General features: G+C 39.1%; 44 protein-coding genes, 6 tRNA genes, 1 other RNA gene and 1 riboswitch (1 of these 52 running past the window's edge). Of the genes, 22 read left to right on the top strand and 29 right to left on the bottom strand.

From position 1 onward, the window contains the following. Positions 1 to 106: 106 nt before the first annotated feature. The 4 genes from fusA to I5515_RS15125 all read right to left on the bottom strand — a co-directional run bounded on the left by fusA (position 107) and on the right by I5515_RS15125 (position 4,948). Entirely contained in the window at positions 107 to 2,245 is a 2,139-nt protein-coding gene (gene fusA, locus I5515_RS15140) for an elongation factor G (protein ID WP_004641624.1), read from the bottom strand. 177 nt (positions 2,246 to 2,422) lie between these two features. Then, positions 2,423 to 2,893 carry a 30S ribosomal protein S7 gene (rpsG, locus tag I5515_RS15135; protein ID WP_004638185.1) on the bottom strand — a complete coding sequence of 157 codons (471 nt, stop codon included), beginning with the start codon at positions 2,891 to 2,893 and terminating at the stop codon, positions 2,423 to 2,425. A gap of 160 nt (positions 2,894 to 3,053) precedes the next feature. Beyond that, positions 3,054 to 3,428: a 30S ribosomal protein S12 gene (rpsL, locus tag I5515_RS15130; RefSeq protein WP_002050319.1), complete on the bottom strand. Its 375-nt coding sequence runs from the start codon at positions 3,426 to 3,428 to the stop codon at positions 3,054 to 3,056. Positions 3,429 to 3,628: 200 nt separating this feature from the next. Further along, positions 3,629 to 4,948, bottom strand: a complete 1,320-nt coding sequence (locus I5515_RS15125) for an EcsC family protein (protein WP_199968260.1) — start codon at positions 4,946 to 4,948, stop codon at positions 3,629 to 3,631. A gap of 282 nt (positions 4,949 to 5,230) precedes the next feature. Here I5515_RS15125 and I5515_RS15120 point away from each other — a divergent pair, with 282 nt between their 5' ends. The 5 genes from I5515_RS15120 to I5515_RS15100 all read left to right on the top strand — a co-directional run bounded on the left by I5515_RS15120 (position 5,231) and on the right by I5515_RS15100 (position 10,704). Further along, positions 5,231 to 6,460: a beta-ketoacyl synthase N-terminal-like domain-containing protein gene (locus I5515_RS15120; RefSeq protein WP_004641618.1), complete on the top strand. Its 1,230-nt coding sequence runs from the start codon at positions 5,231 to 5,233 to the stop codon at positions 6,458 to 6,460. Between the two features lie 18 nt (positions 6,461 to 6,478). Beyond that, positions 6,479 to 6,931, top strand: a complete 453-nt coding sequence (gene hemJ, locus I5515_RS15115) for a protoporphyrinogen oxidase HemJ (RefSeq protein ID WP_199968258.1) — start codon at positions 6,479 to 6,481, stop codon at positions 6,929 to 6,931. A 181-nt stretch (positions 6,932 to 7,112) separates the two neighbouring features. Continuing rightward, positions 7,113 to 7,673 carry a hypothetical protein gene (locus I5515_RS15110; RefSeq protein WP_199968256.1) on the top strand — a complete coding sequence of 187 codons (561 nt, stop codon included), beginning with the start codon at positions 7,113 to 7,115 and terminating at the stop codon, positions 7,671 to 7,673. Positions 7,674 to 8,057: 384 nt separating this feature from the next. Then, entirely contained in the window at positions 8,058 to 9,683 is a 1,626-nt protein-coding gene (locus I5515_RS15105) for an NAD+ synthase (protein ID WP_199968255.1), read from the top strand. Further along, complete coding sequence (locus I5515_RS15100; protein ID WP_199968254.1) at positions 9,676 to 10,704, top strand: hypothetical protein; 1,029 nt, start codon at positions 9,676 to 9,678, stop codon at positions 10,702 to 10,704. The genes I5515_RS15105 and I5515_RS15100 overlap by 8 nt, the downstream gene beginning before the upstream one ends. 43 nt (positions 10,705 to 10,747) lie before the next feature. Here the strand turns inward: I5515_RS15100 and I5515_RS15095 are convergent. The 7 genes from I5515_RS15095 to I5515_RS15065 form a co-directional block, all read right to left on the bottom strand. Next, a tRNA-Met gene (locus tag I5515_RS15095) sits at positions 10,748 to 10,824 on the bottom strand. Between the two features lie 157 nt (positions 10,825 to 10,981). Continuing rightward, positions 10,982 to 11,938: a carnitine monooxygenase, reductase subunit CntB gene (gene cntB, locus I5515_RS15090; RefSeq protein WP_199968253.1), complete on the bottom strand. Its 957-nt coding sequence runs from the start codon at positions 11,936 to 11,938 to the stop codon at positions 10,982 to 10,984. 50 nt (positions 11,939 to 11,988) lie between these two features. After that, a complete protein-coding gene (locus I5515_RS15085) occupies positions 11,989 to 13,440 on the bottom strand; it encodes an NAD-dependent succinate-semialdehyde dehydrogenase (protein WP_199968252.1) in 1,452 nt (483 codons plus the stop codon). A gap of 64 nt (positions 13,441 to 13,504) precedes the next feature. Next, on the bottom strand, positions 13,505 to 14,620 hold the full coding sequence (gene cntA / locus I5515_RS15080) for a carnitine monooxygenase subunit alpha (RefSeq protein ID WP_199968251.1): 1,116 nt from the start codon (positions 14,618 to 14,620) through the stop codon (positions 13,505 to 13,507). 42 nt (positions 14,621 to 14,662) lie between these two features. Beyond that, complete coding sequence (locus tag I5515_RS15075; RefSeq protein WP_199968248.1) at positions 14,663 to 15,637, bottom strand: alpha/beta hydrolase; 975 nt, start codon at positions 15,635 to 15,637, stop codon at positions 14,663 to 14,665. Between the two features lie 11 nt (positions 15,638 to 15,648). Continuing rightward, positions 15,649 to 17,301 (bottom strand): BCCT family carnitine transporter, encoded by a 1,653-nt coding sequence (locus tag I5515_RS15070; protein WP_199968264.1) that lies wholly within the window; start codon positions 17,299 to 17,301, stop codon positions 15,649 to 15,651. 20 nt (positions 17,302 to 17,321) lie between these two features. Then, positions 17,322 to 18,434, bottom strand: a complete 1,113-nt coding sequence (locus I5515_RS15065; protein ID WP_199968247.1) for a tartrate dehydrogenase — start codon at positions 18,432 to 18,434, stop codon at positions 17,322 to 17,324. Positions 18,435 to 18,537: 103 nt separating this feature from the next. Between I5515_RS15065 and I5515_RS15060 the strand changes: the two genes are divergently transcribed. After that, positions 18,538 to 19,518 (top strand): LysR family transcriptional regulator, encoded by a 981-nt coding sequence (locus tag I5515_RS15060; protein WP_199968246.1) that lies wholly within the window; start codon positions 18,538 to 18,540, stop codon positions 19,516 to 19,518. A gap of 52 nt (positions 19,519 to 19,570) precedes the next feature. On the opposite strand, the gene I5515_RS15055 is transcribed toward I5515_RS15060, so the two are convergent. The 5 genes from I5515_RS15055 to coaD form a co-directional block, all read right to left on the bottom strand. Further along, the gene (locus tag I5515_RS15055) at positions 19,571 to 20,755 is read right to left on the bottom strand and encodes a porin (protein ID WP_199968245.1); all 1,185 of its coding nucleotides are present in this window, start codon (positions 20,753 to 20,755) and stop codon (positions 19,571 to 19,573) included. A gap of 148 nt (positions 20,756 to 20,903) precedes the next feature. Further along, a tRNA-Met gene (locus tag I5515_RS15050) sits at positions 20,904 to 20,980 on the bottom strand. 63 nt (positions 20,981 to 21,043) lie between these two features. Then, positions 21,044 to 21,399: RNase P RNA component class A (gene rnpB, locus I5515_RS15045), an RNA gene on the bottom strand. Between the two features lie 27 nt (positions 21,400 to 21,426). Beyond that, entirely contained in the window at positions 21,427 to 21,690 is a 264-nt protein-coding gene (locus tag I5515_RS15040) for a YfhL family 4Fe-4S dicluster ferredoxin (RefSeq protein WP_004794186.1), read from the bottom strand. A 1-nt stretch (position 21,691) separates the two neighbouring features. Further along, on the bottom strand, positions 21,692 to 22,183 hold the full coding sequence (coaD, locus tag I5515_RS15035) for a pantetheine-phosphate adenylyltransferase (protein WP_000047853.1): 492 nt from the start codon (positions 22,181 to 22,183) through the stop codon (positions 21,692 to 21,694). A 134-nt stretch (positions 22,184 to 22,317) separates the two neighbouring features. On the opposite strand from coaD, the gene smpB reads away from it, so the two are divergent. Further along, complete coding sequence (smpB, locus tag I5515_RS15030; protein WP_004641603.1) at positions 22,318 to 22,794, top strand: SsrA-binding protein SmpB; 477 nt, start codon at positions 22,318 to 22,320, stop codon at positions 22,792 to 22,794. Between the two features lie 51 nt (positions 22,795 to 22,845). Here smpB and I5515_RS15025 read toward each other — a convergent pair whose 3' ends face one another. The 4 genes from I5515_RS15025 to rluD form a co-directional block, all read right to left on the bottom strand. Then, on the bottom strand, positions 22,846 to 24,117 hold the full coding sequence (locus tag I5515_RS15025; protein WP_199968244.1) for a hypothetical protein: 1,272 nt from the start codon (positions 24,115 to 24,117) through the stop codon (positions 22,846 to 22,848). 155 nt (positions 24,118 to 24,272) lie between these two features. Further along, the gene (locus tag I5515_RS15020; protein WP_199968242.1) at positions 24,273 to 24,824 is read right to left on the bottom strand and encodes a flavodoxin family protein; all 552 of its coding nucleotides are present in this window, start codon (positions 24,822 to 24,824) and stop codon (positions 24,273 to 24,275) included. A gap of 194 nt (positions 24,825 to 25,018) precedes the next feature. Continuing rightward, the gene (gene pgeF, locus I5515_RS15015; RefSeq protein WP_199968240.1) at positions 25,019 to 25,756 is read right to left on the bottom strand and encodes a peptidoglycan editing factor PgeF; all 738 of its coding nucleotides are present in this window, start codon (positions 25,754 to 25,756) and stop codon (positions 25,019 to 25,021) included. Between the two features lie 10 nt (positions 25,757 to 25,766). After that, positions 25,767 to 26,819, bottom strand: coding sequence for a 23S rRNA pseudouridine(1911/1915/1917) synthase RluD (rluD, locus tag I5515_RS15010; RefSeq protein ID WP_199968238.1), 1,053 nt, complete (start codon positions 26,817 to 26,819; stop codon positions 25,767 to 25,769). 71 nt (positions 26,820 to 26,890) lie between these two features. Between rluD and I5515_RS15005 the strand changes: the two genes are divergently transcribed. Together I5515_RS15005 and I5515_RS15000 are read left to right on the top strand one after the other, a co-directional pair. Next, positions 26,891 to 28,054, top strand: coding sequence for an outer membrane protein assembly factor BamD (locus I5515_RS15005; RefSeq protein WP_199968236.1), 1,164 nt, complete (start codon positions 26,891 to 26,893; stop codon positions 28,052 to 28,054). Between the two features lie 156 nt (positions 28,055 to 28,210). Next, positions 28,211 to 30,085, top strand: a complete 1,875-nt coding sequence (locus tag I5515_RS15000; protein ID WP_199968234.1) for a DNA primase — start codon at positions 28,211 to 28,213, stop codon at positions 30,083 to 30,085. Here the strand turns inward: I5515_RS15000 and hemA are convergent. Then, entirely contained in the window at positions 30,082 to 31,365 is a 1,284-nt protein-coding gene (gene hemA, locus I5515_RS14995) for a glutamyl-tRNA reductase (RefSeq protein WP_199968232.1), read from the bottom strand. The genes I5515_RS15000 and hemA overlap by 4 nt on opposite strands. Positions 31,366 to 31,453: 88 nt before the next feature. On the opposite strand from hemA, the gene I5515_RS14990 reads away from it, so the two are divergent. From I5515_RS14990 to panD, 11 genes are all read left to right on the top strand, one after another. Further along, positions 31,454 to 33,163, top strand: coding sequence for a tetratricopeptide repeat protein (locus I5515_RS14990; protein ID WP_199968263.1), 1,710 nt, complete (start codon positions 31,454 to 31,456; stop codon positions 33,161 to 33,163). 4 nt (positions 33,164 to 33,167) lie between these two features. Further along, positions 33,168 to 33,746 (top strand): lipoprotein insertase outer membrane protein LolB, encoded by a 579-nt coding sequence (gene lolB, locus I5515_RS14985; RefSeq protein ID WP_199968230.1) that lies wholly within the window; start codon positions 33,168 to 33,170, stop codon positions 33,744 to 33,746. Positions 33,747 to 33,764: 18 nt separating this feature from the next. Continuing rightward, positions 33,765 to 34,598, top strand: a complete 834-nt coding sequence (gene ispE / locus I5515_RS14980) for a 4-(cytidine 5'-diphospho)-2-C-methyl-D-erythritol kinase (protein ID WP_199968227.1) — start codon at positions 33,765 to 33,767, stop codon at positions 34,596 to 34,598. After that, positions 34,597 to 34,671 (top strand) — tRNA-Gln (locus tag I5515_RS14975). The genes ispE and I5515_RS14975 overlap by 2 nt, the downstream gene beginning before the upstream one ends. 26 nt (positions 34,672 to 34,697) lie before the next feature. Next, positions 34,698 to 34,772: transfer RNA gene (locus tag I5515_RS14970), tRNA-Gln, on the top strand. A gap of 20 nt (positions 34,773 to 34,792) precedes the next feature. Continuing rightward, positions 34,793 to 34,867 (top strand) — tRNA-Gln (locus tag I5515_RS14965). 91 nt (positions 34,868 to 34,958) lie between these two features. After that, a tRNA-Gln gene (locus tag I5515_RS14960) sits at positions 34,959 to 35,033 on the top strand. 36 nt (positions 35,034 to 35,069) lie between these two features. Next, positions 35,070 to 36,020, top strand: coding sequence for a ribose-phosphate pyrophosphokinase (locus I5515_RS14955; protein WP_151767209.1), 951 nt, complete (start codon positions 35,070 to 35,072; stop codon positions 36,018 to 36,020). Positions 36,021 to 36,115: 95 nt separating this feature from the next. Then, positions 36,116 to 36,412 carry a 50S ribosomal protein L25 gene (gene rplY / locus I5515_RS14950; RefSeq protein WP_004641581.1) on the top strand — a complete coding sequence of 99 codons (297 nt, stop codon included), beginning with the start codon at positions 36,116 to 36,118 and terminating at the stop codon, positions 36,410 to 36,412. A gap of 19 nt (positions 36,413 to 36,431) precedes the next feature. After that, complete coding sequence (gene pth / locus I5515_RS14945; RefSeq protein ID WP_199968226.1) at positions 36,432 to 37,013, top strand: aminoacyl-tRNA hydrolase; 582 nt, start codon at positions 36,432 to 36,434, stop codon at positions 37,011 to 37,013. 133 nt (positions 37,014 to 37,146) lie between these two features. Next, positions 37,147 to 37,527, top strand: a complete 381-nt coding sequence (panD, locus tag I5515_RS14940) for an aspartate 1-decarboxylase (protein ID WP_151792292.1) — start codon at positions 37,147 to 37,149, stop codon at positions 37,525 to 37,527. Between the two features lie 48 nt (positions 37,528 to 37,575). Here the strand turns inward: panD and I5515_RS14935 are convergent, their stop codons facing one another. Both I5515_RS14935 and I5515_RS14930 read right to left on the bottom strand, forming a co-directional pair. Further along, on the bottom strand, positions 37,576 to 38,136 hold the full coding sequence (locus I5515_RS14935) for a GDYXXLXY domain-containing protein (protein ID WP_199968225.1): 561 nt from the start codon (positions 38,134 to 38,136) through the stop codon (positions 37,576 to 37,578). Continuing rightward, positions 38,136 to 39,917, bottom strand: a complete 1,782-nt coding sequence (locus tag I5515_RS14930; RefSeq protein ID WP_199968224.1) for a DUF2157 domain-containing protein — start codon at positions 39,915 to 39,917, stop codon at positions 38,136 to 38,138. The genes I5515_RS14935 and I5515_RS14930 overlap by 1 nt, the downstream gene beginning before the upstream one ends. Before the next feature lie 176 nt (positions 39,918 to 40,093). Continuing rightward, positions 40,094 to 40,244: riboswitch (FMN riboswitch) on the top strand. A gap of 91 nt (positions 40,245 to 40,335) precedes the next feature. Between I5515_RS14930 and ribB the strand changes: the two genes are divergently transcribed. After that, positions 40,336 to 40,995: a 3,4-dihydroxy-2-butanone-4-phosphate synthase gene (gene ribB / locus I5515_RS14925; protein WP_199968223.1), complete on the top strand. Its 660-nt coding sequence runs from the start codon at positions 40,336 to 40,338 to the stop codon at positions 40,993 to 40,995. A gap of 57 nt (positions 40,996 to 41,052) precedes the next feature. Here the strand turns inward: ribB and I5515_RS14920 are convergent, their stop codons facing one another. Continuing rightward, positions 41,053 to 41,727 (bottom strand): HAD-IA family hydrolase, encoded by a 675-nt coding sequence (locus I5515_RS14920; RefSeq protein WP_199968222.1) that lies wholly within the window; start codon positions 41,725 to 41,727, stop codon positions 41,053 to 41,055. A gap of 97 nt (positions 41,728 to 41,824) precedes the next feature. On the opposite strand from I5515_RS14920, the gene I5515_RS14915 reads away from it, so the two are divergent. Further along, positions 41,825 to 42,592: a hydroxymethylpyrimidine/phosphomethylpyrimidine kinase gene (locus tag I5515_RS14915; RefSeq protein WP_199968221.1), complete on the top strand. Its 768-nt coding sequence runs from the start codon at positions 41,825 to 41,827 to the stop codon at positions 42,590 to 42,592. A gap of 44 nt (positions 42,593 to 42,636) precedes the next feature. On the opposite strand, the gene lysM is transcribed toward I5515_RS14915, so the two are convergent. The 5 genes from lysM to rpmF all read right to left on the bottom strand — a co-directional run. Then, the gene (gene lysM, locus I5515_RS14910) at positions 42,637 to 43,110 is read right to left on the bottom strand and encodes a peptidoglycan-binding protein LysM (RefSeq protein ID WP_199968220.1); all 474 of its coding nucleotides are present in this window, start codon (positions 43,108 to 43,110) and stop codon (positions 42,637 to 42,639) included. A 188-nt stretch (positions 43,111 to 43,298) separates the two neighbouring features. Next, a complete protein-coding gene (acpP, locus tag I5515_RS14905) occupies positions 43,299 to 43,535 on the bottom strand; it encodes an acyl carrier protein (RefSeq protein WP_004641570.1) in 237 nt (78 codons plus the stop codon). An 84-nt stretch (positions 43,536 to 43,619) separates the two neighbouring features. Continuing rightward, positions 43,620 to 44,354: a 3-oxoacyl-ACP reductase FabG gene (gene fabG, locus I5515_RS14900; RefSeq protein WP_199968219.1), complete on the bottom strand. Its 735-nt coding sequence runs from the start codon at positions 44,352 to 44,354 to the stop codon at positions 43,620 to 43,622. Further along, positions 44,351 to 45,337, bottom strand: a complete 987-nt coding sequence (fabD, locus tag I5515_RS14895) for an ACP S-malonyltransferase (RefSeq protein ID WP_005303062.1) — start codon at positions 45,335 to 45,337, stop codon at positions 44,351 to 44,353. The genes fabG and fabD overlap by 4 nt, the downstream gene beginning before the upstream one ends. Positions 45,338 to 45,488: 151 nt before the next feature. Then, on the bottom strand, positions 45,489 to 45,597 hold the 3' portion of the coding sequence (gene rpmF / locus I5515_RS14890; protein WP_000290730.1) for a 50S ribosomal protein L32. Its footprint extends 77 nt past the window's final position; 109 of the gene's 186 nt are visible here — the last part of the coding sequence; its start codon lies off the right edge, out of view; it ends in the stop codon at positions 45,489 to 45,491.

Here is a 45,597-nt window from a genome sequence, read left to right as displayed (position 1 = left end):
GGCTTTAGCCATGATGATCTTCCTTTATAAACTGCTCATGCAGGGTCACTGCACGAGCGCTTGGTTTTTAACTAAGAATTAGTTTGGGCTTATAGTAATCGAAAGATTACTCGTCGTCACCTTTTTTACCGCCAGTCTGGAACTTAGCGATGATGCCTTCAGCCACGTTACGTGGAGTTTCAGCGTATTTAGCGAATTCCATAGAATAAGTCGCACGACCTTGAGACATAGAACGCATTTGAGTTGCGTAACCAAACATCTCAGCCAATGGAACTTCTGCTTTAATTGCTTTTGTTCCACCAGGAAGATCATCCATACCTTGAACCATACCACGACGACGGTTTAAGTCACCCATGATATCGCCCATGTAGTCTTCTGGAGTTTCTACTTCAACTTTCATGATTGGTTCAAGAAGGATAGGATCTGCTTTCATGAAACCGTCACGGAAAGCGTACGAACCAGCCATTTTGAACGACAATTCATCAGAATCGACATCATGGTAAGAACCATCGAATAATGTCGCTTTGATACCCACAACAGGGTAACCAGCTAATACACCATTCTTCATACGTTCTTGAATACCTTTGTCAACCGCACCAAAGAATTCTTTAGGTACAGTACCGCCGACAACTTCTTCAGCGAATTGGTATTCTTTACCAGCTTCTTCAACATCCATAGGCTCTAAACGAACATATACATGACCGAATTTACCTTTACCACCTGTTTGACGAACGAACTTACCTTCTTGCTCAACAGTCTTTTTGATTGTTTCGCGGTAAGCAACCATTGGTTTACCAATGTTCGCTTCAACACCGAATTCACGCTTCATACGGTCAACGATGATGTCAAGGTGAAGCTCACCCATACCAGCAATAATTGTTTGACCAGATTCTTCGTCTGTACGAACGCGGAACGATGGATCTTCTTTCGCCAAACGACCTAAAGCAATTGACATTTTTTCTTGGTCAGCTTTAGTTTTTGGTTCAACAGCCAATGAAATTACTGGCTCTGGGAATTCCATACGCTCAAGTGTAATGATGTTTTTCTCATCACATAATGTATCACCAGTAGTAACGTCTTTAAGACCTACACACGCTGCGATATCACCTGCACGGATTTCATCAAGATCTTGACGTTCGTTCGCATGCATTTGCACGATACGACCGATACGTTCACGCTTAGATTTAACTGGGTTATAAACCGGATCACCTTGTTTAAGAACACCAGAGTAAACACGTACGAATGTTAAGTTACCTACGAATTTGTCGTTCATGATTTTGAACGCTAACGCAGAGAACGGAGCTTCGTCAGATGCTTCACGAGACGCTTTAGTTTCGTCTTTGTCGTCAAGGATACCTTCGATCGCTTTAACTTCTGTAGGTGATGGTAAGAATTCAATCACAGCATCCAACATACGTTGAACACCTTTGTTTTTGAACGCTGAACCACAAAGCATTACTTGAATTTCAGAAGCTAATGTACGAGCACGTAAACCTGCAATGATCTCTTCTTTAGAAAGATCACCTTCTTCAAGGTACTTGTCCATTAATTCTTCAGAAGCTTCAGCCGCAGCTTCAACCATTTTGGTACGCCATTCGTTAGACGTATCAACAAGGTCAGCTGGGATTTCAGCATATTCAAACTTCATACCTTGAGATGCTTCATCCCAGATAATCGCTTTCATTTCGATAAGGTCAACAACACCTGCAAACGTATCTTCTGCACCGATTGGCACAACGATAGGTACAGGATTACCACCTAAACGAGTTTTAACTTGTTCAACAGCACGGAAGAAGTTTGCACCAGTACGGTCCATCTTGTTCACGAATGCTAAACGAGGCACTTTATATTTGTTTGCTTGACGCCATACAGTTTCAGACTGAGGTTGTACGCCACCAACTGCACAGTAAACCATGCACGCACCGTCAAGAACACGCATAGAACGTTCAACTTCGATCGTGAAGTCTACGTGTCCCGGGGTGTCAATTACGTTGATACGGTGTTGTTCGAATTGGTTACCCATACCAGACCAGAAACAAGTTGTTGCAGCCGAGGTAATTGTAATACCGCGCTCTTGCTCTTGTTCCATCCAGTCCATTGTTGCTGCACCATCGTGTACTTCACCAATTTTGTGAGATACACCTGTGTAGAACAAAATACGTTCTGTTGTAGTTGTTTTACCTGCGTCAATGTGCGCAGAAATACCGATGTTACGGTAATTACTAATTGGGGTTTGGCGAGCCATGATGTCTACATTCCTAAATGTTATATTTAAAACAGGACGCATCAATTAAATTGATGCGTACAAATATCCAAGCAGGCAACTTAAATACCCGCAAAGCTCCCACTTTGATAAAGAGCAATGTTGAATCGAGCTGCTGTACGCATGAATATTCTCCTGATTAGGGACTGTTTTATCCGCTTAGAAACGGTAGTGAGAGAAGGCTTTGTTGGCTTCAGCCATACGATGCACGTCTTCACGTTTTTTGATTGCTGCACCTTTACCTTCAGCTGCATCAAGCAACTCACCAGCAAGACGTAAAGCCATCGTTTTTTCAGAACGCTTAGCAGCAGCATCTACTAACCAACGCATTGCTAAGGCAGTACGACGGGATGGGCGTACTTCCATAGGTACTTGATAAGTAGCACCACCAACACGGCGTGCTTTTACTTCGACCATAGGACGAACTTTTTCAAGAGTAGTCTCGAAAAATTCAACTGGGTCTACTTTGTTTTTTTCTTGAACACGTTCTAAAGCACCGTAAACGATACCTTCAGCAACAGATTTTTTACCATCTTGCATTACGTGGTTCATGAATTTAGCGATTGTTTGGCTGCTAAATTTTGGATCTGGAAGGATCTCACGAGCAGCGACTACGCGACGTCTTGGCATTTTAATACACCTAATAATATGACACTTCAGGATAATCCAGCAGTTTGTACAAGTGTCATGTACACGACGCTGGCCTTACTATACGTCGCTTGAATTACAAATCTATGAAGAATTCAAACAAGCGAAACGCTAAAGGGCTTATTGGACTAGTTTCCTAGAATTACTTCTTAGGACGCTTAGTACCGTATTTAGAACGTGATTGATTACGATCTTTAACACCAGCACAGTCTAATGAACCACGAACGGTATGGTAACGTACACCTGGTAAGTCTTTAACACGACCACCACGGATAAGAACAACACTGTGCTCTTGTAGGTTATGACCTTCACCACCGATGTAGCTAGATACTTCAAAACCTGAAGTTAAGCGAACACGGCAAACCTTACGCATAGCTGAGTTAGGTTTTTTTGGTGTAGTTGTATAAACACGTGTACAAACACCACGACGTTGTGGACAAGCCTTCAACGCAGGAACTTTGGATTTTTCAACCAAAGTCGTACGACCCTTACGGATCAACTGATTCGTTGTTGCCATATGGCAATTCTCCCGTTATTAAAAAACCTTAAAAAGAAAATACCTCTTTTTAAGGGCACATAATTGTAAGCTAAGATGCAAAAATGGTCAACATGGCAATACTTACCAAATGTTGACCATATCAATCTTTGACAGGATAACTTACAAATTTAAATAGAGTTCAGATTTTATTTTTAAACCTCTTATTTGTAAGCGTATTGTTAAGAGTATTTTTTATCATCCAACGCTTCTTCATCTTCCTCAGGAGTTAAAGCTGGTTTTTGCTCAGTATGCTCATGTTCCTCTACATGTTTATCGGCAAGTTGCTCGAGACCTTGATGAACATTTTCCTGAATTTTCTCTTCTCTCTTTTTACTTTCAGTAGGCTTTAAGACTATAGATACTTTTGAAATTACATCATGATTTTCTACTTTATGATGATGTGCAGCATGAATATTACCATCTTCACCAACATTTAAAAGACGTGGACTGGCCTTCTGGATGAGTGTAACCGCAGCATAATAAGCCTGTAGCGGAGATAAATGCTCACTTGGATGTTCATTTAAATAATGTCTTGCAGCACCAAAGATGGCTTGGGCTTTATGACCTACATCTTCTTGTAGTTTCCAACTGTATACAGCACTTAAAACAGCACCAGCAACTGGTGTAACTTTACTAAAGGCTGAGAGTTTCGGAATACGATTTAACCACCCCCATTTAAACTCTCCGTCTTCATCAACTAACCAGTTCTTTAAAGTATCTAGGTCAGTAGTTGAACCTAACACTTGCTGAAATTGGTGAATATCTTGCGTTTCCAACATATTTCGTAATGTTTTTAAAGCTAACAATAGCGTCTGCTTTTCGGCAATCAAACTAATATCGACTTCTTTAAAAATAAACTCGACAACATCTTGATCTGTGACTTCCAAAAGATCAAAGCCATGTGATCTTCCTGTCTGATAAATCGTCCTTAAAACCAAGACAAGTGAAACAGGAATATCTACAGCAGCACCCACTACACCTGAAACGCCAGTGATTGCCCCTTGTATGGTCGCAATTAATTTATTTTGTTCAATGAGTGCCTGACTTAAACGTTGAGAACGACCCGTATCCTTAGTGAGTTCAAATAAATCTTTAGCACCTGCTTCTTCTAAGATTTTTTCAGTTAAGGTACTTTTTGAACTAAAGTCATTCAGCCAATCAAATAAATAGCCTGAGATTTTTTCATCCCAATCTGGGGAAAGAAATGTCGCCACACCATTTACTTTTGTAAAATGTCGCCCAAAAACCTGACGAGTTACTTTCGGCAATTGTTCTCGTAGCATTTGTTGAGGACTATCATATTGCTCAACCTCAAATGGGCTTTTTGTTCTCGATTTACCTTCAACCGTTTTACCAGTTGGAATTGGTTCAATTACCTTACTTACATTACCTGATTGGTTCTGTTGCAAGATACTCAATCCTGTAGAACTGAGCTTTTTAGCCACTCCGAAGACCTGAGAAAACAAATTGTCAGATTGATTATTATTAAATTTTGTCATCAAGTACCTCGATTTTTTAATTTATCTAATAGACATAAATACTAGGTGGAATGTGGATTTATCTCAACTTGAATGTGTGTATTTTAGTTAACTCCAAATGCACCATACCATGTATTTAGTTATTTTTTTTAAATGTAAAATTGTCATAAAGATTTGCCATAAGAAATAAAAATCCTTTCTGCTATCATGTTAACAACGAAAAAACATGAGTCTTGTTTTCTTACAGCTATCATAGCTGTTGATCACGATAGACTCTTAATATCACCATAAAGGGACCTGTAGATGAAACGTGTTGTAATCACTGGTATGGGTATTAACTCATGTATCGGTAACTCTTTAGAAGCAGTTACTCATTCACTTCAAAATGGAATCTCCGGGACACGTTTTAACCCAACTTATGCTGAACTCAATTTTAAAAGTCATGTCAGCGCTGCTGCAGAACAAGATTTTGATCATATTGACCGTAAGTTAAAACGCTTTATGGGCGTATGTGCAATGTACGCTTACAATGCCGCTGTAGCTGCTGTTGAACATGCTGGACTTACTGCTGAGCAAATCGGTGGTAATCCACGTTACGGTATCGCAGGCGGTTCAGGTGGTGGTTCAACCGCATCTGTTGTTGAAATGACAGAGCTTTTAGAGACTAAAGGTGCCCGTAAAGTAGGACCTTTCTTCGTACCACGTAACATGTCAAACACTATTACTGCAAACGTAGGTGTTGCATTCAAACTGCAAGGTATTGCTCACACCATTACAAGTGCTTGTGCAACTTCTGCTGACGCAATTGGTTATGCATACAACCTCATTCAACTTGGCAAACAAGACCTTATGCTTGCTGGTGGTGGTGAAGAAGATCACTGGTCTCAAAGTTTATTGTTTGATGCAATGGGTGCACTTTGCTCGAAATACAATGAAACTCCAGAAACAGCATCTCGTCCATACTCAGCAGACCGCGATGGTTTCGTTATTGCTGGCGGTGGTGGTTTTGTCGTACTTGAATCACTTGAACACGCTCAAGCACGTGGTGCCAATATTTTAGCTGAAGTCGTTGGTTATGCTGCAAATAGCGATGGCGCAGACATGGTTGCTCCAAGTGGTGAAGGCGCTACACGTTGTGTATTAATGGCACTTGAAGAAGCTAAGCAACACGGTGTAGACAAAATTGACTATGTAAATACACATGGTACATCTACTCCTGCTGGTGACATTACAGAACTTAAAGCAATGGAACGTGCATTTGGCGAAGGCAATGTACCTCCTCTTAGCTCAACTAAATCTATGACAGGTCATAGCTTAGGTGCAGCTGGCGTACAAGAAGCTATTTACTCTGTTCTAATGATGCAAAATGACTTTATCGCACCAAACATCAATGTGACTGAACTAGATGAGGGCGCAAAACCTTTTGATATCGTACTTGAAAAACGTGATGCAAAATTGAATACTGTAATGAGTAACAGTTTTGGCTTTGGCGGTGTTAACGCTTGCCTCATTTTCAAGAAGTGGGATGCATAATTCCACGTAGGATTATCGATGGATGCACCCTCTGATGCTTTTTTATGGGTAAAAGCATTACATATTATTGCTGTGGTTTGTTGGTTCGCTGCTTTGTTCTACTTACCACGCCTATATGTTTACCATGCCATGAGTGAAGATGCAGCTAGTCATCAACGCTTTGAAGTAATGGAACGTAAGTTGTATCGCGGAATTATGTGGCCGTCTATGATTGCCACATTAATTACCGCCCACTTTCTTGTAGAGTGGGGCGATGCAACTCGACATTACCATCAGGCAACATGGTTTTACCTTAAAGTTGCTTTAGTAGCGTTATTAGTCATTTACCATTTAGTATGTGGCTACTACCGTAAAAAACTTATCGGAAATGCTCACTATAAATCACATAAGTTCTGGCGTTTCTTTAATGAAATGCCAACCTTAATTTTATTTGCTGTAGTGATTTTAGTTGTCGTAAAGCCTCAGTTTTAACTGGGGCTTTTGCTTTTCCAAATGATCTCTGTTTTAGACAATAAAACTCGCAGCGTTATTCATGTATTTAGCTTTATCCAATCAAAAGCATAAAATCAATACTCTCTTTAAAGTTATACTCAATGAGCAAGTTTGACCCTTTATTTATCTATGAGTAATCTATACTATCCTAAAGAAATAAATGAACTCATTTAATGGCAAAGCTATGCTCATCCTTACTGCCCTTAAACGCTCAACCCAACAACAATTTATACTTCTTACACTTTTTATTTTTCGTCACTTAAAAAACTATCCCATCAGACATCTAACAACTCAAGAAAAAGTATTAGCACAACTCGTTTTCGGCGACATGCTCAATTGTGAACAACCTAAAATTATTGCTACTCGTTATCTCCCTTGGCAATCTTGCGGTATTTTTATGGCACCAAATGGAAATATTTATGTCAATCCTTCCGATTACAGTGAAAATTACGCTCTAGAATCTAAATTTATGCAGGGTATTTTTATTCACGAACTCACTCATGTCATGCAATATCAAAAAGGTATTCGCGTACTACTCAAAGGTGCATTGCTGCAATCGGCCTATTATCTGAGCTTTAAAAATTACAATCCTTATAAATATACTTACTCTCCTCACAAGGCGTTTAGTTCATATAACATTGAGCAACAAGGCGAAATTGCCCGTGACATTTGCTCTGGAAAAATCCCGAATATTATCTGTTCTCCCCAACTTCATTTGTAACTAAATAATCAGTATTGCTTTGAAAGTAACATTTTTTGCTTAATGTAAATGAGAATTCTTATAAATCAGAAATACTTACCTAAACCAGGAAATAACTCTTATTTAATTCAAATTATTGAAAAAAATATAACGCGCTTATTCCAAATTGGCTTGTGATAAGGCAGTATACAAACAATAAAAATAATGAAGCCTGTTTCTATTCTATACAGAAAATCTCGTTATTTTTACGCAGAAAATATGTGATTGGTATATATTATTGATCTTGACATTTTTGTTTACTATTTTAATTGTTTATTATCGTACATACACATCGTTGAAAAATTATATCTATAAAAATCAACACTGTGTGTATCTATATTCGTTATGATCTAGGATTAGGTTTGAATGAAAAGTTTTAAAGTTGCCCTTGCTCAGTTTTCTCCGCATATTGGCAATATTGACTCAAACACCAAAAAGATGATTGAGCAAGTAAATCAGGCGAAAAAACAAGACGCTGACCTGATTATTTTTCCCGAGCTTTCTGTTATTGGTTATCCAGCTGAAGACTTACTGTTACGTCCAAATTTAAATAAACGTATGCAAAAGGCTTTTGCTCAACTTGCTGAAGTTAAAGATATTGTCATGGTTTTCGGATTTGTGAACCAGACAGCAGATGGTCAACGTTATAATTCTGCTGCTGTCATGAAAGACGGTCAAGTTTTGGGTGTCTTTAATAAGCATAATTTACCAAACTATGGCGTCTTTGATGAGAAGCGTTATTTCCAAGAAGGCCATCAGCATTTGGTGTTTGAGTATCTTGGACATAAGTTTGGCATATTGATTTGCGAAGATATCTGGTCAATTAATACAGTAAAACAGTTAAGCCAATTAAATGTTGATACTGTTCTTGTACTTAACGCATCTCCATATGAAGTTGGTAAACCACAACATCGCGTTCAAACCTTGAGTGAACTTGCAAAACAACTTCATCTGAACATTGTTTACGTTAACCAAGTAGGCGGACAAGACGATTTAATTTTTGATGGCACAAGCTTTGTCAGTAATAAAAATGGTGAAATTGCTTTACAAGCACCAAGCTTTAAAGAAGACCTTTATTTTGCTGAATTTGACCAGAAAAACAAATTATTTAAAGTCACAGAATCAGCCCCAGCTTTAGAAACCTTTGCAGAGATTTATCAAGGTTTGGTTCTAGCAACACGTGATTACGTCGAGCGCTCTGGTTTTCCTGGTGTAATTTTAGGTTTATCTGGCGGTATTGACTCTGCTCTTACACTCGCAATTGCAGTTGATGCAATCGGTGCAGAAAAAGTACAAGCCGTAATGATGCCATATACATACACTTCCCAAATTAGTGTAGAAGATGCAGCAGAACAAGCTCGTCGTATGGGTGTGACTTTCGGTATTGCTGAAATACATTCAGTTGTAAATAGCTTCCTGCAAACCTTGTATCCTTTCTTTGGCAACTCTCCAGCAGATGCAACTGAAGAAAATTTACAAGCACGTGCTCGCGGCACATTACTTATGGGCCTATCAAATAAATTTGGTAATTTAGTACTGGCTACAGGTAATAAATCTGAGCTTTCAGTCGGTTACTGTACCCTTTATGGTGACATGGTCGGTGGTTTTGCGGTTCTTAAAGATGTTTATAAAACCATCGTATTCGAATTAGCGAAATATCGTAATAGCTTAGGCGAAACTCCTGTTATTCCGGAACGTGTAATTACTCGTCCGCCTTCAGCAGAACTCCGCCCAGACCAAAAAGATCAAGACTCTTTACCTGCTTATGATGTTCTCGATGCTATTCTTTATGCTTATATTGAAGAAGACTTAGGTCAGGCAGATATCATTGCTAAAGGCTTTGATAAAGAAGTAGTTGAAAAAGTTATCCGTTTAGTTGATCGTAATGAATACAAACGTCGCCAAGGTGCTATTGGTCCGAGAATTACCTCTCGTGCATTTAGCCGTGAACGACGTTACCCGATTGTCAACGGTTGGACGGCGAATGACTGAGCACACGCACTCATCAAAAACTACAACACTTGCTCAAGCACTTTTGCTTGAGCAGGTGGAATTTTTCAAAAAACAATTATCCATAGAAAACTCACCTATTTATTTCCGGCAATTCATTCAACTTTTTATGCAACATGCCGATGAAATCAAACTTCATGAAGTAGTAGATTTAGAACAATTACAAGCCGTTGTGAAACGCTATGCTTTTGAAATGCAACTCGGTGCAGGCTTGCTTGAGTTTATTGGGGAAATTGCACAGCGTATTTATTTATCGGCTATGAAGTCTCCAATTCAGTTACAAGATTTGGTATCTGACCACCAATTTGAAATGTGGCTATCCAAATTTTTAGAAATGGAACATATTCCTCATTATCTCAATCAATTTTTAAGAACCAGCCCATCAGTCCAACAGCTTTGCCAATATATTGCGACTTCCACCCTAGAACAAAAATTACCAAAATTTCTGTCTGCCTCCACAGTGAATGACTACCATTTTGAATGGCAACATAAGTTAAAAAAATTCTCTTTTTTACAACAACAACGTATTGAACATAAGCTAGAAACTTGGATTGCTAGTTTTATTCATGAGCAATTAACAGAGCTAAGTCTTTTATCAAGTGAAGATTTAGAGAGTTTAATACGCCATATCTGGGAAGATCTTAGATATAAAAAAATGTATGAGTTTATGAAACAGTTAACTCCTCTTGATGTTGAAGAGTTCTTTGTTTTAATTTATGAATATTGGAAAGAATTACGCCAATCACAATTTATGCAAGATCTTATTTTGTATGGTGTAGAAGTTTTTTATGACTTTTATAAAGACGAGAGTTTATTTGAAGTATTAAGTGAAATTGGTTTAACTGAAACTGATTTACAAACTGAGGCTTTACGTTTTTACCCTAAGGTCATGAATGTCTTTAATGAGCACGGTATTTTAGAACCATTACTTCAAGCCATTTTAGCTCCTTTTTATCAAGGCTCAAAAACACTCGATATTATTGAAAAACATTTTAATGAGTAAAAAACAGATAAAAAGAAACCATGCATGAGCATGGTTTTTAAAATGGTGGCTATGACGAGACTTGAACTTGTGACCCCCGCATTATGAGTGCGGTGCTCTAACCAACTGAGCTACATAGCCGTAAACTGTGTGCGCATTATCTATAGTTCTACAGAACAGGTCAAGAGTTCAAAACTATTAAATTCCATCAAATGAACAAATAAGATTCAGTTCACCTTTATTTGTTTATTTTTTAGCAAGTTTATATTTTAAATAATTGATCGACCACAGAAATATATTAAAGGTCTAATACCAATTTTTTACCTTTTGCCCGGGATACACAAATCATCATACTCTTTTGTGAGGCCTTTTCTGCATCACTTAAGTATTGATCAAAATGCTCAGCCTCACCTTCTAAAATCGCAGTTTCACAAGTACCACAAACGCCCTCACGACATAGACATTCAACATCAATATTTAATGTCTCAATCGCTTGTAAAATCGTTTGATTACTTTGTACTTCAATTTCCTGATTAGACTTGGCAAGAACCACTGTAAAAGCTTCGCCATCCTCTGGAACTGTTGAGGCAAATTGTTCCCAATGAATATATTCATCGCGGTAACGATGCTTATTACAACAATCAATCACAGCATCAATCATTGGTTTTGGACCACATACATAGACATGTGTGCCTTTAAGCTGTGATGAAATCAATTTGTCGAGATCAAGCGAACAACCTTCAGAATCAACATAGCTAAATACATGCCCTGCATGTTTCTGCATTAAATCATTGAGCAATGCTGCATGTTCAGGCGAACGGTAAGCATAATGCAGCTCAAACTCTGCACCACGTGCAGCAAGCTCATCCATTTGAGGCAAAAATGGAGTAATTCCAATTCCGCCTGCAATTAAAATATGTTTATTTCCTGTTTCAGCTAATGGGAATAAATTTTTTGGTTCCGAAATCTGAATTTCACAACCTTCATTGCACTGATCATGCATGAAAATCGATCCGCCCTTACCTTCCGCATCTTTTCGGACACAAACTTGGTAAGTAGATAAATCTTCCGTACAACTCATGAGTGAATAGGCATTAGAAAGCTGCTCATTCATCTTGACAATAATATGGCTCCCCCCACTAAATCGAGGAAAGTTCTGCCCATCTTTACGTTTGAACGTAAAGCGTTTGATTAAAGGGGTTAGCTGTTCCACATGAGTAACAACTGCTGGGAACATTTCATAATGACTCGCCATATTAAAATCCTTCTTTTACCGCATTTTCTTTTTCATAAAGGGGCTGATCCTTAAAGCCCCAAACACATATATTTAATAGTCATAAATTCTTCAAGACCATATTTTGAACCTTCACGTCCAACACCCGATTGCTTAACACCGCCAAAAGGAACGACTTCATTAGAAATTGCAGTGGCATTCATGCCGACCATTCCATATTCAAGCTGTTCAGATACTCGCCATAAACGCGAAATATTTTCACTATAAACATAAGCAGCTAAACCAAAAATAGTGTCATTTGCTTGAGCAACTACATCTGCCTCATCTGTAAAACGAATCAGTGGTGCAACAGGACCAAAGATTTCTTCTTGTACAATTTGCATTGTACGGTCGACGTTGGTTAAAACTGATGGTTCATAGAAGGTTTGCCCTAATGCATGCTGTTTACCACCACATGAGACTTTAGCTCCTTTACTGACTGCATCATCAATAAGCTGCTGTGCCTTTAAAACTGCTTTTTCATTAATTAAAGGGCCAATTTGTACGCCATCTTCTAAACCGTTACCGACTTTAAACTTCTGTACTTCTTGTACAAATTTTTCAGCAAATGCCTGATAAATACTGTCGTGTACATAGATACGGTTAGCACAAACACAAGTCTGGCCTGCATTACGGAACTTGGCAAAAATCGCACCTTGTACAGCTTTATCCAAATCGGCATCATCAAATACAATCAGAGGCGCGTTACCGCCCAACTCAAGCGCCAATTTTTTAATAGTGCTTGAACACTGCTGCATGAGTAAGCGTCCCACTGGAGTTGAGCCAGTGAAGGTCAATTTTTTCACCTTTTCATGCGAAGTAAATATAGAGCCAATTTCTTGAGATTTACCTGTAACGACATTAATCACGCCAGCTGGAATACCTGCTTTTTCTGCAAGCTTTGCAATCGCTAAAGCACAATATGGTGTTTCATTTGCTGGCTTAATGACAACCGTACATCCTGCTGCTAAAGCTGGAGCTGCTTTACGGGTAATCATGGCAATTGGGAAGTTCCACGGCGTAATCGCAGCCACGACTCCTACAGGTTCTTTACTAATAATAAAACGCTGTTGGTTATTTACGGTTGGAATCACATCGCCATAAATACGCTTGCCTTCTTCAGCAAACCATTGAATAAATGATGCAGCATAACGCACCTCACCTTTTGCTTCTGCTAAAGGCTTGCCTTGTTCAATGGTCATAATCAAAGCAAGTTCATCGGTATGATCAATAACCAGTTTGTACCAAGCTAATAAAATATCTGCACGATTTTGAGCCGTTAAAGCTTTCCAACTTTGTAAAGCAGTATAGGCAGCTTCGACTGCTTGTGTCGCCTCTGCCGCTCCCATATTTGGAATTGTGCCAATTTCTTCGCCTGTTGCAGGGTTACTTACCGGAACCGTCGCATTCGACTGTGCAGCTAGCCATTGCCCATTAATATAGGCTTGTTGCTGAAATAATTCAGTGCTTTGTAAACTCGACATATCATCTTCCTAACTGAAGAATCAGGTGTAATTCATCATTACACCTGAATAAATCCATTTGTTTTTATTTATGATGCTGCGCTACTAGGTTTTGGAAGTAAGCGATACCATGCTCACTAATTCCTGAACGTTGTTTATCAGTCATAATACGACCTTGTCCACGATAACCACGTGATTTCAAACCGCGTTGCACACTTTCCACCAAGTTTAAATCTTCAGGACGGAATACATTACGATACCACTCAATCAAATCTTTCTGATCTTGAGTCAGTTCTTCATTCGTGAAGTAAATATCGTAATGTTGCAAAGTCGTTTCGGCATCGACTGGGAACTCATAGATAACCGTCATGAAATTGCTGCCCGGTGGTACGTTAAACATGGTGCAAGGCCAAGTCCAGAAACCATGAAACTCTGGATCAGTTATCGATGGATCAAGCTTAAATGACTTTTCTGATGAACGAGCAAAACCGTATTGCAGTGTCCAGTTTTGATGTGTGGTATGCCAATATTTATCAACTTGAACCGAATCGGCAAAGCCAGGATGCGCTGGTCCACAGTGATAACACTCTAAATAGTTATCAACAATCACTTTCCAGTTTGCCGGAGTTTCTGTCACAAAACGTGCTGCTAGTTTCAAATCTTTAATCACGCTACATGCTTGATTTAAACGCTCAGCAAAACCAGGAAGCTGATCTTCTACACAAGTTGCATTTTCATCCATATTAATGAAAACAAAGCCAGCATATTCTTCAACGTTTAAAGGCACCATACTTGAGTTTTCTTTATCGAAAGACTCAACATGGTCACAGTTACGTGCCAAAGCCAAGCTACCATCTAGCTTGAAAGTCCAAGCATGGTATGGGCAAGTAATTACATTTTTTGCTTTACCGCTACCACTCAAAAGCTCATGGCCACGGTGTGGACACACATTATAAAACGCGCGTAAAACACTATCTTTACCACGAATGATGACAATATTTTCACCAATTACTTTACGGGTAATATAGTCGTTCGGCTGTGCTAACTCACTGCCATGTGCAACACAAATCCAGCTTTTAGCAAAGATTGCTTCTTTTTCGTGCTCAAAAACTTGTGATGAAGTATAAAAAACTTTAGGGAAAGTCCATGCAACATCTGGGTTTGCACAAAAATCTTCAGGTAATTTTTCAACTGCACTCATGTTCTTACTCCATTAAATTCTTTTCGTCCAAATGACTCGATATTAAATTGATGTTTTTTCAACATTGCCAAACATGCGACGTATCGCACCAAGCATGTTTTGATATAAATGTTGAACTTCTGGGCAATCCCGCATAAGACGTAAACTGCCATGTAATAAACCTTTGCCTAAATGGAACTCGTTAGGGATGCCTGCTTGTTCCAATTTTTGGGTAAAGAGATAACCGTCATCACTTAAAGGATCATATTCAGCTACTGCTACGAAACTCATAGGCATATCTGAAAAATCAGTTGCCAATAAAGGCGCTAGACGTAAATCCAGCCAATCTTGTGAGTTCGGTGCATATTCTTTTAAATAAAAATGCATATCTTCCGTTGTGAGTAACGGCGCATGTCCATGCTTTTGTGCAGATGGTGTATCAAGTGCAGTGCTTAAGCATGGATAAACCAATGCCAGTCCTTGCGCTTGCAAACCACTATGCTGTAGTTCCACTGCAAGGGCTGTTGCCAAGTTACCGCCTGCACTATCACCTGCCAACACAATACGTTCACTATTAATCTGCCAATCAGAACCATGTTGTTTAAGCCATTGATAAACTGCTAAACAATCTTCAAAAGCTGCTGGAAAATGATGCTCTGGCGCCATGCGGTAATCCACACTAATGACCGCAACATTCAAATCTTGGCAGAGATAACTTGTAATAAATTCGTGTGAATCAAGCCCGCCGACCATCCAGCCACCACCATGGAAATACAACACACATGGCCAACCTGAATCAGGTCGATTTGTTTTTGGTAAATACACGCGAACAGGAACTTGATGCTCTTGATTTGCAACAAATCGATCTTCGACTTCGATCTTGCCATCACGTGGCAAAGTGTAGTGTCGACACATTGCATCATATGCTGCACGAATTGAGTCGATATCTGCATCTGCTGGTGAGTAAATGCTGCTCCAATACACGAGGCTTTGCATTTCTTCACTTAAGGCATAAGTGTTCTGTTCACATTTCGTCATTACCGTTCCCTCTAGCTGGTTTTTCTGTCCAGTTTGATTGAGCTTGCAAGCTCAAGCTGCATCCTTTTTGCATGTTCATCTTGAGACTGGTTTAAACCAATTTCTGTATCATCATAACCTTGTTGTTCAATCAAATGCGATGGGACTTTGGCATAATCCTGAATGAGCCACTTCACCAAGCCATAGGTTTGAATCAGAATAATCACAATGAACGGTAGAGCCGTCACAATGGTTGCTGTTTTCATTGTGTCCAAAGGCGCTTTACTAAAAATCATGGCAATTGGGACTAAAGTCAGCATGACACACCAGAATAAACGAGCATTTGGCGATGGATCTTGCCCCTCACTTAAACCGCGTGTACATGTTGCTGAAACTGCATAGCCAACTGCATCCATATGTGCTGCTAAGAACACCACCATAATGCCGAGGAAAATCCACATCATTAGTTTTCCAGCAGGTAACAGGCTGAGTAATTGACCAATCGCAACCTCACCACCTTGTTGGCTTAAGATTTGTGGGACATTAACGGCCCCATGAATAAAGCTATAAACACTGTAGTTTTCAAATACACCAAAGATGAACCAAAGACCGACACTGCCACCAATCACCATGGCAAAAATCACTTCTTTAATGGTACGACCTTTAGAAACACGCGTTACGAACAGTGCAACACCCGGTGCATATGAAATCCACCATAACCAGTAAAATACAGTCCATTCACGGGTAAATTTGCCATCGCCCATTGGGTCAGTAAACAAACTCATATCCACAAAGTTGGTTGCCATTAACCCAAAACTCATCAATGAGTTATTCAAAATGAATTGCGTTGGACCAAAGCACAGCACATAAACTGCGAATAGCACCACACCGAAGCACACCAGATGGCTTAAACGCTGCATGCCTTTGTCCATACCAACGTAAGAGCTCAGTGCAAATAAGACTGAAACGCCGAGAATGATGATGACCTTAGTCATAAAGGTATTCGGTATGCCTGTAAGCTGCGACAAAATATTGGTAAATGTCACGGCGGTGAGTACTAACGAAATCGTCAAGGCACCAAACATACAGAGCAAGAACATCAGGTCGACTAAACGACCAACCACACCGGTTGATTTAAAGCCAGTAACAGCCTCAATCACTGAAGCCAAACTTAACCCTTTATTCTTTCTCACATGGTAGCTGTAGCACAGAGAAATTGATGCCAAAGCATAAATTGCCCATGCACTTAAACCAGAATGAAAAAATGAGTAGGCCACACTATATTTCAAGGCATCGGCTGACTCTGGTGACAAACCTAGACCTGGGGTCTGATAGTAATATGCCCAGTCAAGAAACCCCCAATAGAGTGTCGATGAACCAATACCTGACAAGATGAACATGAAAATCCATGACATCGTGCTGTATTGAGGCTTTCCCTCACCTAGTTTGATTTTGCCGTATTTACTAAAAGCGAGACCAAAAGTAAAAATAATGGCTAAAAAAGCAAACAGTAGTACAGGGGTTGTAAACATCGATGTCGTCCACTGCATCCATGTTGCAGCAATCTTTATCGACTCTTGCGAATAAATTGCTAAGCCAGCAACTGAAACAAATACAAACAGCAAGCTGGTTACGGCAAGTACCTTATCCGTATAAATTTTTGAGTTTTGATTATCCATATCAATACATCCATTTTTGGATGACGTTATTCCATAGCGAACACGTCCATTTTAGTTTGGGTTACACACGATGCAATTGCATCTCCTACCTCATAAGTTTTTGCCTGACCACCAATATCGGCAGTTTTTGGACCATTAATCAAGACTTCCTCAATGGCTTGCATAATGTCTTGACCAGCTTGAATACAGCGTTCGTCCTCTTCACCGAAGAACTCAAACATCATGGCACCCGACCAAATTGCAGCGATGGGATTGGCAATTTGTTTGCCATAAATATCTGGTGCTGAACCATGAACTGGCTCAAATAAAGACGGGAATTTTCTTTCAGGATTTAAGTTGGCTGATGCTGCTAAACCAATAGTACCCGTACAAGCTGGACCCAAATCAGAAAGGATATCGCCAAATAAATTCGATGCGACAACTACATCAAAACGTTCAGGTTGTAAAACAAATCGAGCTGCTAAAATATCAACATGCTGTTTATCTGCCTGAATCTCTGGATATTGTTTTGCCATCGCATCAACACGTTCATCCCAGTACGGCATACTGACAGCAATTCCATTTGATTTAGTTGCCGCCGTAATTTTTTTCGCTTCACGCTGATTTGCAAACTCAAATGCATAGCGCAAAATCCGATCAACACCATGACGGGTAAATACAGCTTCTTGAAGCACAAACTCTCGATCCGTACCTTCAAATGCTTTACCACCAATAGCTGAGTATTCACCTTCACTGTTTTCACGAACCACGTAAAAATCGATATCGCCCGGTTTTTTATCCACTAATGGACATTTCACACCTGGCATTAAACGCACAGGACGTAAATTCACATATTGATCAAAGCGACGACGGAACTGAAGTAAAGATCCCCAAAGCGAGATGTGATCAGGAACTTTATCTGGCCAGCCTACAGCACCAAAATAAATTGCATCGTAGCCTTGCAGCGTTTCAAACCAGTCATCCGGCATCATTTTGCCGTGTTCAAGATAGTAATCGCAGCTTGCCCAATCAAATGCATCGAGCTGAAGCTCAATACCGTACTTCTCTGCTGCTGCCTTTACAACCTTAATGCCTTCTGGTAGAACTTCTAAACCAATGCCATCGCCTGCAATCGTGGCAACTTTATATCTTTTTGCCATAAGCTTCCTTTACACCTTCGACTAATATCCTTGTATGACTTAAACATGATGTTTTAAGCGAAAATGATCAACAACGGAACTATCACTCCAATGGACACGGATCGTGAATAATCTACCTAACCTATCGGATTTAAAGGTTTTTTGTACAGTCGCAAAGCTAAAAAGTTTTGTCGAATCTGCAGAGGAACTTGGGACATCGCCAGCTTTTATTAGCAAGCGAATTAATATTTTAGAAAACACCTTAAGCTGCAAACTTTTTCATCGCAGCACGCGTCATGTCAGTTTGACAGAAGATGGGAAACTCATCCTTGAGAGGGTTTCAAATATTCTTGAAGAATTTGATGAAGTATGTGAACTGGTTAATAATCCACTCAGCACCCCTACAGGTCGTATGGATATTATTAGTAGCTTCGGTTTTGGCAGAAAGCATATCGCCCCGATTCTGTCTAAATTAATGATGCTATATCCAAAACTACAAATTCATTTTGACACCATCGACAATACTAAAGATCTGATTCAACACAGTATTGATTTAGATATCAGAATTGGTAATGAAATTGCCCCCAACATGATTGCCAAAAAATTGACTTCCAATTTTCGGATTTTGTGTGCAGCACCAAGTTATTTACTTAAACATGGTGTACCAGACAGCATTGAAGACTTGCAATCACATGATTGTTTAACCATTAGTGAACGTGATCAATCTTCTGTGCTATGGAAATTTAGACACGCTTCTGAAGATGTCTCAGTTCATGTCAAACCCCGCTTTGTTTCAAATAACGGCGAAATTATTCATCAACTTGCTATTGAAGGTCACGGTATTATTTTCCGCTCTATTTGGGATGTTGCTGATGAATTAATTACAGGACAACTGCAACACATTTTGCCTGAGTATTGGCAAGATGCAGACGTCTGGGCAGTTTATCCATCTCGGCTAAAAAGCTCATCTAAATTGCAAACCTGTATTTTGTTTATTCAAAATGAATTACTTAATCGTTTACAACATGTGCAAAATTTAAGCCGAGGACAGTTAATTTCACCTGCAGTTAAACGAGAACCACCACCAGAAAAAGTATTTTTATAAAAAAGCCCTAAGTGAGGCCTATTCACTTAGGGCAATATACAACTTTTAAATTTTAGAAATAATATCCGATTGATAGATAAAATAATTTATCCCAATCATTACTGCCACCTTGTGCAAGGCCATTCGCTCCACCTCCCACCATTGGGTCATTTTTACTCATAATATATTCACCCTGAATACCAATGGCCTTGTAATTAAAATAAACTCCGGCAATTAAACGTTCTGAGTCTTTATACCCATCCTCATCTTTAAAAAAGCGGCTATGAGAGATGTAAGGCTTAATATTTGTAAGTTGATGGAATGGCTGAGCAAAGGTGTAATTAATTTCATTTACCAAATATTTACCCTTATTAGCGACTTGGTATGGATAATCAAATGCACCAATGGTTGAGCTATTAGGGAACAAATCATCACCATTCGTGACATCTTGCTTGCCCGCTAAAAACATCCATTGCCATGCTTGATATTGCGTTTGAGCAAAGACATTCCATGTTTTACGATGTCCATCTACATTTGTTCTTTTATTTTCTAAATCGGAGTACCAAACTGAACCACCCAGCTCTGTCGACAATTTTTGAGCCTGATCAAGTTCAAATTTTCTAGAGGCCCTAGCAATCCACATATTCTTTTCTTTAATATTAGTCCCTGTAGTCAAATCATCCGCTTCAACAAAATTACCGCTATATCGACTTGAATCCTTTGAAGTTCCTTTGAAATTCCCCCCATCCGTTGGATAGAACCCTAAGGTTAAATTATATTTATCATCTGCAAATTTATATTTGATCCCCAGATTATCTATATCCTCTAAGCCCACTGTATTCAAAAGTGTTTCGTAGTAACTACTTCCCCAAAATTCGCCAAAACCAAAATCAATGGGTTGTAAACCTACTGTAATTCTTTGCTGGTCAGATAGCTTATAACCTGCCCAAGCTTTTTTTAGAAAAATTGCATCACACAAGCGATTATATTGATAACAACGAGTATCTAGGCCTGCAATCCAATCTGGATTTTCATAACCTAAAACTAATTTAATATCAGACAGTCGCCAATCATCATTTTGAGAACCTTCATTCGCCCCGACCACATAATCCTTATGTAAATAACGGGAACGTACCGCGCCAGAAACTTTAAATTGACCCGAATCTAACGTGGGATCTCCCCAACTCAAATCAGCAGCAGAAACCTGTGCTCCCGCAGTTAAACTTAAAATTCCTAAAAATAATAATGACCTTTTCATGTCTTCAACATCCTTGTTCAGTGTTATAAGAACATGAAGAAATTGGTCTACACAAACAATGCCATAACTATAAAGTCGGTCTTTACAGACTGTGTTTAATCAAAAAATGAGCATAAAAAAAGACCACGCAGGAGCGTGGTCTGTAAAATGGTGGCTATGACGAGACTTGAACTTGTGACCCCCGCATTATGAGTGCGGTGCTCTAACCAACTGAGCTACATAGCCTTAAACTGTGCGCGCATTATCTTAGCTTCTTTAACGCGCGTCAAGAAAAATTTTAAATAAATTAGGTGAAGTGAGCCTATAAGCCGGGTTCTGTCGAGGATGGTCATTCCTCTAGGCGTACAATCACTCATACGCTCAAGCGACCTACCCGAATCCAGTACGGGCCGTACCTCAGGATTCCTATTTGGTCTTGCTTCTGGTGGGGTTTACCATGCCGTGAACTGTTACCAGACACGCGGTGCGCTCTTACCGCACCCTTTCACCCTTACCTCACGAATGAGGCGGTCTACTCTCTGCTGCACTTTCCGTCGGCTTTCACCGCCCAGGCGTTACCTGGCACCCTGCCCTATGAAGCCCGGACTTTCCTCCCCTGCTTCAGTCACGAAGACCTCCACAGCAGCGACCATCCAGCTCACCTCAGGGGCGCATATTACCAAATTTATTTACTAATTGCTCGTGCTTTTTTGAGCAATTAATTTTTTATATTTGTCGAATAGCTGTTCTTCCGTTTCCTCATGCTGTGGATCTTTAGGAATACAATCTACAGGACAAAACAACTGACATTGCGGTTGGTCATGATGACCAACGCATTCAGTGCATAAATCGGGATGAATTTCATAAATCACTTCACCCATAAAAATTGCTTCATTGGGGCAAACTGGTTCACAAACATCACAGTTTATACATTCATCGGTGATATATAACGACACGTTACCAACCTTGTTGATGTTTACGTTCAAAGGCCTCAACCACAGCTTGCGGAACAAACTTGGTTACATCCCCTTTTAAACGAGCAATTTCCCGAATTAATGTCGAAGAAATAAAAGAATATTGCTCAGATGGTGTTAAGAACACTGCTTCAAAATGTGGGTCAAGTTGACGGTTCATATTGGCAAGTTGAAATTCATATTCAAAGTCAGAAACTGCTCTTAAACCACGTAGTACCGCTGTTGCCTTTTGCTCTTTAAAAAAATTAACCAGTAAACCATCAAAGCCTACAAACTCAACATTTGATAAGTGACCTAAAGATGATTGTGCCAGTGCAACTCTCTCTTCTAAGCTGAACAAAGGATTTTTATGATGTCCAATCGCAATTGCTACTACAACCTCATCAAACATTCTTGATGCTCTAGTAACTAAATCAACGTGTCCATTCGTGATGGGGTCAAATGTTCCAGGATAAATTACACGCGTTTTAGACATCCGCTAGTACTCTAATTGTATTGTGAACCTATTTTAGCAAAAGTTATACATGAGGCGAAATATTCACGTGCAGGAAAAACTTCACCTTAGCATCAGTTTACGGCACAATAGGCATAATTGTGGAAGTTTGAATTATGGCGAAAGCAACAGTAGTAAAGAAACATAATGGCGGAACAATCGCACAAAATAAACGTGCCCGTCATGATTATTTTATCGAAGAAAAATTTGAAGCAGGCATGTCACTTCAAGGTTGGGAAGTAAAGTCCTTACGTGCTGGGCGCATGACTCTAACCGAAAGTTATGTCATTTTCAAAAATGGTGAAGCATTTTTACTTGGCTCACAAATTCAGCCGTTATTATCGGCTTCGACCCATGTTGTACCTGAAGCAACACGTACACGTAAATTATTGCTTTCCCGACGTCAGCTTGAACACCTAATGGGTGCAGTTAACCAGAAAGGTTACTCATGCGTACCTTTAGCGTGTTACTGGAAAGGTCACTTAGTCAAACTAGAAATTGCGCTTGTGAAGGGTAAACAGCTTCATGACAAACGTGCAACTGAAAAAGACCGTGACTGGCAACGTGATAAAGCTCGCATATTTCATAAGTAATAAAAAAACCTTTAAAGTTAACTTTAAAGGTTTTTTTATGTCACGTTGAATTTAGCAAAATTTTAAATTGCCATAACAGTTTGGCGCAAAAGATTGATTTTTAAGTTGTAAATCTTTCAATGGGAAATTTACAATTGTACTTGGTAATTTAACTTCCCCTACTGCTAAGTCTTCACCAAACAAACAGTTTAAAAGATTACATCTCACAGGATTTGCGGTTAAATAACCACTAATCGGATCGACCACCTGCTTTAAAACATCATTAGTTATCTCAATTTGTTTACTAGGCGTAACATTGCCAATATCAATTTCATCATCAAATGCCAGCCACCATCCCCGTTCTGCTGCCGCATCTGCACCGGGCCAAAATATTTGTTGGCCTTGCAAAGAGAGTGAGAAAGGATTATTTAATTCAATTTTATGAATAAATCCCAAGTTTTGATCAACTGTGAGCGCCGCTCTTAATCCTGTAATGCTACCCGTTACTTTTTTTTGTAAATTTAATAGGCCAAGTGCGGCATTAATAGAAGCTTTTAGATCTCCGGAGAAGTTAAGTTGATCAATATTTGCCATTCCGTTCAACATAACATTGTTCATTCTTGATCCAGATATAACTTGCCCGTTAATAACAATAGGTGCAGTGGTCTGTTGTAATTGCAGATTATAATCAGACGAGTTAAATCCTAAAGGAATACAAATTCCGATACATGCATTAACAGTCCCATCAATGGTCTTGCCTGTATCTTGATAAGACATATTACGAGCAGCGGTATAAGCTAAACCAGTGGTATCTTTAATTTTCAAGTAACCACTTAAACTATTAATTCCATTCGGTGTTTCTGAATTTTCAAGTCCCATCGTCAATAATCCCATGACCTTTTCAGCACTTAGACGAAAACCTTTAATTTCTCTTAAGGCAGCACTATTTGGATTTTTAATCGCAAATTCAATAAAGGGATTACTAAAAACTGCAGAAGATGAAGCTCGACCATCACTCGTATCACTTAAACCACTTAAGCTTAGGTTATCAATATCAATATCACATCCACCTAAACCGTTTACGCCTCCACATCCTAACTGCACCTTATTAACATTGGCATTTAATTCAAGATTTGCTTCTAAACCCAATTTATAAAAGCCAATATTTTGCTGATTCATTGAAGCATCAGCTTGTTTTGGGTCTGTATAGGTAAATGAAAATAATGCCTGAGCTTCAACTTTAGAAAGCTCTGAATCACTGAGTGGAACAAGATTTATAGATTCTAAATTGGCATAGCTTAAAGTAGCCCAACTCAGACAAAGAGCTGTTAAAAAAATTTTCATGATTATTCCATTTTTTTATTTATTAGGATTTAGACATCATTGTCCAAATAAACCATTTGGTAAAAAATAATCAAAAAAAAGAACAAAAAAAATACAACTTTTTTGTAATTAAAATAAAAATATAAAATTTATTTATATAAAAACAAATGCTTATTTTAACTTATGCGATAAAGTAATCCAGCAATATATTCACCAAACCATTTAGCTGTATCCAAGTCACCTTGTGGAGGAGTAACTTCAACAGGGGCATTATCTGACTGGGTCATTAAGCCTAAACAACTCGATAATCGGTTTAAATCTTTTTCACTATGGCCTGTGGTCATTAAAGGCAAACCTGACCACAACATGCCATGTTGCATGGCAAAGATATTTAATTGTTGTAATACCGCTAATTTATCACCACTCAATCCACCCGAATTTGCAAAGCCAGCTGCTAACTTGCCTTGCCACAAACGTTCTTTCCAACGTTTAGAAGTACTGTCCATAAACTTTTTAAAATCTGCACTTACACTTCCCATATAAGTTGGTGATCCGAAAATAATGCCCTGCGAAGCATCAAGTGCATCCCAATCAATATGTTCAATATTCATTAAATGTACTTTGACTCCCATCACCTCTGCACCAGCAGCAATAGCCGCAGCAACTTTTGCAGTGTGACCATATGGACTGTGGTAAACAATAGAGAGATGTTTTTCAGGCAAAGACATAAGAATAAAGTTTTGTGCGATTTTTTCTATTTTATCATTTTATTAACACTTGCTAAACCTTCATCTATAAATATGAAATTTCAGTTTTTTCTTATATCTCATAAAAGAGCTATTTAAAAAATCAAAATAAAGGCGCTATTATTTTGCTTAATTAAGTACAAAATAAGAGCGCCTTTTACTAATAGTTATCAAACCTACATAAAAATAAAAGTAGCCATACGTCCAGTCTTCGCATCACGGCGATAAGAAAAATACTCATCGCTTTGTTGATAAGAACATTGGTCTCCACCTACAACCTGTTTCACACCTAGACTCTGCAAAATAAAACGTGCAATTGCATATAAATCTGCATGAAACTTGTCTGGGGCCACGCCCTCAGCAAAAGCTGTTTCCAATTCAGGATACTTACTACAAAAAGCAGCCTTTACTTCAGCCCCAATTTCAAAACAAGGTTGGCTAATGGCAGCCCCCATCCATGCCCAAGTTGGAGGATTTTGCATAGCGGCAACTGTATTTTCAATAATGCCGCCTGCTAAACCACGCCAACCTGCATGCAAGTTTGCAACTTCTGTACCTTCTGCATTGCCTAACACAACAGGTAAACAATCTGCTGTCATCATCATGAGAGCATGACCTTTGGTCTGAGTGACCAAACCATCACCGATTAAAGCCTTAAAAGGAATTTGTTCATTTACTGTATGGCAAATCGTACTATGTGTTTGAGTCATCCATGTCATCTTTTTAACCCCAAACTGAGCAAACTCATCTAACAATATCATTCGATGCTGCTGTACGCGTGCCGCATCATCATTAACATGTAAAGCTAGATTGAAACCTGATAATTCAGGATGCTTTGTCGGTAATGTCAATGGATGTTGAACATGTGTCTGCCCCACATATACGCCTTGAGGTAATCCTTGAACAAATTCCATATTAAGTTCCTTAGTAGGCTGCGTTTTCGGTACGCAATACATTTACTAAATGCGTAAAATCTTCAGGCCACGGCGCTTCAAATATCATTTCCTCACCTGTGCGAGGATGCTTTAAACCTAATTTAGCTGCATGTAACGCTTGGCGCCTAAAACCACGCAAAGTTTCAATGAGTAATTCAGATGCCCCAGCAGGTACACGTACACGGTTCATATAAATCTGATCACCGATCAAACCATAGCCGATATAACTAAAATGCACACGAATCTGATGCGTTCGTCCTGTTTCAAGACGAGCTTGCACACGAGTAAAATCTTTAAAGCGCTCTTTTACATTGTAATGGGTCACTGCATCTCGCCCACCCGGTAAAATTGCCATTTTCACACGGTCAACCGGATGGCGTTTGATTGGTTCATCAATTGTGCCACCAGCAATAACATTTCCATAAACAACCAAATCATATAAACGGTAAACCGATTTACTTGCCAGCTGTTTACTTAAAGAAAATTGAGCTTCTAGTGTTTTTGCGACAACCAATAAACCGCTGGTGTCTTTATCAATACGATGTACCAAACCAGCACGAGAGAGTTCTGCTAATTTTGGGAAATGATAAAGTAAGGCATTTACCAAAGTTCCAGAACTATTACCTGCCCCAGGATGTACCACCATGCCGACTGGTTTATTGATGATTAAAATATCGTCATCTTCATAAACAACATTAAGTGGAATGTTTTCAGGTTGACTGGTGGTCTGAGCTTCGAGTTCAACCTCGAGTGTAAGCAGCTCTGTACCTTCACAACGGTACTTAGGCTTGACGATGTTACCATTCACCAACAGATGGCCATCCTTCAACCATTGTTTAAGCTTTTCACGTGAAAACTCATTCCACACCAAGGCCGCGACCTGATCGATACGTTGTCCCAGATAGCTTTCATCTAGCTGAACTTGCAACGATAAACGTGTTGCAGTTGTATCAGAAGTATGGTTATCTGCATCCTCAGAATCTTCAAGTAAATTGAAGTCGGTTTCAGATAAGTTTGTGTTTGAAGATTGTGCTGAAGTCATTTGATCATTGAGATAAAAGTGGTTTAATAGCGCAATTGTAGCTCATTGCCCAACATAACAGAGGAGTTTTTATGTCGCTACCACGTTATAAAATTACGATGCTTGCCTTATCTTTAGGTTTAGCGTCTGCATTTGTGGGCTGTAGCAGCAATCCAAGTAAAAAAGAAGTGGTCGATAGTGGCCCTCAATCTAGTGAACAAGCTTACTTCGAAAAGGCCCAAAAGTCGCTTGACCGTGGTCAATATCTTGATGCGACCAAGTCTTTAGAAGCAATCGATACTTATTATCCGACTGGACAATACGCACAACAAGCACAACTTGAACTTCTATATTCGAAATTTAAACAAAAAGATTATGAAGGCGCGATTGCCTTAGCAGAACGTTTTATTCGTTTAAATCCTCAACATCCAAATGTGGATTATGCTTATTATGTTCGTGCTGTGGCGAATATGGAGCAAAACTACGACAGTTTGATGCGCTATACGTCTTTGCAACAATCTCATCGTGATGTGAGTTATTTAAAAGTTGCTTATCAGAATTTTGTTGATTTAATTCGTCGTTTCCCAAGTAGCCAATATTCTGTTGATGCCGCTCAGCGCATGAAGTTTATTGGACAAGAGCTTGCTGAAAATGAAATGACTGCAGCACGCTTTAACGTTAAACGTAAAGCTTGGATCGCTGCTGCAGAGCGTTCTCAATGGGTAATTGAACATTATCCACAGACTCCTCAAGTTCCAGAAGCATTAGCGACTTTGGCATATAGCTATGGCCAATTAGGTGATAAAGCAACTTCTCAACAATATATTGAAGTTTTAAAGCTTAATTATCCGAACCTAGTGAAAAAAGACGGTACGGTTAACATGCGCGCTGCCCGTAAAGAAGGCAACTGGATTAATCGTGCAACTTTGGGTATTTTTGGGCGTGAATCTACGGCTGCAACTCCAGAAAGCACAACTGAAGCAGAAGCTCCAAAACGTGGCTTCCTCAATCGCGTGAGCTTTGGTTTAATTGGTAATTCGAACAAAGAAGAAACTGAAAAACCAGAAAAAACACCCGTTGAAAGCTCAAAACCAGAACGTAGTTGGACAAATCGTTTAAGCTTCGGTTTATTAGGCAAACCTGAGCCACAACCAGCAGAAAATACAACTGTTGCTCCTGCTGTTACTTCTACCGATGTATCGACTAATTCTCAATCAGATGATGCAAAACAAGGCACTAACGACGCTGCTCAATAAGTTTCAACCTTAAAAAGCACCAACAAACAGGCAAGTGATACCACTTGCCTGTTTGTTTTTATAAAATATTAAAATATTTATTGTGTAGATCTTGCTTCATCATGTCAGAATATTCTGACTCACTCTCTCATCAGTTTTAATACGGTTATCTGAATTATGGCAATTCCACAACATACGATTGATCAGATTTTAGATCGCACAGATATTGTCGATCTGATTGGTCAGCGTGTGAAACTGAAAAAGACGGGACGTACATATTCCGGCTGTTGCCCTTTTCATCAAGAAAAATCCCCATCGTTCCATGTCTATCGAGACAAGCAGTATTATCACTGTTTTGGTTGTCAGGCCAACGGTAACGCAATCCGTTTTCTCATGGACATTGATAACCGAAATTTTATAGATGTAATGAAAGAGTTATCGAGTAGCTCTGGAGTCGAATTACCCAAAGATAATACCGAAAACAAAAAACTATCTTATACCCGTCAGGTTACGAAACCACCAGTTGCTAAAGCAAATGTGGCGGAGACTGTAACTCCGACTCCACAACAGCCAACTGATGAAAGCTACAACACACTTGAACCTGTATTTTTTGATGACCCATTTGCGCAGTTTGAACAGCCTTTTAGTTTTGATGAACCAGTTCAAGAAGGTAATTTATATGACTTACTGGAAAATATTGCTCAGTTCTATGAACATCAGTTACCTCATAGTCAAAAAGCAAAAAATTACTTTAAACAACGTGGCTTAACCAATCAGACTATTCAGTTTTGGCGCTTGGGCTATGCTCCAGAAGACTGGCAACACTTAGAAAAAGCTTTTCCTTATGACATTGATGGTTTAAAACAACTCGGCCTTATCCGTTCAAGCGATAATGGTCGTGATTTTGACTTATTACGTGACCGTGTCATTTTCCCGATTCGAGACCCTAAAGGTCGCGTCGTTGGTTTTGGCGGTCGTGCCTTAAATGATGAAATCAAGCCCAAATACATTAACTCGCCTGACTCAGAGGTCTTCCACAAGAATCAGCTGCTTTATGGGCTTTATGAAGGTAGAAAACTTAAATCTAACGATTGGTTAATGGTTGAAGGCTATATGGATGTCATTGCACTCCAGCAATATGGCATTACAGGTGCCGTCGCAACTTTAGGGACTGCAAGCAATACCGAACATCTTAATATTTTATTTAAACAAAATAGCCGAATTACTATCGCTTTTGACGGTGATGCTGCAGGACAAAAAGCAGCCCGTAGAACTTTAGAAATTGCTTTACCACTTCTCAATGATGGACGCGAACTCAAATTTTTTGTTCTACCGAATGACCACGACCCTGACTCTCTTATCCGTCGTGAAGGGCTTGAAAATTTCCAAAAACTATTACAACACTCCCCTCTTTTATCTGACTTTGTCTTTGCGCATTTAACAGGTCAACACGACATTAGCACCCCCGAAGGCAAAAGCTTGGTCATGGGAGAACTCAGAGAATTAACTGAACTATTACCCAAACAGGGTTCTTTCCGTTATCTACTTAGTCAATCTTTCCGTGAAAAACTCGGACTGGGTAAACGTTTTACACCACAAATCAGCCATGATGCCTCGCTTTCATTTAATATCCATACGAAAGATGAAGACTTTGCGATTGCAATTTTAATGAATCACCCTTTTCTTTATATTCATTTTGAAGGGTTACGTGCCTATATCCAGCAAGATGAATTGTTGGCAAAAGTACTGGCAATTTTAAATCGTATTTTTGATGACTTACCGGATGATCAGGAACTAGCAACTTATTATGTGCTGGGTGCTTGCAGTAGTTATTGTCATGAAATTGCCGACATCATGCAAAGAACAAATATACAGGCATTAACACAGGCACCTGAAGTAGCAGACAAGCTAGCCAAAGAATATGCTTTAGGCTTAAAAGAAAGATATTTACGTCAGAAGCTTAAGTCACCGATTTCTCTGATTGAATCAAGAAATCTAAGGCAGCAACTTAATGAATTAACAAAACAAATTAGCTTAAGACTATTGTCTTAATGTTTTGGTTTACGCTCATGATCAAACACATCCTGTAAATGTTGTTGTAACCATTCAAAATAATCAGGATTTTCTGCCTTGGCAGCTTCGCGTAGTAAGATAGATGTTGGATGCATAAGCTTTTGCGTCAAACGATGCGCGAATTGCTGTAATACTTGCTCAGCATTCTCACCGTGATGCAACGCCTCTAATGCATGCTTAAGCTCTTGTTGACTCACTTCTTCACTATGTTGTCGGTAAGCGTGAATTGTGCTGCCTGCTTCTTTAACTTTTTGATGAGTAATAAGCTGGGTAGCTAATTGATTAACCATGACTTCTGCTTCAACAGCCGCCTGGCGTCGTTGAGCGAGGTTCTCATCAATCACACTTTGTAAATCGTCAACACCATATAAATAGACACCATCAAGCGCTTCAACTTTAGGGTCTATATCACGGGGCACAGCCAAATCAACCATTAACATTTGTTGATAGCGACGTTTCTTTAATGCGGCCTTAACATCTGGATAAGCAATAACTTGATATAAACTGCCAGTACAGCTCGACACAACATCAGCACGATACAAGTTTTCAGCCAATGCGGCAAAATCAATAATTTCAACTTCAACCTGATGTGAAATTTCTTGAGCCAATTGGTCAGCACGCTCACGGCTACGATTACAAATAATAATTTTGGCGACGCCCATTTCAGCTAAATGTTTAGCAACTAAGCTATTCATTTCACCCGCAGCAACGACCATCACAGTAAGTTTTTCAGGCTTACTAAAAACCTGTAAAGCTAATTGTGCAACTGCATACCCCATCGAAACAGCATGGCTACCCACTGCGGTTTCGGAACGTACACGTTTAGCAGCATAAAAAGCGTATTCAAAGACACTGTTTAATTCAGGAGAGACTGTTTGGGCTTCTTTAGACAATGCTAAAGCACTTTTAACTTGGCCTAAAATTTGTGGCTCACCTAGCATCAGAGAGTCTAGACCACTTGCTACTCGCATTAAATGTGTAATTGCCTGCGTGTTCTCGTAACGATAAACATGATGAATTAAGTGCTTTACATCAATATTATTGGTATCGGCTAACCATTTTAGAAGGCTTTCGGCATTTTCCGCCATGGCATAAACTTCTGTACGGTTACACGTCGAAACGACCACCAAATCCTTTAAGCTTTGGTGATGACTTTGTTCGGCAAGCAAGCGACTTAATCGCTCTGCATTGAAAGCAATTTGTTCGCGGAGTTCGACAGAAGCTGTTTGATGGTTGACACCCAATGCAAAGAAAGACATATCAGATCATCATTTCGCTAAATTTATGCTATTGTGCAACATCGGTGTCATAAAAAGCATTACTTTGGATCAATAAAAATTGCGTCAAATGAATAGCCGTATTAATTTTAACGGTGCTTCGATAAGACAGTATTCTACCACATTCTTATTGTTAGGTAGCATGTCCTCACATCTCTATGCACGTCCTGTGCAAGAGACCTATGCCGTGCATTCATTTGATCAGGCATTAGAGCAAACTATGGTCGCTGAATTTGCTCTGGCTTATGATGACATTCCTAACGCTTTGCACAATTACACAGTCCTCGCAATTAAAAGTAACTCTACTTCAATTAAACAAAGAGCTTTAGACGTTGCTCTTGAATATAATGATTTTCAAGCCGCTTTAAATATTGCTACACATTGGGTAGCCCAAGAACCCAAAGATGTTCCTGCTTTATTCTATTTGTCACATATTGCTTTAAAAACACATGAATACCAGCTTGCCGCTGAAACATTAGATAAAATTTTAAAAATAGATCCCACTGCCGACTTGGAACAAATTTTAGCCAGTATTGCTCCAGAAAATGCTCAAGATCGAGATGTATTATTAACAGCTTTACGTTCTAGTGCAGAAAAAGATAACCCTTCTATTTTAGCCCTCATCGCCAACTTAGAAGCCCAAAATGGCCAATTAGAATCTGCTCTAACCAACATTAACAAGGCACTACGCCGACGTCCTAAAGTGACAAGCTTTATTTTAATGAAAGCAAACCTACTCATTGCCCTTAGCGATCAAGAAGGTGCGCTTAAATGGTATGCAAAGTCCAGCCGTAAATATAAGAAAAATTTAGACATTCGTTTAGCTGAAATCCGCTATCTCATACAAATTAATCAACCTCAACTCGCATTAGAAAAGCTTGAAAACGTGATAGAGGCTAATCCTAAAGCTGAAGAAGCATTGTTTATTGCAGGCTTAACCAGCATCGATTTAAAGCAGTATGACAAGGCAGAACAATATCTTGTTGACCTACGAAACTCTGCAAAATATCAAAATGAAGCCTATTATTACTTAGCAATTAATGCGGAACGCAAACAACATTATGAAACCGCAAAAGCTTACTATCGTTTAGTTGATGGCAGTTTATATATCGTTTCCAGACGCAATCTAATTGCAATATATGATAAACAAGAAAATTTACATGATGCTTTACGATTCCTCACTCAAGAACGCGTAAATTATCCCCAACATGCAAGTTTCTTATATCAAGCTCAAGCGGAAATCTTAAAGAAAATGGGCAATAAAAAAGCCGCATTAAATTTATTAGATGAAGCGATAAAGAATTTACCAGACGATCCGGAACTCATTTACGCAGAAGTTTTATTACTTGATCCATATACTGATCGAGATAAACTCGACAAAACATTAAAGCAATTATTACAACTTGAGCCTAACAGTCCAACTTACCTAAATGCATATGCTTACACTCTAGCCCTGCAAAACCGCAGGTTAAAAGAAGCACGTCAATATGCAGAGCAAGCTTTAGAATATGCGCCCGAACAAGCCTCAATTTTGGATACGCTTGGCTATATCTCATTTTTACAAAATGATTATGAAGCTGCGGCAGAGGCTTTAGGTAAGGCTTATGAACTTAGCCATAATATAAATATTGGCGTCCGTTATGCTAAAGCATTGTATATGCAAGGATCATTAACTCAATTTAGCGCTGTGTTACAACAACTGAAACAAAAACATGCCAATGATCCACAATTACACCAGCTTGATGCGTTAATTTTACCTACATCTGCAAAAAAGAGTTAAATATATGAGCAAATTTGCCCAACTGTGCACAGCGATCTGTGGGTCAAGTGTATTATTTCTAACCGGTTGTCAGCATTTTACTCAACCTAAACCAGCGGTTACTCAGCAAATTCAGGATGAAAAACACTTTAATTTACAAGGTAAAATCGGGGTTCGCACACCACAGCAAACTGGGAGTGCTTTTTTCACTTGGGTTCAACAACAAGATAATTTTGATATTGAATTAAGCGGTATTTTAGGGGTAGGAAAAACCCAAATTCAGGGTAAACCTGGTGAAGTAAAGTTAAATAGTGCCAAAACAGGATTAATTACAGCAGCTTCTCCTGAAGAACTTTTAGAGCGTGCAACTGGTTGGCAAGCACCAATTACTCATTTAACCAGTTGGATTGTGGCCAAACCTGCAACTCTAAATGCTCAAATCAGTAAAGATAATGAAAATCGTGTAAATCAGCTCATTGAAGATGGCTGGACTGTTAATTTCAGTTATGACGGTGAACAAACTTTGCCAAACAAACTGGTTTTAAAGCAAGCTCTTGCTGAAGATAAAGAAAACCGTATTACAATGGTCATCCAAAACCGCTAAGTCTAATTATATAAATCTATGATTCGAGTTCCTTCCCCAGCCAAGCTCAACCTGTTTTTACATATTACAGGCCGACGCGAAAATGGTTATCATGAGCTACAAACCATTTTCCAACTTATTGATTTATATGATTGGATGATATTTACGCCGACTTTGGATAAACAAATCGAAATTGATGGATTGAGTGAAGTCCGACCTGAAGAAAACCTGATTTATCGGGCTGCTCAAATACTAAAACCCCATGCAAAAAAATTCTGCGGTCTTCACATCAAAATTGAAAAAAATATTCCAATGGGCGCAGGTCTGGGCGGAGGTTCATCCAATGCCGCCACAACCTTGATTGTGTTAAATCAATTATGGGAATGTGGCCTGAATCAAGAACAACTTGCGAGCTATGGCGTGAAGCTTGGTGCCGATGTTCCTATTTTTATTTATGGTAAAAATGCATGGGCTGAAGGTATTGGTGAACATTTATCATTCATAGACTTAGATCAAAAACAGTTCATTATTTTAAAACCTGACTGTTTTATCAGCACTCAATTGCTTTTTTCACAAAAAACATTGACAAGAGACTCTAAGACCACTAAATTTTGCGCCTATCAGTTAGAACCTTCTAATTTTGGAAATAACTTTGAGCCATTAGCTCGACAGTTATACCCTGAAGTAGAAGAAGCGATGCGATATTTAGATCAGTTTGGTCAAGCAAAGCTTACAGGTACAGGTGCTTGTGTTTTTATTGAAGTAACAAATGAAATGAATATTGATGAAATTCTTAACCATTCACCATGTAAATCTTACTTGGTAAATAGTTTAAAAGAATCTCCTCTTAATCATTTTAAGGTTACACGTTAGGGGCGTCGCCAAGTGGTAAGGCACCGGGTTTTGATCTCGGCATCCGTTGGTTCGAATCCAGCCGCCCCTGCCAACCTCACCTGTAATGATGATTATATTAGGGGCGTCGCCAAGTGGTAAGGCACCGGGTTTTGATCTCGGCATCCGTTGGTTCGAATCCAGCCGCCCCTGCCATCATATATATCATCGAATTTAGGGGCGTCGCCAAGTGGTAAGGCACCGGGTTTTGATCTCGGCATCCGTTGGTTCGAATCCAGCCGCCCCTGCCATTCTCTTATTTTAAAGTCAGACTTAATTGCTATGCTTTTTGTTGATTAATCTTGACATTGCATTGCAAAACTATTAAAGTTCTGCCGCATTAGGGGCGTCGCCAAGTGGTAAGGCACCGGGTTTTGATCTCGGCATCCGTTGGTTCGAATCCAGCCGCCCCTGCCATCTATTTAATTACATACCAACCGCCAAGGGTGCTTCATGCCCAATCTTGTCGTTTTTAGTGGAAATGCTCATCCACAGTTCGCTCAAAAAGTCGTAAGTCACTTACACATCCCTCTAGGTGCTGCATCAGTCGGTCACTTTTCTGATGGAGAAATTTCAGTAGAAATTACTGAAAATGTTCGTGGCAAAGACGTATTTATCGTTCAGCCTACTTGTGCCCCTACCAATGATAACCTTATGGAAATCTTGGTTATGGCAGATGCTTTGCGTCGCGCAAGTGCTGGTCGTATTACCGCCGTTATCCCTTATTTTGGTTATGCTCGCCAAGACCGTCGTCCACGTTCTGCACGTGTACCGATTACAGCTAAAGTTGTTGCAGACATGCTTACCACTGTTGGTATTGATCGTGTCGTAATGATTGATTTACATGCTGACCAAATTCAGGGTTTCTTCGATATTCCAGTCGACAACATCTATGGTACTCCTGCTTTGCTTGCTGACTTACGTCAACAACAGCATGATAACCTTATGGTGGTTTCTCCTGACGTTGGTGGCGTAGTGCGTGCTCGTGCCGTTGCCAAACAAATGGGTGACATCGATTTAGCAATTATTGATAAACGTCGTCAAAAAGCCAATGAGTCGCAAGTTATGCACTTAATTGGTGACGTAAAAAATCGTGATTGCGTTATCGTAGATGACATGGTTGATACTGCCGGTACATTGTGCAAAGCAGCTGATGCGCTTAAGCAATTTGGTGCACGCCGTGTAGTTGCATACGCAACTCACCCTGTACTTTCTGGCAAAGCTATTGAAAACTTACGTAATTCAGTTATTGATGAATTGGTTGTCACTGACACCATTCCTCTTTCTGAAGAAGCATTAACCTTGGGTAAAATCCGTCAGGTTTCTGTTGCTAGCATGGTTGCTGAAACGATTCGTCGCATTAATAACGAAGAATCTATCAGCGCGATGTTCGATAGTTTATAATAGCGCAGCTTTTATGAACCCTGGCCTTGGCTGGGGTTTTCTATCACTAAACTGGTCGCAAGTTTAGTCTATTTAACTTTAATGAGGATTTACTCATGTCAAACTTCGTATTAAACGCTCAAGCGCGTGCTGAAGACAAACAAGGGAAAGGTGCGAGCCGCCGCCTTCGTCACGAAGCATTAATTCCAGCTATCATTTATGGTGGCAATGCTGAGCCTGTAGCTATTACTTTAGAACTTCGTCAGCTTGTAAAAGCTTTAGAAAACAATGCCTTCTTTGAAGAAGTTATAGAAATCCAAGTGGGCGACAAAGTTGAAAACGTTAAAATCCAAGCGTTACAACGTCACCCAGCGAAAAACACTCCTATGCACGCTGACTTTAAACGCGCATAAGTGTTGAAGGCGTAGATTAGTGTCAAATATTTCGCTAATTGTTGGTTTGGGTAATCCTGGTTCAGAATATGCCCAAACCCGCCATAATGCAGGCTTTTGGTTCATTGAACAGCTTGCTAATAAATATGGCATTACATTAAAAAATGATCCGAAATTTCACGGAATCAGTGGACGTGGTAATATAGAAGGATACGATGTCCGTCTACTTCTACCCACTACATTTATGAACCGTTCTGGACAAAGTGTAGTTCCATTCGCAAAATTCTATCAAATTGCTCCCGAAGCAATTTTGATTGCTCATGATGAACTTGATATGGACCCTGGTGTAATTCGTCTAAAAACAGGCGGAGGACATGGTGGTCATAATGGTTTACGTGATATTGTCCCTCATATTGGTCCAAACTTTCATCGTTTACGTATTGGCATCGGACACCCTGGCTCGAAAGAAAGAGTTTCAGGTCATGTACTTGGAAAAGCACCAAGTAGTGAACAAGGTCTGATGGATGCAGCAATTGACCATGCCCTTTCTAAAGTGAAACTACTTGTTCAAGGTCAAGTTCCACAGGCCATGAATCAAATTAATGCATATAAACCGACTTAAATTGTTGAACAATCAAGCTTGCTATCTTGCTTTTTTAGGAGCAAAATGCGCATCAGCCACTTTGCCAACAGCAAAAGAGCTATAGATTTCACCATAAGATCTTAATCTTAGGTCTACTCAGGAGACGCTAGCCATGCTATCTCGTTTATTAAAATGCAAAATTCACCGTGCAGTTGTAACCCATGCTGAACTTCACTATGAAGGTTCTTGTGCAATTGATGGCGTATTGATGGACTTAGCTGGTATTCGTGAATATGAAGAAATTCATGTTTGGAATGTAACCAATGGCAAACGCTTCACGACCTATGCGATTCGTGGTGAAGATAACTCTGGAATTATTTCAGTAAATGGCGGTGCTGCACATCAAGCTGATGTTGGCGATTTAGTGATTATTGCTACGTTTGGTGATTTCACAGAAGTTGAAGCAAATGCTCATAAACCACGTTTGGTCTATGCAAATCCAAACAATACAGTTAACCACACAGCGAATTGTATTCCTGTCCAAGTTGCCTAATTTATTCTAAGAATAAAAAAAAGCCCGCATCGACGGGCTTTTATAATTTTATAGATCCTTAATAGTTCCGCCCCACCAGTTCTTTTGTTGTTTACAATTTAAAGGCTGAAGCTCTTTTCCTCGCAAATCAAACAGAATCGCCTCTCCTTTTGGATTTACTTTAAACTCAGCATATTTGGCTTTTTCATAACATTGAGCCAAGCCCTCCGCAAATAAAAAACTGCGAGAGGCAGGATATAAAGCCTGAAAACGATTTTCAGGATTTTTTAAAATTAAATTTTGCCCAGCAAATGAATTATTGGTATCTAAAACTGTACGAACTACGCGATTTTGTGAATCTAAAATAACTTTTGCGGTAACGGAAGAATGATTAAAAATCATCTGATCTAAAGCCTCACTCTCACTTCCTGCAAGAGCTTTAAGAGATTGTAAATTTAATTCATAAGCCAATGCCATGTAGTCACCTTGCAAAATTGAACGCGGATCAACAGGCTTAAGCTGAATAAAAATACTTTTACTATGGTGCAAATGCCATTCACTTTTGCTTACCAATCCGACTAATAACAATATGGTGACCATTGCAAGAATAAGGGAAAAATACTTCTTCATTATTTTTCTCCTTCAATCAAGTTACGTTGATTTTCATGGTGAAGCAACCAATACAAAACCAACACTACAATACCTGAAATAAAAATTGATGCGCTCTTAGCCAGAAAAGTTACTTGTAAATTATAATAAAGTTGCCAAAACACAAAGACAAATACAGCTAAAGTAACTCCATAAACAATATAATCTTTTTCTTTTAAAGCCCAAGTTAAGATCATAAATAAAATGAAAATTTCAAAATAGCCGAGTGCAATAAGCAATATACCAAAAATTAAAAAGGCAAAAAATGCTGCTCTTTTAAGCTGCGTATATAAATAAAAAGAACTAAAACATAATAACCAAAGACTAGGTAATAGATAGAATACCCATAACTTCCAGTCTATGGAACTTTCTGGAACTAACCCCATAAAAGTATCGAAAAAAGAAGCTACTACAATTACTACCAGCACACATAAAAAAATACTACGCTCATATAGAGCTATTGATTTTTTCTTAGGCAAAAGCATCAAACTAAAAACAAAATAGTTAAGTAGCGTTAAATTTAAATAGGTCTGAATAGACTCTACTGACCACAAGGAATGGTCCAATTGCAGCAAATAGATAAATGCTATGCCATAAGTGGCTAGCATTTGAATTAAAATGAAAAACCAATGAGGTTTAAACAGATAACTGATACATAAAATAATAATTTGAGCAATTAACACCCATAGTATTTGATTTGTTTCAGACCCTAGATGAAACAAAAAAGCAGTCTGACCACTTATAAATAAACAGTAGGCAAATTGCCGAATGAAGTAGTGTTGTGATTTTTTCAATAAAACAGAAGCTATAACAACAAAAATAACTTCTATAATTAATGAAATGGTTTCCCAAAATACTAATGTAAAAGTCGCGAGTGCTAGACCAGCAAGCCAAGCGCCAATTGCTAAAGGAATCACATAAAAGCGGCTTTGACGAAAGATTTTTATTAAAAAATAACTAATCAATGCAAACCAGATAAAAATAATGCCTGCAATCAACAAGAAGATAAATTCATTAGAGTCTTTAAATAATTTAGTAATGCCATCCACAAGCCATATTGTTGCAGTCACACCAAGGATAGCAGCCATCAAACTGGCACATAACTGATCGTCTTTTTTCAAGAAATAGTAAAAAGCGATTATTCCCAAAAAAAATGCTGAGATCAGATAAGGAATATTGCCATTAGATAAAAATTGAATCATCCCAATGATTGAAATGGTGGCAACCCAAGCGATAAACACAAAACGTAAAGCAGGGTACTTCTTTATACACACCCAAAACTCGATGAGACTTAATAAATTTAAGGCAAATAGATATAAATAAGGAAATTTTTCCAACCAAAAAGTTTGCTTAAAAAATAAAAAAAGCGAGAGTTGGCTAGTTATACAAATTAAAGCAAAAATTCCAATATTCGGCCGATATAGCCAAGGCAATAAAAGTAATGTCCAAATCAAAAAAAGCAGGTAACTGTCTGCCCCAGTTTGATAAATCTGTCCAATTACAGCCAAACTTAAGCCTATCATCAAGCCACAAACACCATGTAAAGTCTGCCTAACTCCTTCACTTAAGGTATCTTTTACACTGATCCATGCTGTCACAAGTAATATAAGTGGAGCAATAGCAAGCTGAATGTTGTCTGGAAGCATTAACCAGTTAGCAGCAATTAAATAAAGAATACTTACCGCCATAAATACATAACCGAAAATATGGAGATGCTGAATAAATAAAGTATTCCTAAGGGGATAATTATCTCGTAGCTGCATGAAAAACCCATTTTATTTATAATTTTCTATAAAAAACATAGCATTCCATTTCCATATCAACAAGTAAGCTCTTGTTAAAAAGCTTATTTCCATTTGTGAAAATACTTATTCATAAAGAAACTTAGCATTCTACAAAAGCATCTAGCCAATTTTATCAAGCGCGCTATAATAAAACCCATCGCTTCAGGGCGGGGTGTAATTCCCCACCGGTGGTAAAGTTAATTTTTATTGATAGATTGACAAGCCCACGAGCTTAAATTGTGTAATTTGAGCAGATTTGGTGAAACTCCAAAGCCGACGGTATAGTCCGGATGAAAGAAGACGACGAACTGGGATAAATCCGTTTTTATTTCAGTAACAGCCTGTTTTTACATCAGTCCTGAAATGTTCAACCGTATTTTTACGAGAGCGTTTCATTATGTCTAGCTTAATTCAACCAGAAATTTTTTTCTCAACCCTCTCTCCTGCTGAACAACGTATTCAACAAGCATTAGAAGATATTCGTCAAGGCAAACCTGTCTTGGTTATGGATGACTTCGATCGTGAAAATGAAGCAGATTTAATTGTTGCAGCCGAAACTTTAACGGTAGAAACAATGGCACGTATGATTCGTGATGGCTCAGGGATTGTATGTTTATGCCTTACAGAAGAGTTAGCAGATCATCTAGAACTTCCACCAATGGTTTCTCAAAACTCAAGCCAGTTTCATACAGCTTTCACAGTAACTATTGAAGCAGCTCAGGGTGTTACTACAGGTGTTTCTGCTAAAGACCGTGTTACTACCATTCAAACTGCAATTAAAGATGGTGCTGTCCCAAGTGATCTTAACCGTCCGGGCCATGTTTTTCCTTTACGTGCACGTAGTGGTGGAGTGCTTACTCGCCGAGGTCATACTGAGGGAACAATTGATCTAGCAAGACTAGCTGGGCTTAAGCCTGCTGGCGTATTATGTGAATTAACCAATCCAGATGGCACCATGGCATCAGGTATTCAAGTTTTGGCATATGCCCAAACTCATCATTTAACCGTGATTACGATTGAAGAACTCGTTCAATACCGCCAACAACACGGTATTTAAATAAAAAAGGTTTGGCTCTTATTTAAAGCCAAACCTTCAAATTAAATTTAATAATATTTAAGATACTTTCTTTTGCGTTGCTTGATCTTCAACATATTCTAAAAGTTCAGAGAATTGTGCAATCATTGCTTTAGGCTGTGCTTGTTCAATTTCCTCTGGCGTTCCATAACCATAAGTCACTGCTACTGCCTCAATACCATTATGACGAGCACCCAAAATGTCATATTGTCGATCACCTACCATTAAACATTCTTCTGGATTTAGCTGCTCATGCTCAAGGATATAATGAATGAGTTCAGCTTTATTGGTCCGCTCACCTGTAAGCTCACTACCATAAATATGTACAAAATATTGACTTAAATCAAAATGATCTAAAATTCGTTTTGCATAAATCGTTGGTTTAGCTGTTGCAACGAACAAACGATACCCTTCTTTTTTCAATGCATTAAGTGTTTCTGCAACAGATGGGTATACTTCATTTTCAAATAAGCCCGTAACTGAAAAACGCTCACGATAAGCGAGTAAAGCTTGTTCAGCTAAAGCATCATCTTGAGTAGCTAATAATTTTGCTAGTGATGGTTTTAATGGCGGGCCAATCGTCCAGTCAATATTTAAATCGGCAGCCAATGGATAGCCTAACTTATCCATTGCATAGCGAATTGAAGTATGGATACCAACTTTGGGGTCTGTTAGGGTTCCATCTAAATCAATCAAAATATGTTTTATAGCCATTCAATCACTAACCCAGTAAAGTATTTAATTCAATTGGTCGAGAGTTTAATCAAACTCTCTTATACTAACGTAAATTTAAATTGAAAAGGAAATAACCGTGCGTCCAACCGTACTTTGTTTCTCGGGTTTAGACCCCTCAGGTGGTGCAGGTTTACAAGCTGATATTGAAGCGATTGGACAAAGTGGTGCCCATGCAGCAATTGCATGTACAGCTCTCACCATTCAAAATTCACAAAAAGTATTTGGCTTCGAAGCAACCTCAAAAGAACTATTATTAGCTCAAGCAAATGCTGTTGTAGGTGATTTACCAATTAAATGCGTTAAGTCAGGCATGCTTGGTACTACAGATAATATTGCTGCTCTAGCGGAGTTTCTTCGTGCACATCCTGACTATCAATATGTACTTGATCCTGTTTTGGTAGCAAACAGCGGTGGTTCTTTAGGTGATCAAGCAACTCTTGTCAAAGCTTTCGTTGAGCTTATTCCCCTAGCTACTATTATTACCCCAAATACAGTCGAGTTACGTGCTCTAACGGGTGTTAATGACCTAGAAGAAGCAACCAAAAAACTTTTCGAAATGGGTGCTAAAGCTGTATTAGTCAAAGGTGGACACGAAGATACACCAGATCACATTAAAAATAGCTTATATATTAATGGTGAACTTGTTGCGAGTAGTAGCTGCCCCCGTTTAGACGGTGAGTACCATGGTTCAGGTTGTTCTTTAGCAAGTTTTATTGCTGGTCGCTTGGCTTTAGATGACTCTTTAAAAATTGCAGTTCAGCATGCTGAAACATGGTTATTTGGAGTTTTAAAGAACGCTGAGACTCCAGTACCAAATGGGCAAAAAATACCAAAAAGGTTTTAAAAAGAAAAAAAGGCGCTAAAAGCGCCTTTTTTTATTACCCTCAATTATTGAGGAATACGTAAAACCTGACCAGGGAAAATTTCATCTGGATCTTTTAGCATTGGTTTATTTGCTTCAAAGATTTTTGGATACTGATTTGCATCACCGTAAAATTCTTTCGCAATTTTTGAAAGATTATCACCAGATTTTACTGTATAAAATTTGCTTTCCGGTTCAGGAGTAGCAACCGTCATCTGATCATCTACTTGGGCAACATGGTCTACATTACCAACAATAAGAATAATTTTTTCTTTATCCGCTTGGCTTTGTACTTGACCATTAATAGTCGCAGTATCAGTTGAGCCATTATAGGTTACAGATAAACCTTCCACCCCTAGACCTAGGCTTTTAATTAAACCTAATAATTTATTTGCGATTTCTTGTGCAGAAGGTTCTGCTGGTGTAGCTGGAGCTGCTTGTGGTTCTGCTGGTGCGGTATTTTTCTTACCAATACCTTTTACAAAATCAAAAAGACCCATTTTTAGTCCTCATCTTATTGTTTATAGTAAAGTCATTAAACTGACCCTTATTGTTATACTTGAAAAAAGAGACACCTCTGCTATCAATTGGGATTGATCTTGTAAAAATATGTATCTCTATCAATTATTTTACTCAAATAAAAAAAGCCACCTTGCGGTGGCCTTCTTTTTAATCAGCAATATGCGAATTAACCAAGTTTTTTAGTTACATAGTCAATTGCAGATTGAACTGTAGTGATTTCGTTTGAATCTTCATCAGGGATAGTGATGTCGAAGTCGTTTTCGAAAGACATTACAAGTTCAACTAAATCTAAAGAGTCAGCACCTAAGTCATCCATAAAAGATGCTTCGTTTTTAATCTCTTCAGCTTTAAGACCAAGTTGTTCTGCAACTGCTTGTTTAACGCGTAGTTCGATATCGCTCACAGGAATTCTCCTCATTGCTTGTGGCGTTTGATTTGCCACTAGTTTAATTGAATATAAAAATTTTTTAAAGTTTATACATCAGCCTTAAGCCATGTATAAACCACCATTTACATGTAATACCGTACCGGTAATGTAACCTGCTTTATCACTTGCAAGGAAACTCACCGCATTTGCGATATCTTGTGGCTCACCTAAGCGATTTAAAGCCACTTGATCACTCATTTTTTTGCGAATGTCTTCACTAAGTGCATCTGTCATTTCTGTTGCAATGAAACCTGGTGCCACACTATTCACAGTGATTTGGCGGCTACCCATTTCTTTTGCAAGACTACGGCTAAACGCTTCAATACCTGCTTTTGCAGCAGAGTAGTTCGCTTGACCTGGGTTTGCAAAGTGCGCAACAACAGAACTAATATTAATAATGCGGCCAAAGCGCGCTTTTGTCATACCTTTAAGCACACGTTTAGATAAACGATATACAGCTTTGAGGTGAATGTTGAGAATATCATCCCAATCATCTTCTGACATGCGCAGCAATAAATTGTCTTTCGTGATACCCGCATTATTAACCAAAATAAGCACAGGGCCATAGTTTTGTTCAATATGAGAAACGACTGCTTCAATCTCTTCGAGATTACGCACATCGAGAGCTAAACCTGCCCCTTGCTCACCAAAGCTTTCACTTAACTTTTGTGCGCCAGATTCAGATGTCGCAGTACCTACAACAAAATAACCGTCTTGAATAAGTTGCTGGGCAATTGCAGCGCCAATGCCCCGACTCGCGCCCGTTACTAATGCAACTTTGCGTTCTTGTGTCATGCAATTTTTCCTTCTGCCACTAAAACAGCATTTAGGGCATCTTCCATTTTACTCTTGCTATCAATAGCAAAAGCTTTTTCTATATTTGGTAAACGCTTCGCAAGATTACTCAATACTGTACCAGGGCCACACTCAACAACGTAGTGAATACCTTGGTCTTGTAAAAACTGCATCGTGTCTGTCCATTGTACAGATTGGTACAATTGAGCAGTTAATGCCTGACGCAATTGAGCAACATCGGTAGCTATTCCCGCGTTGACATTTTGTATTACAGGAATGGTAGGCAGCTCAATGGCAGTTTGTTCCAAAGCTTCTGCAAATTTTTCAGCAGCAGGTTTCATCAATGAACAATGCGAAGGAACTGACACAGGTAAAGCAATTGCCTTAGCAGACTGCTCTTTTGCCAAAGCCATCACTTGTTGTACAGATGCTGTACTTCCAGCAATCACGACTTGGCCTTGTGAATTATAGTTTGCAGCTTCTACTGAGCCTTGACCTTCAGCATTCACGATTTGGCAAAGTTCAACCACTTTTTCATCAGCCAAACCAAGGATTGCAGCCATAGCTCCTTCCCCTTGAGGAACAGCGCTTTGCATGAGTTTGCCACGCAAATTCACGAGTTTCACTGCATCTGCCAAGCTCATAGATCCTGCAGCAACCAAGGCGCTGTATTCACCTAGAGAATGTCCTGCAAGGTACTTAGGTGCCAGACCACCTAAATCAAGCCATACACGCCATAGAGCGATACTGGCAGTTAATAACACAGGTTGGGTATTTTCTGTTTGGTTGAGGCCTTCACCACTTTGCGCAATATGCCACAGATCGAATCCAAGTGCATCCGAAGCTTCAGCAAAGGTTTGCCCAACCCCACTAAACTGTTCTGCTAGTTCAGCAAGCATACCGACTTTTTGTGAACCTTGACCCGGAAACACAAACGCAGTTTTTGTGGCTAAAGCTACTTGTTCAAGACGTTTAGCAGACATAAGAAATCCTTTTTTGGGTTTTCACTCATTTCTGGAGCGGAAATTTAACATGTTATTTATATTTTTATAATTGCGAAAAACAACAAAAAAAGGGAGCTTTCGCTCCCATTTTTTCTATACTTAAGCATCACGCTTAATGCATATCATACAATTATTCAGCATCAGCTGCTTTAGCGAATAATTGACGACCACGGTAGAAACCGTCTTTAGTCACGTGGTGACGACGATGAGTTTCACCAGTTGCTTGGTCTACTGTTAAT

The organism is Acinetobacter calcoaceticus (genome assembly GCF_016508255.1).
Taxonomy (GTDB): Bacteria; Pseudomonadota; Gammaproteobacteria; order Pseudomonadales; family Moraxellaceae; genus Acinetobacter; species Acinetobacter calcoaceticus_E.
This window is presented reverse-complemented; position numbering and strand designations above follow the sequence as displayed.

Excerpts from the sequence above, each read along its gene's own strand:
- I5515_RS14930 (WP_199968224.1), bottom strand. The coding sequence starts at position 39,917 with ATGCAGCTACGAGATAATTATCCCCTTAGGAATACTTTATTTATTCAG.
- fabG (WP_199968219.1), bottom strand. The coding sequence starts at position 44,354 with ATGACACAAGAACGCAAAGTTGCATTAGTAACGGGCGCGAGTCGGGGC.
- rpsG (WP_004638185.1), bottom strand. The coding sequence starts at position 2,893 with ATGCCAAGACGTCGCGTAGTCGCTGCTCGTGAGATCCTTCCAGATCCA.
- pgeF (WP_199968240.1), bottom strand. The coding sequence starts at position 25,756 with ATGGAATTTGTTCAAGGATTACCTCAAGGCGTATATGTGGGGCAGACA.
- I5515_RS14935 (WP_199968225.1), bottom strand. The coding sequence starts at position 38,136 with ATGAAGAAGTATTTTTCCCTTATTCTTGCAATGGTCACCATATTGTTA.
- fabD (WP_005303062.1), bottom strand. The coding sequence starts at position 45,337 with ATGTCTGCTAAACGTCTTGAACAAGTAGCTTTAGCCACAAAAACTGCG.
- I5515_RS15000 (WP_199968234.1), top strand. The coding sequence starts at position 28,211 with ATGGCAATTCCACAACATACGATTGATCAGATTTTAGATCGCACAGAT.
- I5515_RS15025 (WP_199968244.1), bottom strand. The coding sequence starts at position 24,117 with ATGAAAATTTTTTTAACAGCTCTTTGTCTGAGTTGGGCTACTTTAAGC.
- I5515_RS15125 (WP_199968260.1), bottom strand. The coding sequence starts at position 4,948 with ATGACAAAATTTAATAATAATCAATCTGACAATTTGTTTTCTCAGGTC.
- cntA (WP_199968251.1), bottom strand. The coding sequence starts at position 14,620 with ATGAGTGCAGTTGAAAAATTACCTGAAGATTTTTGTGCAAACCCAGAT.
- smpB (WP_004641603.1), top strand. The coding sequence starts at position 22,318 with ATGGCGAAAGCAACAGTAGTAAAGAAACATAATGGCGGAACAATCGCA.
- I5515_RS15120 (WP_004641618.1), top strand. The coding sequence starts at position 5,231 with ATGAAACGTGTTGTAATCACTGGTATGGGTATTAACTCATGTATCGGT.
- lysM (WP_199968220.1), bottom strand. The coding sequence starts at position 43,110 with ATGGGTCTTTTTGATTTTGTAAAAGGTATTGGTAAGAAAAATACCGCA.
- ispE (WP_199968227.1), top strand. The coding sequence starts at position 33,765 with ATGATTCGAGTTCCTTCCCCAGCCAAGCTCAACCTGTTTTTACATATT.
- I5515_RS15065 (WP_199968247.1), bottom strand. The coding sequence starts at position 18,434 with ATGGCAAAAAGATATAAAGTTGCCACGATTGCAGGCGATGGCATTGGT.
- I5515_RS15105 (WP_199968255.1), top strand. The coding sequence starts at position 8,058 with ATGAAAAGTTTTAAAGTTGCCCTTGCTCAGTTTTCTCCGCATATTGGC.
- I5515_RS15100 (WP_199968254.1), top strand. The coding sequence starts at position 9,676 with ATGACTGAGCACACGCACTCATCAAAAACTACAACACTTGCTCAAGCA.
- rluD (WP_199968238.1), bottom strand. The coding sequence starts at position 26,819 with ATGACTTCAGCACAATCTTCAAACACAAACTTATCTGAAACCGACTTC.
- hemA (WP_199968232.1), bottom strand. The coding sequence starts at position 31,365 with ATGTCTTTCTTTGCATTGGGTGTCAACCATCAAACAGCTTCTGTCGAA.
- I5515_RS15085 (WP_199968252.1), bottom strand. The coding sequence starts at position 13,440 with ATGTCGAGTTTACAAAGCACTGAATTATTTCAGCAACAAGCCTATATT.
- panD (WP_151792292.1), top strand. The coding sequence starts at position 37,147 with ATGCTATCTCGTTTATTAAAATGCAAAATTCACCGTGCAGTTGTAACC.
- hemJ (WP_199968258.1), top strand. The coding sequence starts at position 6,479 with ATGGATGCACCCTCTGATGCTTTTTTATGGGTAAAAGCATTACATATT.
- cntB (WP_199968253.1), bottom strand. The coding sequence starts at position 11,938 with ATGGCGAGTCATTATGAAATGTTCCCAGCAGTTGTTACTCATGTGGAA.
- coaD (WP_000047853.1), bottom strand. The coding sequence starts at position 22,183 with ATGTCTAAAACGCGTGTAATTTATCCTGGAACATTTGACCCCATCACG.
- lolB (WP_199968230.1), top strand. The coding sequence starts at position 33,168 with ATGAGCAAATTTGCCCAACTGTGCACAGCGATCTGTGGGTCAAGTGTA.
- I5515_RS14990 (WP_199968263.1), top strand. The coding sequence starts at position 31,454 with ATGAATAGCCGTATTAATTTTAACGGTGCTTCGATAAGACAGTATTCT.
- I5515_RS14955 (WP_151767209.1), top strand. The coding sequence starts at position 35,070 with ATGCCCAATCTTGTCGTTTTTAGTGGAAATGCTCATCCACAGTTCGCT.
- I5515_RS15055 (WP_199968245.1), bottom strand. The coding sequence starts at position 20,755 with ATGAAAAGGTCATTATTATTTTTAGGAATTTTAAGTTTAACTGCGGGA.
- rpsL (WP_002050319.1), bottom strand. The coding sequence starts at position 3,428 with ATGGCAACAACGAATCAGTTGATCCGTAAGGGTCGTACGACTTTGGTT.
- I5515_RS15075 (WP_199968248.1), bottom strand. The coding sequence starts at position 15,637 with ATGACGAAATGTGAACAGAACACTTATGCCTTAAGTGAAGAAATGCAA.
- I5515_RS15110 (WP_199968256.1), top strand. The coding sequence starts at position 7,113 with ATGAACTCATTTAATGGCAAAGCTATGCTCATCCTTACTGCCCTTAAA.
- rplY (WP_004641581.1), top strand. The coding sequence starts at position 36,116 with ATGTCAAACTTCGTATTAAACGCTCAAGCGCGTGCTGAAGACAAACAA.
- ribB (WP_199968223.1), top strand. The coding sequence starts at position 40,336 with ATGTCTAGCTTAATTCAACCAGAAATTTTTTTCTCAACCCTCTCTCCT.
- I5515_RS14920 (WP_199968222.1), bottom strand. The coding sequence starts at position 41,727 with ATGGCTATAAAACATATTTTGATTGATTTAGATGGAACCCTAACAGAC.
- fusA (WP_004641624.1), bottom strand. The coding sequence starts at position 2,245 with ATGGCTCGCCAAACCCCAATTAGTAATTACCGTAACATCGGTATTTCT.
- I5515_RS15020 (WP_199968242.1), bottom strand. The coding sequence starts at position 24,824 with ATGTCTTTGCCTGAAAAACATCTCTCTATTGTTTACCACAGTCCATAT.
- I5515_RS15005 (WP_199968236.1), top strand. The coding sequence starts at position 26,891 with ATGTCGCTACCACGTTATAAAATTACGATGCTTGCCTTATCTTTAGGT.